Annotated in this window: 55 protein-coding genes and 3 pseudogenes (1 of these 58 running past the window's edge); 37 read left to right on the top strand and 21 right to left on the bottom strand. The window is 59.3% G+C overall.

The features are described 5' to 3' along the window. The 4 genes from OHD62_RS34350 to OHD62_RS34335 all read right to left on the bottom strand — a co-directional run. On the bottom strand, window positions 1-295 hold the 5' portion of the coding sequence (locus OHD62_RS34350) for a Fic/DOC family N-terminal domain-containing protein (RefSeq protein ID WP_263792037.1). It extends 110 nt beyond the left edge of the window; the window shows 295 of its 405 coding nt (coding positions 1-295); it begins with the start codon at window positions 293-295; its stop codon lies off the left edge, out of view. Window positions 296-370: 75 nt separating this feature from the next. Further along, window positions 371-1516 (bottom strand): site-specific integrase, encoded by a 1146-nt coding sequence (locus tag OHD62_RS34345; protein ID WP_412177464.1) that lies wholly within the window; start codon window positions 1514-1516, stop codon window positions 371-373. Beyond that, window positions 1513-1899, bottom strand: coding sequence for a type II toxin-antitoxin system VapC family toxin (locus OHD62_RS34340; RefSeq protein WP_006204729.1), 387 nt, complete (start codon window positions 1897-1899; stop codon window positions 1513-1515). Before OHD62_RS34340 ends, OHD62_RS34345 begins: the two co-directional genes overlap by 4 nt. Next, on the bottom strand, window positions 1899-2156 hold the full coding sequence (locus OHD62_RS34335) for a type II toxin-antitoxin system VapB family antitoxin (protein ID WP_263792032.1): 258 nt from the start codon (window positions 2154-2156) through the stop codon (window positions 1899-1901). Before OHD62_RS34335 ends, OHD62_RS34340 begins: the two co-directional genes overlap by 1 nt. Before the next feature lie 169 nt (window positions 2157-2325). On the opposite strand from OHD62_RS34335, the gene OHD62_RS34330 reads away from it, so the two are divergent. After that, on the top strand, window positions 2326-3345 hold the full coding sequence (locus OHD62_RS34330; RefSeq protein WP_263792075.1) for a DUF1403 family protein: 1020 nt from the start codon (window positions 2326-2328) through the stop codon (window positions 3343-3345). Window positions 3346-3350: 5 nt separating this feature from the next. Further along, window positions 3351-4028 (top strand): SMC-Scp complex subunit ScpB, encoded by a 678-nt coding sequence (gene scpB, locus OHD62_RS34325; protein WP_263792030.1) that lies wholly within the window; start codon window positions 3351-3353, stop codon window positions 4026-4028. Between the two features lie 181 nt (window positions 4029-4209). On the opposite strand, the gene OHD62_RS34320 is transcribed toward scpB, so the two are convergent. Then, window positions 4210-5091 carry an ImmA/IrrE family metallo-endopeptidase gene (locus OHD62_RS34320; protein WP_263792029.1) on the bottom strand — a complete coding sequence of 294 codons (882 nt, stop codon included), beginning with the start codon at window positions 5089-5091 and terminating at the stop codon, window positions 4210-4212. Between the two features lie 9 nt (window positions 5092-5100). Next, window positions 5101-5415 carry a helix-turn-helix domain-containing protein gene (locus OHD62_RS34315; protein ID WP_263792027.1) on the bottom strand — a complete coding sequence of 105 codons (315 nt, stop codon included), beginning with the start codon at window positions 5413-5415 and terminating at the stop codon, window positions 5101-5103. Between the two features lie 131 nt (window positions 5416-5546). Between OHD62_RS34315 and OHD62_RS34310 the strand changes: the two genes are divergently transcribed. The 9 genes and pseudogenes from OHD62_RS34310 to OHD62_RS34270 all read left to right on the top strand — a co-directional run. Further along, the gene (locus tag OHD62_RS34310) at window positions 5547-5771 is read left to right on the top strand and encodes a DUF2188 domain-containing protein (protein ID WP_263792025.1); all 225 of its coding nucleotides are present in this window, start codon (window positions 5547-5549) and stop codon (window positions 5769-5771) included. 2 nt (window positions 5772-5773) lie between these two features. Continuing rightward, entirely contained in the window at window positions 5774-6778 is a 1005-nt protein-coding gene (locus OHD62_RS34305; RefSeq protein ID WP_263792023.1) for a CBASS cGAMP-activated phospholipase, read from the top strand. 4 nt (window positions 6779-6782) lie between these two features. Then, window positions 6783-7985, top strand: a complete 1203-nt coding sequence (locus OHD62_RS34300; RefSeq protein ID WP_263792021.1) for a nucleotidyltransferase — start codon at window positions 6783-6785, stop codon at window positions 7983-7985. Then, window positions 7982-8446, top strand: coding sequence for a hypothetical protein (locus tag OHD62_RS34295; protein WP_263792019.1), 465 nt, complete (start codon window positions 7982-7984; stop codon window positions 8444-8446). The genes OHD62_RS34300 and OHD62_RS34295 overlap by 4 nt, the downstream gene beginning before the upstream one ends. Before the next feature lie 102 nt (window positions 8447-8548). Further along, window positions 8549-8629: pseudogene (locus OHD62_RS34290) on the top strand (helix-turn-helix domain-containing protein); the annotation flags it as partial. 95 nt (window positions 8630-8724) lie between these two features. Further along, a complete protein-coding gene (locus OHD62_RS34285; RefSeq protein ID WP_263792017.1) occupies window positions 8725-9447 on the top strand; it encodes a hypothetical protein in 723 nt (240 codons plus the stop codon). Window positions 9448-9662: 215 nt separating this feature from the next. Then, a complete protein-coding gene (locus OHD62_RS34280) occupies window positions 9663-10892 on the top strand; it encodes an AAA family ATPase (RefSeq protein ID WP_263792015.1) in 1230 nt (409 codons plus the stop codon). A gap of 2 nt (window positions 10893-10894) precedes the next feature. Then, entirely contained in the window at window positions 10895-11455 is a 561-nt protein-coding gene (locus OHD62_RS34275) for an RloB domain-containing protein (RefSeq protein WP_263792013.1), read from the top strand. A 23-nt stretch (window positions 11456-11478) separates the two neighbouring features. Further along, window positions 11479-12272 (top strand): annotated as a pseudogene (locus tag OHD62_RS34270) (TIR domain-containing protein); the annotation flags it as partial. A 39-nt stretch (window positions 12273-12311) separates the two neighbouring features. Here the strand turns inward: OHD62_RS34270 and OHD62_RS34265 are convergent. Next, on the bottom strand, window positions 12312-13148 hold the full coding sequence (locus OHD62_RS34265; protein ID WP_263792011.1) for a hypothetical protein: 837 nt from the start codon (window positions 13146-13148) through the stop codon (window positions 12312-12314). A gap of 514 nt (window positions 13149-13662) precedes the next feature. Between OHD62_RS34265 and OHD62_RS34260 the strand changes: the two genes are divergently transcribed. The 5 genes from OHD62_RS34260 to OHD62_RS34240 all read left to right on the top strand — a co-directional run bounded on the left by OHD62_RS34260 (window position 13663) and on the right by OHD62_RS34240 (window position 19248). After that, a complete protein-coding gene (locus OHD62_RS34260) occupies window positions 13663-15258 on the top strand; it encodes a hypothetical protein (RefSeq protein ID WP_263792009.1) in 1596 nt (531 codons plus the stop codon). Window positions 15259-15998: 740 nt separating this feature from the next. Continuing rightward, entirely contained in the window at window positions 15999-17021 is a 1023-nt protein-coding gene (locus OHD62_RS34255; protein ID WP_263792007.1) for a GlxA family transcriptional regulator, read from the top strand. 83 nt (window positions 17022-17104) lie between these two features. Continuing rightward, a complete protein-coding gene (locus OHD62_RS34250) occupies window positions 17105-17239 on the top strand; it encodes a hypothetical protein (RefSeq protein ID WP_263792005.1) in 135 nt (44 codons plus the stop codon). 17 nt (window positions 17240-17256) lie between these two features. Next, window positions 17257-18186, top strand: coding sequence for a 3-keto-5-aminohexanoate cleavage protein (locus tag OHD62_RS34245; RefSeq protein ID WP_263792003.1), 930 nt, complete (start codon window positions 17257-17259; stop codon window positions 18184-18186). Between the two features lie 126 nt (window positions 18187-18312). Further along, window positions 18313-19248, top strand: a complete 936-nt coding sequence (locus OHD62_RS34240; RefSeq protein WP_263792000.1) for a 3-hydroxyacyl-CoA dehydrogenase NAD-binding domain-containing protein — start codon at window positions 18313-18315, stop codon at window positions 19246-19248. A gap of 57 nt (window positions 19249-19305) precedes the next feature. On the opposite strand, the gene OHD62_RS34235 is transcribed toward OHD62_RS34240, so the two are convergent. Beyond that, entirely contained in the window at window positions 19306-20202 is an 897-nt protein-coding gene (locus tag OHD62_RS34235; RefSeq protein ID WP_263791998.1) for a LysR substrate-binding domain-containing protein, read from the bottom strand. 152 nt (window positions 20203-20354) lie between these two features. On the opposite strand from OHD62_RS34235, the gene OHD62_RS34230 reads away from it, so the two are divergent. From OHD62_RS34230 to OHD62_RS34180, 11 genes are all read left to right on the top strand, one after another. Then, window positions 20355-21179 (top strand): enoyl-CoA hydratase-related protein, encoded by an 825-nt coding sequence (locus OHD62_RS34230; protein ID WP_263791996.1) that lies wholly within the window; start codon window positions 20355-20357, stop codon window positions 21177-21179. A 25-nt stretch (window positions 21180-21204) separates the two neighbouring features. Continuing rightward, window positions 21205-23274 (top strand): acetate--CoA ligase family protein, encoded by a 2070-nt coding sequence (locus OHD62_RS34225; RefSeq protein WP_263791993.1) that lies wholly within the window; start codon window positions 21205-21207, stop codon window positions 23272-23274. A gap of 1 nt (window position 23275) precedes the next feature. Further along, window positions 23276-24802: a carnitine 3-dehydrogenase gene (locus OHD62_RS34220; protein WP_263791991.1), complete on the top strand. Its 1527-nt coding sequence runs from the start codon at window positions 23276-23278 to the stop codon at window positions 24800-24802. Window positions 24803-24838: 36 nt separating this feature from the next. Continuing rightward, window positions 24839-25759 (top strand): 3-keto-5-aminohexanoate cleavage protein, encoded by a 921-nt coding sequence (locus tag OHD62_RS34215; RefSeq protein WP_263791989.1) that lies wholly within the window; start codon window positions 24839-24841, stop codon window positions 25757-25759. A 45-nt stretch (window positions 25760-25804) separates the two neighbouring features. Further along, on the top strand, window positions 25805-27373 hold the full coding sequence (locus OHD62_RS34210; protein ID WP_263791987.1) for an ABC transporter substrate-binding protein: 1569 nt from the start codon (window positions 25805-25807) through the stop codon (window positions 27371-27373). 94 nt (window positions 27374-27467) lie between these two features. After that, complete coding sequence (locus tag OHD62_RS34205; RefSeq protein WP_263791986.1) at window positions 27468-28421, top strand: ABC transporter permease; 954 nt, start codon at window positions 27468-27470, stop codon at window positions 28419-28421. 163 nt (window positions 28422-28584) lie between these two features. Beyond that, window positions 28585-29358, top strand: a complete 774-nt coding sequence (locus OHD62_RS34200; RefSeq protein ID WP_263792074.1) for an ABC transporter permease — start codon at window positions 28585-28587, stop codon at window positions 29356-29358. 4 nt (window positions 29359-29362) lie between these two features. Further along, on the top strand, window positions 29363-30994 hold the full coding sequence (locus OHD62_RS34195) for an ABC transporter ATP-binding protein (RefSeq protein WP_412177463.1): 1632 nt from the start codon (window positions 29363-29365) through the stop codon (window positions 30992-30994). A gap of 36 nt (window positions 30995-31030) precedes the next feature. Continuing rightward, window positions 31031-32335, top strand: a complete 1305-nt coding sequence (locus OHD62_RS34190) for an amidohydrolase (protein ID WP_263791984.1) — start codon at window positions 31031-31033, stop codon at window positions 32333-32335. Between the two features lie 127 nt (window positions 32336-32462). Continuing rightward, on the top strand, window positions 32463-32825 hold the full coding sequence (locus tag OHD62_RS34185) for an AraC family ligand binding domain-containing protein (RefSeq protein ID WP_263791983.1): 363 nt from the start codon (window positions 32463-32465) through the stop codon (window positions 32823-32825). Next, window positions 32818-34776, top strand: a complete 1959-nt coding sequence (locus OHD62_RS34180; RefSeq protein ID WP_263791981.1) for an FAD-dependent oxidoreductase — start codon at window positions 32818-32820, stop codon at window positions 34774-34776. Before OHD62_RS34185 ends, OHD62_RS34180 begins: the two co-directional genes overlap by 8 nt. Window positions 34777-35279: 503 nt before the next feature. Here the strand turns inward: OHD62_RS34180 and OHD62_RS34175 are convergent. After that, a complete protein-coding gene (locus OHD62_RS34175) occupies window positions 35280-35852 on the bottom strand; it encodes a LuxR C-terminal-related transcriptional regulator (protein WP_263791979.1) in 573 nt (190 codons plus the stop codon). Between the two features lie 123 nt (window positions 35853-35975). On the opposite strand from OHD62_RS34175, the gene OHD62_RS34170 reads away from it, so the two are divergent. From OHD62_RS34170 to OHD62_RS34155, 4 genes are all read left to right on the top strand, one after another. Further along, a complete protein-coding gene (locus tag OHD62_RS34170; protein ID WP_263791977.1) occupies window positions 35976-36671 on the top strand; it encodes a CoA transferase subunit A in 696 nt (231 codons plus the stop codon). A 13-nt stretch (window positions 36672-36684) separates the two neighbouring features. After that, window positions 36685-37314 (top strand): 3-oxoacid CoA-transferase subunit B, encoded by a 630-nt coding sequence (locus tag OHD62_RS34165; RefSeq protein ID WP_263791974.1) that lies wholly within the window; start codon window positions 36685-36687, stop codon window positions 37312-37314. 52 nt (window positions 37315-37366) lie between these two features. Then, entirely contained in the window at window positions 37367-38551 is a 1185-nt protein-coding gene (locus OHD62_RS34160) for an acetyl-CoA C-acetyltransferase (RefSeq protein WP_263791972.1), read from the top strand. A gap of 317 nt (window positions 38552-38868) precedes the next feature. Then, on the top strand, window positions 38869-39930 hold the full coding sequence (locus tag OHD62_RS34155) for a GlxA family transcriptional regulator (protein ID WP_263791970.1): 1062 nt from the start codon (window positions 38869-38871) through the stop codon (window positions 39928-39930). A gap of 121 nt (window positions 39931-40051) precedes the next feature. On the opposite strand, the gene OHD62_RS34150 is transcribed toward OHD62_RS34155, so the two are convergent. The 4 genes from OHD62_RS34150 to OHD62_RS35660 form a co-directional block, all read right to left on the bottom strand. Beyond that, window positions 40052-40789, bottom strand: a complete 738-nt coding sequence (locus tag OHD62_RS34150; protein WP_412177466.1) for a TIM barrel protein — start codon at window positions 40787-40789, stop codon at window positions 40052-40054. 159 nt (window positions 40790-40948) lie between these two features. Then, the gene (locus tag OHD62_RS34145; protein ID WP_263792071.1) at window positions 40949-41299 is read right to left on the bottom strand and encodes a creatininase family protein; all 351 of its coding nucleotides are present in this window, start codon (window positions 41297-41299) and stop codon (window positions 40949-40951) included. A 341-nt stretch (window positions 41300-41640) separates the two neighbouring features. Then, window positions 41641-41856, bottom strand: coding sequence for a hypothetical protein (locus OHD62_RS34140; RefSeq protein WP_263791967.1), 216 nt, complete (start codon window positions 41854-41856; stop codon window positions 41641-41643). 174 nt (window positions 41857-42030) lie between these two features. Continuing rightward, complete coding sequence (locus tag OHD62_RS35660; RefSeq protein WP_318528684.1) at window positions 42031-42114, bottom strand: hypothetical protein; 84 nt, start codon at window positions 42112-42114, stop codon at window positions 42031-42033. A gap of 156 nt (window positions 42115-42270) precedes the next feature. On the opposite strand from OHD62_RS35660, the gene OHD62_RS34135 reads away from it, so the two are divergent. The 3 genes from OHD62_RS34135 to OHD62_RS34125 are packed head-to-tail and all read left to right on the top strand — an operon-like array spanning window position 42271 to window position 45853. Beyond that, window positions 42271-43479, top strand: coding sequence for a site-specific integrase (locus OHD62_RS34135; RefSeq protein WP_263791965.1), 1209 nt, complete (start codon window positions 42271-42273; stop codon window positions 43477-43479). Then, the gene (locus OHD62_RS34130) at window positions 43476-44852 is read left to right on the top strand and encodes a tyrosine-type recombinase/integrase (protein WP_263791963.1); all 1377 of its coding nucleotides are present in this window, start codon (window positions 43476-43478) and stop codon (window positions 44850-44852) included. Before OHD62_RS34135 ends, OHD62_RS34130 begins: the two co-directional genes overlap by 4 nt. After that, a complete protein-coding gene (locus tag OHD62_RS34125) occupies window positions 44849-45853 on the top strand; it encodes a site-specific integrase (protein ID WP_263791962.1) in 1005 nt (334 codons plus the stop codon). Before OHD62_RS34130 ends, OHD62_RS34125 begins: the two co-directional genes overlap by 4 nt. A 453-nt stretch (window positions 45854-46306) precedes the next feature. Here OHD62_RS34125 and OHD62_RS34115 read toward each other — a convergent pair whose 3' ends face one another. Next, window positions 46307-47782 (bottom strand): NAD-dependent succinate-semialdehyde dehydrogenase, encoded by a 1476-nt coding sequence (locus tag OHD62_RS34115; protein ID WP_263791961.1) that lies wholly within the window; start codon window positions 47780-47782, stop codon window positions 46307-46309. A 473-nt stretch (window positions 47783-48255) separates the two neighbouring features. Between OHD62_RS34115 and OHD62_RS34110 the strand changes: the two genes are divergently transcribed. Further along, window positions 48256-48468: a cold-shock protein gene (locus OHD62_RS34110; protein WP_023749661.1), complete on the top strand. Its 213-nt coding sequence runs from the start codon at window positions 48256-48258 to the stop codon at window positions 48466-48468. A gap of 258 nt (window positions 48469-48726) precedes the next feature. Here the strand turns inward: OHD62_RS34110 and OHD62_RS34105 are convergent. Further along, window positions 48727-49193, bottom strand: a pseudogene (locus OHD62_RS34105) (MucR family transcriptional regulator). A 318-nt stretch (window positions 49194-49511) separates the two neighbouring features. On the opposite strand from OHD62_RS34105, the gene OHD62_RS34100 reads away from it, so the two are divergent. Both OHD62_RS34100 and OHD62_RS34095 read left to right on the top strand, forming a co-directional pair. Continuing rightward, window positions 49512-49691 carry a hypothetical protein gene (locus tag OHD62_RS34100; protein WP_263791955.1) on the top strand — a complete coding sequence of 60 codons (180 nt, stop codon included), beginning with the start codon at window positions 49512-49514 and terminating at the stop codon, window positions 49689-49691. Between the two features lie 685 nt (window positions 49692-50376). Further along, complete coding sequence (locus tag OHD62_RS34095) at window positions 50377-50568, top strand: hypothetical protein (RefSeq protein ID WP_263791953.1); 192 nt, start codon at window positions 50377-50379, stop codon at window positions 50566-50568. 217 nt (window positions 50569-50785) lie between these two features. Here OHD62_RS34095 and panD read toward each other — a convergent pair whose 3' ends face one another. From panD to bioB, 6 genes are all read right to left on the bottom strand, one after another. Further along, window positions 50786-51238 carry an aspartate 1-decarboxylase gene (gene panD, locus OHD62_RS34090; RefSeq protein ID WP_263791951.1) on the bottom strand — a complete coding sequence of 151 codons (453 nt, stop codon included), beginning with the start codon at window positions 51236-51238 and terminating at the stop codon, window positions 50786-50788. Between the two features lie 59 nt (window positions 51239-51297). Beyond that, on the bottom strand, window positions 51298-52281 hold the full coding sequence (locus OHD62_RS34085; RefSeq protein WP_263791950.1) for a beta-ketoacyl-ACP synthase III: 984 nt from the start codon (window positions 52279-52281) through the stop codon (window positions 51298-51300). After that, window positions 52278-53537, bottom strand: coding sequence for an adenosylmethionine--8-amino-7-oxononanoate transaminase (locus tag OHD62_RS34080; protein WP_263791949.1), 1260 nt, complete (start codon window positions 53535-53537; stop codon window positions 52278-52280). The genes OHD62_RS34085 and OHD62_RS34080 overlap by 4 nt, the downstream gene beginning before the upstream one ends. Further along, window positions 53537-54172, bottom strand: coding sequence for a dethiobiotin synthase (gene bioD, locus OHD62_RS34075; protein ID WP_263791947.1), 636 nt, complete (start codon window positions 54170-54172; stop codon window positions 53537-53539). Before bioD ends, OHD62_RS34080 begins: the two co-directional genes overlap by 1 nt. Before the next feature lie 11 nt (window positions 54173-54183). After that, the gene (locus OHD62_RS34070; RefSeq protein WP_263791945.1) at window positions 54184-55323 is read right to left on the bottom strand and encodes an 8-amino-7-oxononanoate synthase; all 1140 of its coding nucleotides are present in this window, start codon (window positions 55321-55323) and stop codon (window positions 54184-54186) included. After that, window positions 55320-56108, bottom strand: a 789-nt coding sequence (bioB, locus tag OHD62_RS34065) for a biotin synthase BioB (protein WP_263791943.1), incomplete at its 5' end; no start/stop codon positions are given. The genes OHD62_RS34070 and bioB, both read right to left, overlap by 4 nt.

The raw sequence follows: 56108 nt of genomic DNA, 5'->3' as shown, positions 1-56108 counted from the left end.
TTTCGGAACTTGCCTGGGCTTCGAGTAGAGGAATAGAGTTGACTGCTTGGTTCGGGATAAGCTGACCCGATACTCTGAGCTCTGCCAAGGCCGCGCGCGCCGCTATGCAGGCCTTGAGCACCACCTTCGTTTCAACATCCTCCTTTGGAGGCAGGAGAGGGATGTCATTGTAAGGCCTGTCAGCCTGAAACGTCCATGTCGATGGTTCCTGGTTCGATCGACATGTCAGGGTTGATATGTCGTTGGCATCGACATATCGCCAAATCGTGTCGATAAAATCGTAATCTGTCGACATATTGTGATTGCAGCAAGGCGATCGCAAACGGAAGCTATTGGCCCTTGGCAAGGCTGGGCTCCCTTGTCAGCGCGTTTACAGCCCGCTTGCCTTGGTGAGATTGACGAGAAAACGGTCGCGGCGGCGCTGATATCTCCGCGTCATCTCTGCTGAGGCGTGGCCGAGCTGCTTCTGCACGTAACGCTCATCGACCTCGGCTGAGGAAGCGAGGCCAGCGCGAAGCGAATGGCCGGAAAACTTTTGGCCGCGTTCGCCTTCCGACAGGTCACCGCGCACCCCAGCAGCGAGCACCGCGCGCTTGACCAGGCGCGCCACCTCCTGGTCCTTCAATCGCTCGGCGCCGACAGCCTTGCCTTGGCCGGTGACGCGTCGAAATAGCGGGCCGTGCCCAATCCGTGCCAGTTTCAGCCACGTCTGCATGGAGACGACCGGGCAGGTGGCATCGGAAGCGCCGCGACCGATCTCGACCTCGCGCCAGCCGGTTTTTCCCCGCAATGTCACCAGCATGCCTTTGTCAAAAATCTCGATCCAGCCCGAAGAATCTTTGGTCTGATCGCGGCCAACATCGAGACCAACGATTTCGGAGCGGCGCAGGCCGCCAGCGAAGCCAAGCAGCAACATGGCCCGGTCGCGTAGGCCCCGTAAGCTACCGCGATCGAGCGTTTCCAGCATGATCAGAAGATCCTCGGGCAGGATGGCCTCCTTCTGCACCGGCGGTTTTGCGTGGGTGTTGCGAATGCCGGCAAGCACGGTGGCGATGTGGCGGTCTTTGCGGTCGAGCGGCTGGCCACGCTGGGCAAAGTTCCAGGCGAGCGACGAGAGGCGGCGCTCGATCGTCGACACAGAGTTCGGCTTTTTGTCCCCCGTTACGGCCCCCGACGCGCAGGCGGTGATGTAGAGGCCGACCACCTGCGGTTCCGGGGGCAGAGCATTAAGATGCTGGCGCCTGCACCACGCGGCAAAATGCTTCCAGTCAGATGCGTAGGCGCGGCGGGTATTGGCTGAGTTCGCCGCTTCGACATAGTCACGGGCGCGGTCAGCGAGCGCGTCGAGATGAACGGGAAGCCGTTCCATCCCGTTTGCCGTGCCCGCCAGGGGAGGGGAGGGGGCCTTCTTCTGCTCTGCAGGACGTCCCATTTCCATCACTAGGTCGATGATGTCGGGGAGATCGTCCTTTCCGGAACCCGCTGATGAGTCCTGAGCGTCATCAGCCATCGTCATGCTGCCACCACATCTGTCTTGGAAAAGTCATTACCGATGAACAGCAGCGGCTCGTCCGAACGTTTTGCCAATGCGTAGGAGAAGCAATCGGCAAAGTTCAGGGCGGCCGGATGATGGCCCTTGCCGTAGGAGAGCCAAGCTTGGGTGGCCAGATCAACCAATTCGGAGTCAACGGGAATGATGTTGACAGCGATCTTATGAAGCCAAAGATCGATCTCGGCCAATGCGTGTTCGCCGCGCCTGCTGACCATCACCATACGTGCTTCGAGTACACAGGTCGCCGGAACCAGACGGATTGGATCGGAGATAAGTGCTCTTTCAAGCCTTGCCGCCTCGGGTTCACTACGCAGGATCGCCACAATGGCTGAGGTGTCGATCACCATCAGTTCGGAATTCCGTGTTCGTCGTACCCGATGATCTCCTCGTCGGTGCGATTATCCCGGTCAGGCAACAGCGCCAGTCTCTCCCGGATCGCGCGCAGTTCCGCGAGCAGACGCTCCTGCGCAGCGTCACCGAAACCCATTCGATGCAGGCGCTCGCTCAGGGCCTGATGAATGGCCGCAGTCTTGCTGATACCCTGGCGGCGTGCGAGCTCCTCGGCGAGGGCGACGGTTGCCGGATTTTTGATGTTGAGGGACACCACAGGCTCCAAAAATCTACCTTTCTGGCATTTTCTACCCATCGTTCTGAGATTTGTCAATAAACGAACGATAATGCAACATTATCGTTCATTGTTTTCGTGCGACAGGCACAGCGCTTATTGCCTATTTCCGTTGCCAAAAGCGTCGGCATGGCCGATCCTGCGGGCGATGATTCTGCGACCAAAGCCCTCCATATCTCGCCACGCTACACTCTCTGGGGCTTGCTCAGCCGTGTCTGTCGGCGCGGTGCCGATCTGGCTTCGCCGAGCAATTCCGGGTTCGCAAAGCCTTGCAGGGAAAGATGTTGAGGACGTCGCACTCGCCGCGGGTGCCGCCATCGGGGCGCTCGATGCGATGATCCGCCGGCAGGAGCGGTCGGCCGGCACCTGGCGGCAACGCTTGGCGCTTTCGGCGGCCGCGGCAACGGCGAGGCAGGCAGGCCGCGTCGAGGATGAAAGCGCTCTGCGCGACGCGGTGCTGCTCACGCGACCGGGCGACGATGTCGGGCCGGCTGGCAGGATGCTATTGGCCTGGCGTCGGCTGGCCGCAATGCCCTTGGAGAGACTGCTGACCGAGGCGAACATCGGCGCGGTGCTGGATGACCTTGGTCTGGCGCATAATGACGAGGGCGTCAGCGACCTGACTGACGATCTTCGGCAGCTCGTCGCCGGTGAGGGGACGGTGGGAATGACGACTGGCGCCATCATGCTCGCCGAACACCACGGCTTCGGGCGCGCCCTTGGAGCCTGGCTTGCCGACGCCCTGCTGGCTCAACAGCTAGGGTGGACACATGCAGTGCCGCTCTTGGGCACGGAGGCCCCTTTGGGCATCAATCCGCGCCCACCTCGCCGCGCGAGTACCGTTGTTTCGGCAACTGGTATCGAGGGGGGCTCCGATCTGACCAAAAGCCTGCTCGCCGCCCAGGCGCGCGCTGCGCTGCGCGCGATTGATCTTTCCGCTGAACTCGAGCGCCGCGCGGACCGGATGCTTGCCGTGGCGCCGAAACTCAGAGCCAAGGCAGCGGACGCTGTTGTCGACAAGCTCTTGTCCGACGATGCGATCGTTGCCTCGGAAAAGATCGCCGGCATGAGCGACCGTGGGCTGCGCCGCCTTTTCGACCGTTTGGTCGAACTCGGCGCCGTGCGTGAGCTATCCGGCCGTCCTACCTTCCGCATCTACGGGCTGTGAGGACGATGGCGGAAGCGACGGGCAGACGAGGAAAGGGGCAGCCAGGCGGTCGATCGGGCGAACGCCTGTTTGATCGTGAGCTGGATCATCTTCCGCCGGAGGTGCGCTGGCGCGAATGGATGCATCGGGTCGAAGCAACCATCTTCGCCGCCAGCGAACCTGTGACGCGCGAGACGTTGGCGCGTGTCGTCGGCAAGAGCTGCAGCATCGACCTACTCATCGACGACATTCGGGAGGACCTGCGTGGCCGGCCCTATGACCTGGTCGCGGTCGCCGGGGGCTGGAAACACCTGACTCGGTCGGCCTATGCCGACGCCATCCGTGCGGCGGTTGGTGGCAGTGAGAAGGCGGTCGACCTGACGCAGCCCGAAGTGCTGGTGTTGATGTGCATCGCTTATTTCCAGCCAATCACGCGCGGAGAACTGTCATCGTTCTTTGGGAAAGAAGTTTCGCGCGACCTGATCGGCCATCTGCGCGGCGCGAAGCTGATCGCTTCGGGACCTCGCAGCCCCACACCGGGCGCGCCCTACACCTATGTCACCACAAAAGAATTTCTGCTGGAGTTCGGACTCGACACGTTGCGTGACCTGCCGGATTTCGAGGCACTCGAGGATGCTGGTCTACTGTCGAAGGAGAAGTTGCTGGCGGGCGACATCATGCCCGACATTTCTGCTGGACAATAGGGCCTCGGAGAAGAGGCGGGCGAATAGCCGCGCTGCGTCTGCCTATACCTGATCAATAGATGAATTGCGCGACATGCCCTGGGGATTCGGCAGACTCGGCCCAGATCATGTGCTGCTCGTCGTCATTACACATACAAGGCGCTGGAATTGCGCGACCCGCGCCAAACGATAGCTCGTTCGATCATCGCTTGTAGGCGAAGCGAGGGGTCCAGCTCTCTTCGAGGGCAGCATCCTCATCCTCCTCTTCGGCAGGATCATCTGGCAAGAGTTCGCTGCTGAGCACTGTTAGAGTGTAGCCATATTTTCCAAGGCCGATGATTTCTTCGTCGAGGGTCAATCGCCTCGGGCAATCGAACCAATCCTTGAGGTTTGTCTCGGCATTGGCACGCCGCGCATGCAGGACATTTGCGGGGCTCTTATTGAAGCGCAATGTCTCGCTGTCGGGCAAAGGCATCCCTTTTCGCAAGAAGGGAAGCTTGTCCAGATCCTTGAAGGTGTTCGACATAAAAGCGTAGGCAATGTGCTCGCCCTGCGAGACGATTACTGCGAGCGGATAAGCGCTGCATTCGGCGGCTCGGATCGCGGCAGCGGTGCATGAGCATCCGGCTTCATCCGCCAGCTTCAGAATGCCGTTTAGGCCGACCTGATTATTCGATAGAAATTTCCGTGTCAGCGCCGTCGGCATAAGCAAGCCGCTTGCGAAATGGTCCGCTTCAAGCTCGATTGACATATTCTGCGTGAAGTCAGCACGAGACATATGTGCCCCGCCCATCGCTATGATCTCTTCCGGGTGACCTGGTAAAAAATAGTGGCCCAGTTCATGGCCGAGGGAGAACTGTTCGAAACCGGCATTCTCATACTCATTCGAGTAAATGATGGTCACCTTGTCGTTCGCAAAAATGATTGCGCCTGATACGCCTTTCACGTCGGCAGGCTTGGCCTGCACCGCAATGTCTTTTTGTCGCGCGATGTCGAAGGGATCGACCGGAAACTGATGGAAGCCGAACTCGGCGGCAATTTTTTCGCCGAGCTGTGTTGCCATCTTTAGCCGGAAGGATGCCAAGGGCTGATCCTACTTCTTGTCGCCGATCATCGTGTCGATGATGTTCTGGATAAAATTGCGGTCCTTTGCGGACAGTTTGTCTTCGTCACGGAATGCGGTTGTGGTCGTCTTGGTGCCGAGCAGATAGTCAGCGGTGACCTTCAAGGCCTTTGCGAGTCCGCGGACATTATCGAAAGATGGCTTGCGCCTGCCGGCCTCGAAGTGGGCTATTGCCGATGGCTGCATTCCGGCTTCACGGGCAAGCTCGGATTGGCTCAGTTCTCTTTTCTCACGGATGTCACGCAGGCGGGCGGCGAAGGTGGATGGGATGCTTGACTCAGTCATGACAGATCGTATAGACTTCCTTACCTAGATCGTCAGTCCCTACGGGGACCTTTTTTGAGCTCCGCCTATGACAGAGCGTACAGAATCGTATTACTGATTGCGAATCAGGTCAAGGAAAGAAGGAGAGTAGCATGGCTGGTAAAAATCAGCACGTCGTCCCCCATGACAATGCATGGGCTGTCCGGGGAGCCGGAAACCAACGGGTAACATCCACGCACAGCACCCAGGCGGATGCCGAACGCGCAGCGCGTGAGATCGCAATCAACCAGAAAAGCGAAGTCGTTATCCACCGCCCCAACGGCGAGATTCGTGACCGCAATTCGTACGGGAATGACCCGTATCCGCCGAAGGGATGACAATGCCGACGCTGGATGAGGAAACTTTGGAGCCGATCCGCCGGATATTGTGTATTGACGGTGGCGGTATCATGGGGACTCAACCAGCGTCGTTCCTGGCTACGCTGGAAGAAGATATCGGCCGACCAATCGGCGATTATTTTGATCTCATTGCCGGCACTTCGACCGGTGGCATTCTGGCAATCGGTCTTGCGTTGGGGTTGCCCGCGAAGCGGCTCCTCGATCTCTACGTTCATCGTGGCCCCCATATCTTCGGGCAGGCCGGCGGCTCCATCTGGACCCGCATCGGTGACCTGTTGAGAGAGGTTCGCCACGTCGTCGCGCCAAAGCATGATGCGGAATTGCTGCGCGCCGAATTAGACGGTGTGCTCGAGGGCAAGCGTATTGGCGATGCCAAGACGCGGCTCTTGGTCCCGGCATGGGATGCCGACCTGCGCAGTGTGTATATCTACAAGACGGCGCATCATCGCCGATTGAAGACGGATTATAAGAAGTCTGCCCTCGATGCGGCGATGGCCACGGCGGCGGCCCCCACGTATTTCAAGCGGCATCGTACAGCAGACGATGTCGGCCTGCTTGACGGCGGCACGTGGTGCAACAACCCAATCGCAATGGCGGTCGTTGAAGCCATCACCTTGCTGGGCTGGCCTTCGACCAGTCTGCGGGTGCTGAGCCTTGGCTGCGTGAATGAAGTTTACATGATCGGAGAGGCGCCCGGCTGGGGCGTCCTTGGATCTGATGTCATCCGTTTGTTTATGGACGGTCAATCGCGCAGCGCCATGGGGATGGCCAAGTTGCTCACGGGTCACGAATATGAGCGCGAGGCACTGTTTCGATTCTGCCCGGATGTGCCGAAGAAATTTTTCAAGCTCGACGACACCCGCAAAATTACTCAGTTGAAGGGGATGGGGGCGGCAGCGGCTCGCCGCGACCGGGCGCGCATCGAACCTGTATTTCTGACGGAACCGGCAGAGCCCTTTGTGCCATGCTATCAGCTGAACGAGTGATGAAATGAACGAGCTTGCCAGAAGCCTCGTGCCTCAGAATGTCTTGCTGCGCAAATCCGAGGTCTATTCGATATTGGACGAGATCTGTCAGGATCTCGAACTGACCACCGCGCAAATGGAGGCCGCCAAGGCGAGCTACGAGGCGGTCGCAGATTGGCTGTCCTCGTCGGACAATCCTATTTTGCAACACATTGATGTCTACCCGCATGGATCGGCGGGGCTCGGCACCTCAGTGAAGCCACTCGGCCGCGAGGATTTTGATGTTGATGTTATCTGCGTTGTTTTCCGGTTTGCGTCGGTGCGCCCGCCAGCTGAGCTGAAGAAGATTGTCGGAGACCGGCTTCGCGAAAATGCACGCTATGCAGCTATGCTTGAGGAGAAAAAGCGGTGCTGGCGTTTGAACTACGCGCGCGAATTCCACCTGGATGTTTCACCGACAATTGTGAACCCCAGCTGCAACAATAGCGGCGAGTTGGTGCCGGATAAGAGCCTGAGTGAATTCAAGCCCACAAACCCAAAAGGGTATCGGGCACTGTTCGAGAAACGCGCGTCGATGCAGCCCCGCCTCAAGGTTCGCAAAGCCATCGCATCTGACAGGCAGGCAAACATCGAGCCCTTTCCCGTTCACATGAGGGCCAAGGGCATTTTGCGCCGCACGGTTCAGCTGCTGAAGCGCCACCGCGACATCTATTTCTTCGAAATGGAGGCCGACATCGCGCCGATCTCCATCGTCATTACGACGCTCGCGGCGCAAGCTTACGAGTGTTGCGTAAACACATTCACCTTTGACTCCGAACTTGACGTCGTCATCGCAACAATCCGGATGATGCCTCACTTCATCGATCGGCCGTTCGTGAACGGCAAGCTGATGTATGTAGTCGCCAACGAAACGACCGTCGGTGAGAATTTCGCCGAGCGCTGGAACAAGGAGCCGCAAAGAGCCACTGCCTTTTCTGCCTGGCACGCGAAGGCGCTCGCAGACTTTGAGAACCTGGCTGAACTCGAAGGCCTCGATCGCATCACCAAGAAACTCGGCGATTCCTACGGCAAGACCGTCGTGGCGCGCGTCATGGATGCGCGTACGGAACAGATTTCAGGCGCGCGCTCGGCGCAAAAGCTTTTTGTTGCGCCTATGGTTGGTCTTACGCTGACCAACAGCGATGCGGCGACCGCTGTGCCGAAGAACACGTACTTCGGTGATGAATGAGCTGGTCAACCCGTCCTGATCTCACGCCCGCACAGCAGTTCCTGTTCCTGCGAGCGAACCCGATTTGTGTGGGTGGCGGTGCGTTGAATGCAAAAGGACTGACCTGGGAATATCATGTTCGTCCCACGCCATTAAGTCGGGAATATCGCGTCCGTCTGAGCTATGAGCGAGGCGGATCAGCGAAGGCTGTGGTGCTGGAACCGGAAATTCAGCTTCTTGCTGGCGAGAGGAAGTTGCCGCACGTCTACCGCGATCCACTCCGACTCTGCCTGCACCTGCCCAAAGCACATGAGTGGGTGGGGTCGATGCGCCTGGACCAGACCTTCATTCCATGGATTGCGACATGGCTATTCTACTTTGAAGAATGGTTGGTTTCTGATGAATGGAAAGGCGGTGGCGATCACCCCGATCCAGATTCGAGCGAAGTCATCCGCCGGGCCGTTCGCCGGGCAACGCGGTAGCAAGGGGAGAAGGCAATCAAGGCCTCACTTTTCGGTATCGGTACGCGGTGGCGGGTACCTGCGCGTGCATGGCGATGAAGCGCAGCAGCCGATCGACGGGCTCTCAACCTCATTGTCGAACTCGGCGTGCGTGAAATAACCGGTCGAGGACGATGCAGGGCACGGGGTTCATCTGACCTGTAGCCGTGTTTCTGGGTGCGCTTCTCGTACAAGAGGTGTTGTCAGATACCTTAAATGCGTTGAACCTGACGGTGTGATCTATGCGGACGGAGAGCGAGATGGGGCCGATAAACCTAAGTGACCGCGAGAAGCAGGCCATCGGTGCGATCAACAGCGGCGAGCTTCACGACTTGGTTGATGAGGCCATGAGGTCAGAGCACCTCGGAAAACTCAGCAGCCTACCACTCTACGACTGCGGAGAGTACGTGGCCACCAAGCTCCGATACTTCGATCGAGCGCTTGCGGCGCATAGAATCGCGAAGTCGGCCAAGAAGCGGGAAGAGACGCTATATTCTGCTCACAAGGCCGGTAGTGATCTGACTTTTGCGTTTGGCCAGATGGAGCAACGCTTGGAGGTCGAGGAACGCGAGGGCCAGCTATTTTTTGTTTGCGATCCGACGATACTCCCATTTGGTCTGACCCAAAACATGCAGATGCGTGTCAGCTACCGATGGCGCCGGACTACCGAGGATGCGTGGACTTCCGGATCCATTATCTTCAAATACAAGGTCCAGCCCCGTTTCGACTATGATGCACTCGCTCAGCCGAAGCCGAAGCGAAAGCCGAGCGCTAGGAAGCTGGCGGAGGACCGTGAGAATGACCTGCTTCGCGAATGGGAGCACCTCGGGCTGTTGGCTCATTGGTCAGTGCGCGACTATTTCAAGGCTGGCCATGACGGAGCAGGCATTCCTGGTCAGTTTGAGGTTAGGCTCGGTGACGGTGACCGACTGAACAATTTCAGCGCTGATTTCTGGGACGCAAGGCCCGCTTCTGAAGTCTAGTCTCCAGGTGCTGTGGAAGAGCCAGTCGTCTGCACGAAAGAACTTACCGAGCCCGTCGCGGGCGCCATATTTTGCCGCGCGATATCGCAGACCCCACGCTGAAGGGAGCCGACGACAGTCAAAACCGTGACTTCAGGTAGCCATTTGGACTGACCAAAACCTATAATCGACAGATTTCGGTTGAAAATACGAATAACGAACCTCATATTGTGCGAATGCTGTACCGCCTCGAAATCGAGAACTTCTATTCCATCCGCGATCCACAGGTGCTCGACCTGCGGATCGGCAAGAACGTGCCGGATCTGCCGGAAAGATTCGGTTCGATCTTCCCGCGCTCCGAAGAGCGTGTCGCCAAGGCGGTTGCGCTGTTCGGGCCCAATGGCTCGGGCAAGTCGACCGTGCTGCGTGCCCTGGCCTTCGTGAGCTGGTTCATCGGCGAGAGCTTCCAGCACAAGGGTCCTGGTCTTCCCTGCGAGCGCTTCAACGACGCGGATTCCGCCAATGGTCCGATCCGGCTCGCGATCGAGCTGGGCGGTCTGCTCGACCTGAGTGGCGCCGAACGCAGCGCGGAGGAGATCGCCGTCGCCGACGATGTCGGCACCTTCCGCTACGAATTGCACTTGCAACCCACTGATGGCGTGATCAAGACCGTCACCCACGAAGCTTTGCGCATGAAGAACAAGGGCCAAGGCAAATGGCAGCGCGTCTTCGAGCGGGATGCCGACCGTAAGGTCCAGGGATCGAGGATCTTTCCGCTCAGCGGCTTCTCGCAGGTGGTCGACAAGGTAAGGGAGGATGCCAGCGTGATCGCGACCTTGGCACTCTTCGAACACCAGGCCTCCAAGGTTATCCTCGAGGCCGCCGCCGCCGTCTATCGCAACATCCTGATCGACCGCACCGATCTTGGCGACCAGGCCGTGATCACCTACCTCGCGCAGAACCCGCCGGTCGTGGCGGCGCTCAACCGAGAGCTGCAGCGCATCGACCTCGGTGTCGAGGAGATGCAGATCGTGCAGGCAGCAACCGGACCGGTCGCACTGTTTCGGCATCAGGGTCTGCATGTGGACATGCCCTGGGGCCTCGAGAGCCACGGGACGCGTTCCTTCATCCGCATCTTCCCCCTGATCCTGCTCGCCCTGCAGCATGGAGGGGTGGCGCTTGTCGACGAACTGGATCAGTCGATCCACCCGCTGATCCTGCCGGAGATCGTCCGCTGGTTTTATGACCCGGAACGCAACCCCTATGACGCGCAACTATGGATGACGTGCCACTCGGCGTCCCTGCTCGACGATCTCGCCAAGGAAGAGGTGGTTTTTTGCGAGAAGGACAGCCGGGGCCGGTCACAGGTGTATAGCCTGATGGATGTTGGCGCCGTTCGCCGCACCGACAATCTCTACAAGAAGTATCTCGGCGGCGTGTACGGCGCAGTCCCCCAGGTTGGATGAGGATGCGCCGTCCGACCATAAGACCGAAAACGCCGATCTTTCTGGGCTGCGAGGGGGAATCCGAACAGGCCTATGGGCAGTTGCTCAACGATCTGCTGCAGGCCGCCGGCCGTCCGGTTCACCTCGAAGTCGTGAACCTCAGCCCGGGCGCGGGTGACCCCACCTCCCGCTTGCGGCGCGCCGCACAAGAGATCGAGCGGAGACGCCGGCGTCGCTCGGAATTCGCGAGCCGGGCAGTGCTCCTCGACATCGATCAGGTGCAGAACGATAACCAACGTCGGCAACAGGCTGAGCAGCTCGCCAACCAGCTGGACATCCGTCTCATCTGGCAGGACCCCTGCCACGAGGCGCTGCTGCTGCGTCACCTCAACGGCTTCGCGCAGCATCGGCCGCCGACCACACAAGCATCGGGAGTCGCCCTGCACGGTGCCTGGCCTCAGTACGACAAACCCATGACCAAGATCCTGCTGGCGCGCCGCATCGGCCTTACCGATGTGCGCCGGGCCGCTGCAGTCGAGCCCGTACTCGCCGCCTTCCTCCACGATGTCGGGCTTCTGCCCTGACGCCTCACCTTGAAAGCGCGCCGATGTACTACCTCTTCGTATCTGGATGGGAAGACCAGTGGAAAGGCGATCCCTGCGTGCTCGACGCCAGCCGCCGCGTTCGCCACCATGAATACACGGACGAGCAGATAGCGCAGCAGTTCGGCGCCCTGGACGAGGCAGCGCTGAAGGAGCTGACTGCCTTCCATCTTCGCTTACGAAGCCGGCCGCAAGCTCGACCCCAAATTCGGCATCGTCCGCGAGGTCACCGTACGCCGCGGCCAGGTGCGGATCGAATACGAGATAATCCCTGTAGATCCGTTCCTGGTGGCGGCCGATTTCGATGCCCTCAGCTTCGAGCTCGATATCGGCAACTGGGAAATGAACCGCACGCGTTGGGCGGTCAAGAATGTCAACCTGCCCAAGGAACTCCACGCCGCACGCGGCATCGTGCTGCCGTCATGGACCCAGCAGGCCGCGAGGGCCGTCGACATCACGCGGCACACTTTTGATGTCGGCCTCTCTTTCCCTGGTGAGGCACGAGGACTGGTCGAGCAGGTCGCCCGCGAGCTTGAAGCACGCATCGGCCCCAAATGCCTATTTCCACGACACCAACTACGTGTCCCAGCTTGCGCGACCCTCGTTGGACACCCTTCTGCAGGAAATCTACCGAAATCGGTCCAAGCTGATCGTCGTCTTCCTCGGCGAGGACTATCAGCGCAAGGATTGGTGCGGCGTCGAATTCCGTGCCATCCGCGAAATCATCATGGCGCGCGAAGATCAGCGCGTCATGTTCGTGCGCGTGGACGATGGCGCCGTCGATGGAGTGTTCCGCACCGGCTCCGGGTCGTCACACACCATGTCGTGAGAGAAAAATCTATCGAGCTGGGATGACGTGTCGCTGTGCGCGGTTGACTGTCGGCGGAATCTGCGAGCATTGGGCGGCGCCCAAGTCGGCGTCATAGTCGCCGAGATGGAACTGGAGCGCATTAAGTATGCGCTCGCAAGCCTCGACGACCTTCTTACGGTCCTTGATGGGATTGCTATGGAAGAGCTCGTTCCGGGTTTCCTTGATGACTCGTAACGTGTCGTCAAACACAGTCTTGTCGAGGTTGAATGCCAGCTCCGCGTTGGCGCAAAACATGCCCCGCATCAAGCCCCAGTCCGCCTTGATGATGCTCCAGAGTTCTCCGAGCGTAAGACAATAGTAGAACTCGTCGCTCTTGTCGGGTCCCGTGACCTTGTGAATCAGCGTAGCGCTGATCATGTCGTCGAACACCTTCCAGACGGCCTTGACGAAGCCGGGGTTGATGACCACGCCTCGAATGTTGGGGAAATTCTGGTAGGTCTGTCCTGCGTCCCGGCCGTCCCTGATGATGGTCCACCAGTCCATCCTGCCGAACCTGTCCTCGAGGTAGTCGGCCAACACTGACCTCAGGCTGTTCTCTACGGCGAATACGAAGGGGTAGATCGAGGAGAACTCTTTGACCTTCCGTGTGTATATGCGGTGGATTATCTGGCGCTGCTGGTCTACTGGTACCGCCTGCAGGCGGCGGACCTGCACTCCCTCCCGTATGCTATCCCGTAAGAGGGTGGGGTTCAGGGTACGCATGTCCACTTCGAAGTGGTCTACCTCCTGGGGACGGGGTACGAAGGTGAGGTACTCACCTAGCAACTCTCTGGTAGGTATGTGCCTCTTCGTAATGCTGGACATGCGCTCCCCTCTTGCAATGCACTCGTATCCGCTCTATAACACCTCTACTCGCTGAGTGGAGGCACAATGGTGTCGCGAGCCCATGGGTCTTGCCATGGCACTTGGAGAGTCTAAACGAACTATGGCTAGGCGTGGCTCTAAAGGCTGCGCCTTTAGTCGTTCAGTGACTGGCCACTCCTTTCCCGTGGTCTTCATGACACCCCGTAACACGCCCTGCGTGCGCCCGATGATCATCATGTTGACCATGCCGGGATCCTCGACAAGGCGCTGCTGGTGCTGGTGCCGATGATGATGGTCGCCCTAACGGGATAGCACTTTTGTGGCGCGGCTCCGGCCCGCCCAGAGAGTCTCCGTAGCAAATCTCCCCACAGTCCTTATCCTCTCATCGTAGCTGCTGCGGCTCCCGCTGAGCATTTTGGAACAGGGCCGCGAGACCCAGTTGTACTTGCACGATGGTACGCCACTGCCTCGGAATCGTGTAGGAGTGGATATCATAACGTTGCAGGGGGGCGCGGTGAAACTGAAACGACTTGAAAAAATGCGCAGGGGCGGTTCGCGAACGAAGATGCAGCTGAGCATCCCAGTGCCCAGGACGCCTGACGGCAGGGTCTATCGATACTCACCCAATGTCGACGCCCATCCGAGGCATTTTGTACTCGGCGAGACTGTCGTCGGCTTCGCTGCGGATCCTGATAGAGCCGCACGAACGAAATATACTGCCGGCACTCCGGGGACTGTCTGCCCTTATAGCGGCATTAGGGCTGACGATTCCGAGTTCACACATCCCGAGGATCGCAAGGCGGCAGTCAAGATTGTGAAGCAAGCGGCCCTGCAGGACATGCAAGACGCGGTATCGGAGATGCTGGCCGGTGTGGCGCGAGGAAGCAAGTCGATCACTTATAAGCCGGCCCCCCGGCAGAGTAAACCTCGGCCGCGTTTCGGACGCCGTGACCTCATGCGCCTGCTGGTTTGCGACTGCTGCGGGCGGGACTATGGTGTATTCGCGATTGCGCTGTTTTGCCCGGACTGCGGGGCGCCCAACCTAGCGCTGCACTTTTCTCGTGAGGCCGAGTTGGTCGGCCAGCAGGTCGATCTGGCGGAAGCCTTGGGCAAGGATCGTCAGGAGCTGGCCTATCGACTGCTCGGCAATGCTCATGAGGACGTACTCACCGCCTTCGAGGCGACGCTTAAGGTAGCGTACGCCTATCGAATTCACAATCGGCCTTTGGGATCGATGCCTGCTAAGTCGGTCGTCAACGACTTTCAGAACATTGATAAAGGTCGCAAGCGCTTCGACGAATTCTTGTTCGATCCGTTCGCGGAACTGGACGCGCAGGAGCTGGCGGTGCTGTCCCTCAACATTCAAAAGCGCCATTTGATCGGGCACAATCTTGGCGTGGTTGATGCCAAATTCACGCAACACGCCAAGGAAGCGAAGTTGGGGGAAACAGTCGAGTTGGTGGCAGCGGATATCCGTTCGTTCGCCGGGCTTTGCCGAAAGGTTATCCGCCGCATCGACGATATGCTGGCGGACATGTCGCTCCCAGCTCCGGCGGTCCACGACGAGGAGGACGCGATGCCTTCACCAACAGAGACCGTCGGTGATCTGAGCCCGGAGGGGTCGGCAGTGGGCAAATGGATTTGCACGACATCCGTCGATGGCCTGCCCTGGAACCTCGATGAGAATGCTCTGGTCGCCGCCTTCCCGAGCCTGTCGACGGACGAGCTCGCCGAGGCGCTCGCCGACCTTGCTGAGGACGACTACGTGAGCCTTTCCCACACGATTTCAGAACGATTGCCTCGCGTACACGTGCGTGAGGACTTATTCCTGACCTTTGATCCGATTTGTGTGGAAAGCGACCCGGTGGCCGACGCACTGCAGCTGGTCCCTCTCGTCTTGAAGAGGGACTCCGTCGACGTACCTGCCTTGCATGTTGAGAGTGCCATGTCGCTGCGCCGGTTCAATCCCGCCATCGGACTGATTATTTCTGAAATTGGCGAAGGACGGGTCTCTGGCACCTGGGTTGAGGGATATCCGACGCCGTACTTCCTCATCGTTGATTCCGATCGCGTCGCGGTCAAGCGCCTGGCACGACGGCTCAAGGGATAACGAGGATGTAGTCCTCAGCCGTGGGGAACCTGAAGTCGCAGCACACTATCGCGCGATTATTATGATCTGGCCGCAGTGCCACACCGCCAAGATCTCCTGTACCGCCGACATTCAGGCGCTTTCGCTTGAGGCTCGGATCTGACGGTGTGATCTGGTAACTAGGCGGTTATGTCGGCGTCGACGTGTTCTCGTTTGTGCCTCGGAGGTCGCATTAAGGGCAGCAGGGAACTCACTCTCACAACGGGTCGGGTTGTAATAGCCCCACCGACGCGCCGGTACGGGGCACAAGTACCCGCAGCTTTGGCTGTGACCACGCCGCCATCTTTCGTGCAGCCGCTATCATCTGATGTCGTAATCAATCAATGGTGGTGTCACGCCCAACGAGCCACGGAGCGTCACCAGCCCGATCGACGGCGCCACAATCACGCCGCCGTTCTGTTCAGAACCGAGTAGCGCCCTGACGGGCATTCACGAGGAGTCCTGCACCGTGGCGCTTTATGCCGTCTGCTACTGCCCAACTAGAGCCGACTGGCTTGTTCACCTCCTGCCGCCGCAGTATTATTGTAATCGTCGCCAGGGTCACCCGCGTCAGGATTATGATTTTCTGTTCGCAGATGAGTTCCCGCGTTTGCTGCGTAGGCTAACCTCGCACTCCGCCAACTTTCCTGCCCATCTCTGGTAGCGCTTAATCTTTCACCAAGGCCCTCGCTTTTTCACATTTCACAAGATTGGTTTACGCCATGATAGAAAAAAATCGTAGCGATGTGCAGATTCTGGTCCTTGTCACGCCGAACTTCAATCTCGCTGCGACAGCAACTTTTATCGACCCTTTCCGCGCGGCTAACTATCTTGAAGGCGACACCCGATACCGATGGCAACTAGTCTCAGCAAGCGGCGGTTCTTGTATGGCAAGCAACGGCTTCTGCGTCGAGACCCAGCGCCTCAGCGATATCCAGGGTAGCCAGTTTGACATCGTGGTTATGTCCGCAAGCTGGACCCCAGAAACTGGGGCTACTCACCAGCTCCTGGCTGCTCTACGGAAGTTCGCTCGGGCAGGGAGCATTATGGGAGGTATCGACACCGGAGCTTTTATCCTTGCCTCTGCGGGCCTACTAAGCGGTAAGCGGGCCACGGTCCACTATGAGCATATCGACGCTCTTAAGGAATTGCATGAAGACATCGAGGTTTCCGAAGACATCTTTGTTCGCCACGACAATCAGTTTACCTGCGCCGGAGGAATAGCCTCCGCGGACATCGCTCTTCATCTAATACAGGCGATCTCTGGGGACGCGCTGGCTAACGCCGCCGCACGGTATATCTTCCACCCACTTCTTAGACCTGCCGGTACACCTCAGAACCCAGCCAACGTCGAGCCGTTAGGAAGCCACGTTCCAGCCTCGATCAGAAAGGCGATCGTCGTGATGGAGCAGCACCTCGAAAATGCCCTTACTATACCCAAAATAGCCAGTCGTATTTCCGTTTCACACCGACAGCTCAACCGTCTTTTCGTTAAATACGTCGGCAAATCCCCGGCGGCATATTATCGTGATATCCGGTTGGACCGCGCGAGGGGATTTGTTACGCAGACGGACATGCCCATGTCCGAAATCGCCATCGCATCCGGGTTTGCGAGCCAAGTGCATTTCAGTCGGGCGTATCGCGAGCGTTTCGGGCTTTCTCCGCGTACAGACAGGGTCAACGGCCGTATACCTTTTGAATTTCGGGGCTGGCCTCTGCACAGAAAGCAGCCCGATCGGATTTGACAGCCCTAAGGGCAGATTCATCTCAGGTAGCGGCGAACTGCGCCGGTCATAACCCACAGAGAACGGCGTACGACTGCAGCGCTATGAGCGATAAAGCGCTGCGCAACTCGGCACTACCGAAGGCGAAAATTGTTAAATTGGTGGCGATCCACGCACAGATGCTGACTGGCATCGGCGCGAAGCTGCAGCATGACGGCGATCCTTTCGGGTCAGCTTAGCAAAAGAGGCTCTGAATATGTCTAAATCTGTGATTATCACGTGTGCGCCCACTGGCGGCATTCACACGCCGACGATGTCAGAGCATCTACCGATCACTCCCTCCGAAATAGCCCAGGCGAGCATTGAGGCTGTGGAGGCTGGAGCAGCGATCATCCACCTTCACGCCCGAAACCCCGAAAACGGGAAGCCCGATCCTAACCCAGACCTCTTCATGGAGTTCCTGCCCCGCATCAAACAGTCCTGCAACGCGATCCTGAATGTTTCCACGGGAGGAGGCCTCGGGATGACACGGGAGGAGCGCCTCCGAGCGGCCGTCAGGACAAGCCCGGAGATGGCATCTCTCAACGTGGGTTCGATGAACTTCGGCATCTTCCCAATGATGCAAAAATATAAGGACTGGAAGCACTCTTGGGAGCCCGCATTCCTTGAATCCACCAGGGACTTCATATTTCGCAATACGTTTGCCGATATCGAGTACACTATTAAGGAGCTCGGCGAAGGTCATGGAACCAAGTTCGAGTTTGAGTGCTACGACCTAGGCCACCTCTACAACCTTGCATGGATCATTGATCAGGGTTGGATCAAGCCCCCTTTCTTCGTACAGATGGTCTTCGGTATTCTCGGTGGCGTCGGTCCCGATCTCGACAACCTCGTGCACATGCATACCATCGCTCACAAACTCTTCGGCGACGACTACGAATGGTCGGTGCTTGCCGCCGGCAGACATCAGATGCCATTCACGACACAGGCTGCGTTGCTTGGCGGAAACCTGCGGGTCGGCTTGGAGGACAGCCTCTACATCGGACCCGGTCAGAAAGCGAAGTCCAGTGCAGAGCAAGTGCGTAAGATCAGATCAATCGTCGAGAACCTCGGAAGAACAATCGCAACCCCGGACGAGGCGCGTCGACGTCTAGGTCTCAAGGGCGGCGACCAGGTAGCATTCTAACCATGCAGGCAGATTTTCAAATAGACGGGAATTTGGTTCATCGGGCCAGGTTTCCATCTTCACCGCGCAGTTGTTTAACGACAGTGGGCTGACTGCCGCTCTCCACCTCCAAACTGGGATACTGTAATGGTTGAATTTAAGAATACCGCCGTCCTCGGGGCTGGAGTTATCGGTGCGAGCTGGGCAGCCCTATTTCTTGGATCCGGCCGCGACGTCGCGGTCCATGATATCTCCCCGAACACGGAGAAAAGCGTCCGTGACTACATCGAACGGGCCTGGCCTACACTCGAACAGATCGGGCTGGTCAAGGGGGGAAGCCCCGACCGTGTCCGCTTCTGCAAATCTGCTGCTGAAGCGGTTGAAGGCGCATCATTCGTGCAGGAAAATGTCCCTGAAAGGCTTACGATAAAGCACGCTCTCTACGGTGAAATCGAAACACATCTCGCACCCGGCGCCGTGGTCGCTACCTCAGCATCGGGGCTGACGCTATCGGAAATGCAGAGAGGCTGGCGCAATCCGTCACACTTCGTACTTGGTCATCCCTTCAACCCACCGCATCTCATTCCACTTGTAGAGGTAATGGGCAATGACCAGACCGCCGAGGGCGTCGTCGAGGACGCGGAGCGGTTCTACGCTGCTGTCGGCAAAGTGACCATTCGCGTCAATCGCGAGGTCCCTGGCCATGTCGCTAATCGTCTGCAGGCCGCCGTCTGGCGCGAGGCGATCCATCTCGTCAAAACAGGCGTTGCCTCCGTCGAGGACGTTGATAAGGCTATGTGGGCCGGGCCTGGACTTCGCTGGGCCGCCATGGGTCCGACGATGCTTTTTCACCTCGGTGCGGGCGATGGCGGCCTCGCAGCGTTCTGTGAACGCTACACCGACAGCTTTAACCGGTGGTGGGATGATCTTGGTGTGCTGCACCTAGATCCGGCGCTGGCGGAGACACTCGTTTCCGGCGTTAAACAAGAGGCAAACGGGCAATCTCCGGCTGACCTGTCAGCGCAGCGCGACGCTCTTATCGCCAGCATTCAGAAAGCGATTGCTCCACTTCGCGCCAACTGAACCCAAAAGGCGGTAAGGTATGCAGGACGGTCGTGTGATCAACCAACGTCAGTTTTATTAGAAAGGAGCGCGCAGCGTCTCGGCTTCTGCGGCGGTCATGGAGGTGATCCAGTCGACGAAACATTCGATCTGCGGATCGTGCCGATTGCGAATAACAACATATAGCCCCTCGCGCAGGATCACGGGGAGGTCAATGACCTTGACCAGTTGGCCCTGGCGGATGAACTCATAAGCTGTGCCGATCCATCCAAGTGCCACCCCGCGCCCATTAAGCGCGGCCTGCATCATCAGAAGGTGATTGTCGAAGCTGGGGCCGGGTAAACCGGCACTCGGCAATAGGCCGAACTGCTCGAACCACTGGTTCCAATCATACCAAGAGCGCTCCAGCGACATGGCATGCAATAGGGTGTGGTCAAGCAGATCGGCGGCTTGGTGCACTGGCGGATTGCGTTCCAGATAATCGGGCGACGCCACCGGGACGATTCTCTCCCTGAATAGCAGATGCGAGGTGCAATTGGGCCAGTTCCCGTCGCCGAAGCGCACGGCGATGTCGATGCCGTCATCGAGGGACGCCAAGCCCTGATAGGTCGTCACCAGATGCACCTGGAGCTTCGGATACTCGAGGTGAAACAGCTTCAGCCGGGGCAGCAGCCAGTAGTTTGCATTTGCCAGATTGCAGGAGATCGTCAAGGCATTGCGCGTTTTTGACCGGCGCAGGGCGTCGCTTTCGGTTGCCAGCTGGTTCAGGCAATTGCGCAGTGTGGCCATGTAGATCTTGCCCTCGGTCGTAAGGCTGATGGGGCGCGTCGTGCGGTCGATCAGCTGCACACCGAGAAAGGCCTCGGCGGCGGTGACGGCATGGCTGATAGCGGATTGGCTGACATTCAGCTCCTCGGCCGCGGCTGAGAAGCTGGCATGGCGCGAGGTGGCCTCCACCGCCAGCAAGGATTTCATCGGCGGGATGTGCTTCCAGTATCTCACTATGAATCCTTTTCATGTGCGATGAATCGAAACAACATTGTTTTCAGGCTGCACGGTGGCAAATTCAAGGGAAATCCGCACCACATAAAAGCGGTTTCGACCCCACCCTAGCATGAGGCCACCTAATGAGCGACGCATCGGCGCAGCTAGACGTCACAATCAATGGCCCGGTACTCGAGGTGGCGATGAAGCGACCGCCGGTCAATGCGATCAATCTATCGCTAAGCCGCGAGATGTATGCGGTCTTCTCCCGGCTCAATGACGATCCCGACCTGCGCGTGGCTATTCTGTCCAGTGCCGGCAACGCGAAGAATATCTTCTCGGCGGGCTGGGATCTGAAAGCCTTCGTGGCAGGTGAAAGTGCACACGCTGAGCAGGGCTTCGATCTTGGGCCGGGCGGGCTGGGGGGGTTGCCCGAATTCTTTGGCCTTTACAAACCGGTGGTCGTCGCCTTGGCCGGTGGAGCGATAGGAGGCGGCTTTGAGCTTGCCCTTGGCGGCGATGTGATCGTCTGTGCAGAAGATGCCTATTTCTGGCTGCCCGAAATGCAGCGCGGCTTCCTGCCGGATGGGGGTGCAATCCAAAAATTGCATCATCGTATTCCATTCAACGTATCGATGGATCTGATTCTGACAGGTCGCAAGATGTACGCCGATGAAGCCAAGCATTGGGGTCTCGTGCGTGATGTTGTACCCGCCCATAAGTTGATGGATCACGCTCGCGAGATTGCCGCTACGATCGCGCAGGGCGCGCCGTTGGTTGCCACTGCACTCAAGGAATACATGCGCCACTACGCCCATGCCTCGGTCGAGGCATCTCACGCTGCGGTCCGCCGCGCCTGGGTCGGCAAAAGCGACATGCCCCACTACGAGCAGATGCTGCGTTCTGATGATTTCCGAGAAGGCTCGGTGGCCTTTGCCGAAAAGCGCGATCCAGCATTCAAGGGTTAAGATCATGATACATCGACTTTCCCCGATGTTCGAGGCCCGCTCCATGGTAGTGGTCGGTGCGTCGGCTAGGGCCGGATCGTTCGGCGCTCGTTTGGCCACTGCCACGCTTTCAGGCGACTTCGCGGGGCCGATCAGCTTCGTCAATCCACGCGGCGGCGAGATCATGGGGCGCGAGGCGCTGACCTCGATCCGCGATCTTGATTATGCGCCCGACGTGGCGGTGCTGGGTGTTGGCCGCGCCAATCTGGAGCGCGCGCTGATAGAGGCGATCGAAAAGAATGCGCGATCGGCTGTCATCTTCGATACTTGTCACGGCGAAACGACTGACGGCATCCCGATCCTCACGCGGTTGCGTGCCATTGCCGCTGAGGCGGGTATCCCGGTCTGCGGCGGTTCGGGGATGGGATTTATCAATACCCGCAGCGGTGCGGTGGCCAGCTTCTATCCCGCAGGTCACCTGAAGCCGGGGGGAATCTCGCTGATAGCGCATTCCGGCAGCGTCTTCACCGTGCTGGGAATGAACGATCCGCGTTATCGCTTTGATCTAATGGTCTCACCAGGTCAGGAAATTGGGGCGACCATCGACGAATACATAGCTTATGCGGCCGGTCGTGATTCCACTCGTACCATCGCCGTGTTCATGGAGGCGGCGCGCAATCCCCAAGGGCTGATCGACAGCCTGCACCTTGCACGATCGCGCGGTATTCCGGTTGTCGTGTGCAAGGTGGGGCGGACTGAGGAAAGCGCCCGCCTTGCCAGATCCCACACGGGGGCGCTGGCCGGGTCGAACGCGGCTTATGAGGCCGTATTCGAAGAATGCGGAGCGATCTCGGTGAGTACGATCGATGATCTGATGAACACGGCGCTTCTATGCTCGACTGGGCGCAAGCCCGAGCCGGGCGGCGTGGGTCTGGTGACCGACAGCGGTGGTCTGCGAGAGTTGCAGGTTGATTTGGCCGCCGAGACGCAAACGCCGCTTGCCGTCCTAAGCGAGGCGACCCGAAAGTCACTGAGCGCTGCCCTCCCGCCGGAACTGGAACCATCTAATCCGCTCGATTGTGCAACGGATCTTACCGAAGACTTCCCAAAGGTTTTTGCACGCGGCCTCGCAATTCTCGCCGAGGCGCCCGAAGTATCGATGCTGGGCTTCGAAGCGGATTTCCGTGACGATTACCTTTATCACGAAGACCTCTTCGAACTGGCCAAATCGTTGCCAAATGTTACCGCCAAGCCCTGCTTCGTGTATACCAGCTTTGGTCAGGCCAATAATGGTCGGATTGGCGGCGAGTTGGCCGACTTGGGCGTACCCTGCCTCAACGGCGCCGAAGCGACCATGGCAGCGGTGCGCAGGTTCCAAGCCTGGGCCGATCAGCCCGATCAAAGCGCCGAGCCCCACATGACCAGGCCGGATGACGTGATGCTTGCTCGCTGGAGCGCGACGCTTGCCGCGCCGATGGATGAATTTGCCAGCCTGGATCTATTACACGCCTTTGGCGTTGAGACGGCGCAAAGCGTGATCTGCGAAGACGTCGCAGAGCTAAAGGAAGCAGCGATTAGGCTAGGCTTCCCGCTGGTGCTAAAGACCGCTGCGGGGATCGACCATAAAAGCGATGCCGGCGGCGTCGTTTTGAACCTGCGCGATCTATCAGCACTTGAGGCGGCCTACGGAGATCTGTCGCGGCGCCTCGGCTCGCGTGTCATCGTGCAAAAGATGACCGAAAAAGGCATCGAACTTGCCTTTGGCTGCGTGATGGATGCGGACTTTGGACCGCTGGTCATGGTCTCGCCGGGCGGGACTCTGGTCGAGCTTTTCGACGAACGTCGCTTTGCCCGGGCGCCGTTCGGACCGGAAAAAGCCGAGACGATGATCCGTGGCCTCAAAGTGGCGCGGCTGATCGACGGCGTGCGTGGCGATGCGCCGCGGGACATGAAGGCGGCGGCCCGCGCGCTCAGCGCCTTTTCAAAGCTTTGCGCCGGCCTCAGCGACCGGATCGCCGAGGTTGATGTCAATCCTGTGATGGTGACCCAAGCTGGTGCAATCGCTGTTGATGCGCTGATCGTGCCGGTTGCGGTCGTCTCGAAGAAGGTGGCGTGACATGAAGGTCGCGATCATCGGTTGCGGGGTAATAGGCGCCGGTTGGGCGGCTCGGTTCTTGCTGAACGGCTTCGATGTTTGCATCTTCGACCCCTCGTCCGAGGCCCCGCGCCGGATGCAACACGTTCTGGGCAATGCCCGGGCCAGCCTTCCCGCGCTTTACGACCGTGTGCTGCCCTCGCCGGGGCAGCTGAGCTACGCGAGTACTGTCGCCGACGCGGTCAAAGAGGCTGACTGGGTTCAAGAAAGCGCTCCCGAACGGCTTGAACTCAAGCGCGGTCTCTACGCAGCAATCGAGCCGCATTTGAAGGACGGGGCCATTTTTGCCTCTTCGACTTCAGGCTTTCGCCCGAGCGAGTTGCAAAAGCTGTGCACGGTGCCCGGACGGCTGATTGTCGCGCACCCATTTAACCCGGTTTATCTGCTGCCATTGGTCGAAATCGTCGGATCCGATGAGACACCCGCCACTACCAAATCGCGCGCGGCGGAAATTCTGATTTCGGTTGGGATGCATCCGCTGGTGCTCGATCGGGAAATCGACGGCTTCATAGGCAACCGCTTGCAAGAGGCCGTTTGGCGCGAAACGCTGTGGATGGTCAAAGACGGTATCGCGACCACTGCCCAGATCGACGACGCGATCCTTTATAGCTTCGGCCTTCGCTGGGCGCAGATGGGCCAATTCGCCTCCTACCGCTTGGGTGGGGGCGAGGCCGGCATACGTCATTTCCTTGCGCAATTCGGACCGTCGCTGGCGGAGCCTCTGACGCATTTGATGGATGTGCCCGAGCTGGACGAGGCACTCATCGAGCGCATCGCCAGCCAATCCGATGCACAGGCGAAAGGGCGAAGCATCGCACAGATGGAGCAGGCGCGTGATGCCAGCCTGGTCGCGCTGATTCGAGCGTTGAAGGGGGAGCAAATCGGGGCGGGCGGCACCGTCAGAGTGCATGAGGCAACGCTACCCTTCAGCCTGGATGATGAGCCTCTCATCGTCACCGCGCGACGTGTCATACCGCCAACTTGGACCGACGCGAACGGTCATATGAACGAGGCGCATTACCTGGAAGTCGCCTCGAATGCGACGGACGTGCTGACCGAAAGCTGTGGCGTCACCGCGGAATACATCGCTGCCGGCCGAAGCCATTTCACGGCGGAAAGCCACATCCGGTATCTGGCCGAACTGCACCAGGGCGACGAGATCACTGTTAGGACGCAGGTGCTTTTTGCTAATGGAAAAAAAGCTCATCTTTTCCATCGGTTCCTCGCGCCTGATGGAAGGCTTGCCGCCACAGTGGAGGTGATGATCCTTCACATTGATCTGGCCACCCGCGCGGTGTGCCCGCCTTTGCCCCACGTGGGGGCGGCGCTGGAGAGGCTGGCTGCGGCCCATGCAACCCTGCCCTGGCCCGAAGGCGCCGGGAATGCCATTCGCGATCTGCGCCCTAAGGAGGTGCCAGAACCGCAGCTTCGCTTCCAATCGGAAGAAGTGCCGTCTCGTGACCATTGGAAATACTCGCAACCGACGTGACGCGGAGTGATCGCCCGCCACAGGAGCCACGCTTAAATGCCGTTGGAACTGAATCGCGATGTCTTTATCACCTGTGCCGTCACCGGCTCGGGCAATACGCAGGACAGGTCCCCGCACGTTCCGCGCAGCCCGAAACAGATCGCCGGTGATGCCATAGCGGCGGCGCGGATGGGCGCCGCGGTTGTGCATTGCCATGTCCGCGATCCCGAAAGCGGCAAGGCTTCTCGTGATCTGGCGCTTTACCGCGAGCTGACCGACCGCATCCGCAGCGCGGATGTCGATGTCGTGCTGAACCTGACCTGCGGCATGGGCGGGGATCTGGTGCTGGCTTCAGTGGAACAGCCGCTGCCCTTCGACGCTGAAGGGACCGATCTGATCGGCGCGGGCGAGCGGCTGGCGCATATTGTGGAATGCCGCCCGGAAATCTGCACCATCGATTGCGGATCGATGAACTTCGGAGATTCCGATTTGATCATGGTCAACACGCCGGGAATCCTGCGGGCCATGGGCCGGATCATCGCGGATCTGGGGGTGCGACCGGAACTGGAGATCTTCGATACCGGCCATTTGTGGTTCGCAAAGCGGATGCTGGCCGAAGGGGTAATCCCGTCTCCAGCGCTTATTCAGCTTTGCATGGGGGTGCCATGGGGTGCTCCCAATGACCTGAACACCCTCATGGCGATGGTGAACGCAATGCCGCCGGATTGCATGTGGTCGGCCTTTTCGCTGGGGAGAGATCAGATGCCCTTTGTCGCGGCGGCAATCCTTGCCGGTGGCAACGTGCGGGTCGGCCTTGAGGACAATCTGTACCTCGATAAGGGACGATTAGCGACCAATGCAGAACTGGTTGCGCGCGCGGCCGATCTGGTCGGGGCGTTGGGCGTGCGCCTTCTCGGTCCGGCAGAGGTACGAAACATGCTCGGTCTCGGCCGGCAGAACCCACTTCCGCCGGACTGAACTCGGACCGGCGTAAGCACTGAAACCACCAGAGAGGAGATAAAAATGAAAAATGAAAACGACACGAGAATTCCGCACTCAGGCCTTACTCGCCGCTCGGTGCTGATTGGAGCAGCGGCAGGTTTCGCGGCTACGGCAGGCGGCCTCCTAATGCCGCTTTCAGCCCGCGCTGCGCCGCGCAAAGGCGGCAAACTGCGCTTCGGGGTCGGCGGCGGCTCGACGTCCGATACGCTGGACCCGCGCAACTGGACCGATATCTTTATGTACCTAATCGGTTGCTCGGTGCGTGGCAATTTGGTCGAGGTTCTGGCCGATGGCAGTATCGCTCCAGAGATCGCAGAATCCTTCGAGCCGTCGAATGGACATGCCACCTGGGCATTCCGCATTCGCAAGGGTATCAAGTTCAGCAATGGCAAGCCCGTCACTCCTGAGGATGTCATCGCGACGGTGAACCTGACTCGCAAGAGCCACAGCGCGTCCGGAATGACCGCTCTGCTTGCGCAGATCACAGATATCAAGGCCGATGGTCCCGAGACGGTGGTCTTCACGCTCGAAGCGGGCAATATCGACTTTCCTTTCGCGCTCGCCGACTACACCATGGGGATCATGCCGTTCGAGGACGGCAAGCCGGTGTTTGACGTGGGGGCAGGTCCCTATCTGCTGCGCAACTTCCAAGCCGGCATTAGCGCGACGCTGGAGCGCAATCCTGATTCGTTCAAACAGGGTAATTTCGATTCCGTAGAGCTGATTAGCATAGCCGACCCCGTCGCTCGGCAAAGCGCGCTGGTCTCGGGCGAAGTCGACCTCATCAACCGCGTCGATCCCAAGACCGCTCAGCTGCTCAAGCGCTCGCCGAATATCTTCGTCGGCAATACCCCTGGTCGCCGATATTACGCTTTCACAGCAAATGGCTCGCTCGACCCCTTCGTAAACGTGCATGTGCGTCAAGCACTTAAATACGGGGTCCAACGTGACGAGTTAGTGAAAAAGATCCTTTACGGCTTCGGCAGTGTCGGGAATGACCAGCCGATCTCGCGGGACTACCGCTTCCACAATCCCGATATCGCAGCGCGCAGCTATGATCCCGACAAGGCACGCTTCCATCTGAAAGCGGCCGGAGTGGACAGTATCAATGTGAAGCTCAGTACTGCGGATGCGGCCTATACCGGCGCAGTCGATGCCAGCGTGCTTTACGCGGAGCAAGCGGCCAAAGGTGGTATCAACATCACCGTCGACCGCAGGCCCAATGATGGCTACTGGAGCCAAGTCTGGATGAAAACGCCGTTCTTCACCAGTTATTGGGGCGGTCGTCCGACCGAGGATGCGATTCTGACTATGGCTTGGTCGAAGGCCTCGGATAGCAATGAATCGGGGATGAGCGATCCGAGGGTGGAGGATCTGATCAAGGCGGCCCGTCGCGAAGGTGACGAGGCGAAGCGGCGTCAGATCTACGGTGACATTCAGCAGTTAGTAAGCGACGAATACAGTGTCGTCATCCCGATGTTTGCCGATTTTGTTTTCGCGGCGAATAAGTCGGTGGTTCCGAGCGAACGCGTTTCCGGCATTGCGGAAATGGACGGCGCACGTTGCCTGGAACGCTGGTCCTTCGCCTGACCCTTCTAGGTCGCAATCTGAAAATTGGGGCGTAGCGGAGAGTCTAGGCTCTCCGCCGCGCTACCGTTTCTAAGGTGCCCGCGGGAAAAGGCAAATGCGCAAAATCAGTAATCTGATACTCCAACGACTGGCTCTCGGCTTTGTCACGCTTTTCCTCGTATCGTTGGTGATCTTTTTGGCCGCCGAGCTGCTCCCGGGGGATATTGCTGAAGCGATGCTGGGGCAATCTGCTACGCCCGAAACGCTCGCCTCTCTGCGCCTGGAGCTCGGCCTCGATCAGCCAGCCTATATTCGCTATGTGCACTGGCTCGGTGGTGCGCTAACGGGGGATTTCGGCAAATCCCTTGCCACCGGGAGGCCGATCTCCGAATTGCTGCATCCACAGCTGGAGAATACGTTCTTCCTGGCGACCTACAGCATCGTCCTCGCCGTCCCCCTCGCCATCGGCCTTGGGGTGCTTACGGCGCTATTACGCAACACGCTGCCGGACCGGCTGCTGAACGGCGTTGCACTGACCGCGATATCCTTCCCAGAATTCTTCGTCGCTTATATCCTGATCTGCGTGCTAGCCCAGACCGGGATATTCCCCTCGATGACGCGGCTGACACCGGGAGGAGGGCTTGGCGGCTTTCTATACAGCGCCTTCTTGCCGGCGCTGACTCTCACGATGGTGGTTACCGCCCACATGATGCGGATGACACGGGCCGCGATCATCAATCTGCTTGCCTTGCCCTATATCGAAATGGCGCGACTGAAAGGGATGCCATCTTTGCGCATCATCGTAATTCATGCGCTGCCCAACGCCTTGGCCCCGATCATCACTGTGGTCGCAATCAACATCGCCTATCTGATTACTGGCGTCGTCATCGTGGAGGTCGTTTTCGTCTATCCGGGCCTTGGGCAGTTGATGGTTGATTCGGTCTCGCGACGCGATATGCCAGTGGTGCAGTCGATCGCCCTGATTTTTGCTGCCACCTATGTGCTGATCAATCTACTGGCGGATGTGCTGTCGATCCTGACGAACCCGCGACTGTTGCACACCAAGTGAAGGTGCTTTTCCAATGACGCCTGTCATGTTCCTGACTTGGGGGGCCCTTGCAATCGTTCTTGGTACGATTGCCGGATGGTCGTTTCGATGGATTCTGTCGCGCTGCACCACCGGCTATGTCAGGATCGCAGTCCGCCAGGCTCCAGTCGCCGCCTCGTTTGGCATGCTGATCATCCTGCTCTATGTCGGCGTCGCCATTCTCGCCCCGCTAATCGCGCCGTTTGCTGAACGTGAGGTGGTGGCCGATCAGTTCATGCCATGGAGCGCGACCAATTTGCTTGGCACGGACAATCTGGGCCGCGACATGTTCACCCGGCTGATCTATGGCGCACGTAATACTGTTGGTATCGCCTTCGCCGTCACGGTGATCGCCTTTGTGATTGGCTCAACGTTCGGATTGCTGGCCGCGACGGTGGGCGGCTGGGCCGATCAGCTTTCCAGCCGCCTTGTTGATGTGATGATGGCGATCCCGGCGCTGATCTTCTCGCTGCTGCTGCTGACGATCTTCGGCACATCGATAATTTCGCTGGTCCTGGTCATTGCCGTAATCGATTCAACCCGCGTCTTCCGGGTGGCACGGGCGGTGGCGCAGACCATCGTCACGATGGATTTTGTCGAGGCGGCCCGGCTGCGGGGCGAAACCCTGTTCCGTCTCGTTTTCCGCGAGGTCCTGCCCAATGCGCTGGCACCGCTGATTGCCGAATTCGGCCTGCGCTTCTGTTTCGTCTTCCTGTCGATCTCGGCGCTGTCCTTCCTGGGCGTCGGGATACAACCACCGATGGCCGACTGGGGCTCGATGGTGCGTGACAATGCAGCGCTGATCACCTTCGGCGATCTGACCCCGCTACTACCCGCCGGGGCCATCGCGCTCCTTGCGGTCGCCGTGAACTTCGTGGTCGACTGGTTCTTGCATATCGCAAGCGGCCTGCAGGAGTAGGCCGATGCCGGATATGTCCAATGCTACCCCGCTTCTGGTCATGAAAGACGTTCATATCGAAGCCCGGTCGAACGACATCTGGACGTCGGTCGTGGAGGGTGTCGATCTGACCTTGAGAAAAGGCGAAGTGCTCGGGCTGATCGGTGAATCCGGCGCGGGCAAGTCGACGTTGGGCCTTGCCGCCATGGGCTTTGCCCGCGATGGATGCCGGATCTCGGGCGGTTCGATCCATTTCGACGGGATCGATTTGCTTGCGCAGTCCGAGGCCGGGCATCGCTCCATCCTCGGACGCCGGATCGCCTATGTGGCTCAATCGGCGGCGGCCAGCTTCAACCCGGCCCACCGGCTGATCTCGCAATATATCGAGGGGCCGGTGCAGCATGGCGTCATGCAACGCGATGAAGCGATGCGGGATGCTTTCGACCTCTATCGCCGTATGCAGCTGCCCGATCACGAACGGATCGGCTTTCGTTATCCGCATCAGGTTTCTGGCGGCCAGTTGCAGCGCGCCATGACCGCCATGGCCATGTCATGTCGTCCTGACCTGATCATCTTCGACGAGCCGACCACGGCGCTGGATGTGACCACTCAGGTCGAAGTGCTGTCGGCGATACGTGACATTGTTAGGCAGTATAATACCGCGGCCATTTACATCACCCATGACCTGGCGGTGGTGGCGCAGATGGCGGACAGGATCAAAATCCTGCGGCACGGACGTGAGGTTGAAGAGGCTGACACCGCGGAAATGGTAAATGCCCCGCGCGAGGACTATTCCCGCTCCTTGTGGGCTGTACGTGAGTACAACAGAATACCGCGTCCCGAAGTCAAATCGAGCAGTGTTCCCCTCCTCGCCATCCAAAATATCAGCGCCGCCTACGGCCAGGCCCTGTGTTTGGAGGATATCAATCTTGATTTTCACCGGGGGCGCACCGTCGCTGTTGTGGGCGAAAGCGGGTCGGGCAAGTCTACGTTGGCCCGGGTAATCACCGGCCTCAAGCCACCGTCGCAGGGAAGTATTCATTTAGACGGCGACGAATTGCCCGGCAGTTATCGCAAGCGCAGTCGCGACCAGCTTCGCCGGGTTCAGATGATATATCAAATGGCGGACACCGCATTGAATCCCAAACTGCGGATTGGTGAGCTGATCGGGCGCCCGGCGCAGATGTACTTGGGTTTACGCGGAAAGGCTCTGACCGGCCGCGTGCGGGAATTGCTCGATCTGATCGGGCTCGATCCGGACAGTTTCATAAACCGGCTGCCTTCGGAACTTTCAGGCGGACAAAAACAGCGCATCGGGATAGCCAGGGCGATTGCGGCAGAGCCCAAATTGATCATTTGCGACGAAGTTACTTCCGCTCTTGATCAAATTGTTGCTGCAGAAATTCTCAAACTTCTCGACGATCTGCAGTCCAAACTTGGGCTGGCCTATATGTTTATCACTCATGATATTTCAACGGTCCGCGCAATTGCCGACGATGTCGTGATCATGAGTGGCGGTCGCATAATGGAGGTCGGTCCAAAGGGCAGGGTGCTGGATTCTCCTGAGTCGCCCTATACCCGCGCACTTCTAGAGTCGGTGCCGGAACGCGACCCAAATTGGTTGACGAAGAAGCTGCGCAAATCTCGCCTCGGATAGATTCAAGAAACACCTTTGGATACTGAAGGAACAGCCATGACTTCAACCGATACAATGACCTGGGTTTACGACAGGGTGAAGGAGAGCCCACTCTTTGACTCGCACGAGCACCTTGTAGAAGAGTCCCGGCGTCTCAAACCCCGCAATGATTGGCTGCTGCCCTGCGACGACTGGTCCCTGCTGTTTAAAGAGTACGTCCAGGACGACCTTCACTGTGCTGGTATGGGCTCCGACGAAGAGCAGCGCTTTTATGAACCTGGGACGACTGCAACCACCAAATTCAAGATTGTGTCTCCATATTGGGAACGAATTCGGCATACAGGCTACGCGCAAGCGCTAATTACGACGTTCAGGGAGCTGTACGGGGTAAGCGCATTTAGTCTTGAAACAATCGATGAGGTCGCGGCGAAGTATGAAGAGACCAGAAAACCTGGCTTCTATCGACACATAATAAAGGACGTCTGCAACATCTCCCAATGCCAGGTGAATTCCATGGAGCGCATCTTCATGGAAACTGAATCGCCGACCCTTCTGGGGCAGGATCTTAGCATCATGGAATTGAGCCGGTGTTCCCTCGGAGACGTCAGGCAGGTGGAAGAAGAACTAGGCGTTGAAGTCAAATGCCTTGGTGATTGGTTGGCGGCAATCGACAGCTACTTCGAGCGTTTTGGCCGAACTGCGGTGGCTATAAAGTATGTGGGAGCCTACTATCGCGCTTTGGATTTTGCGCATGTGGACTTGCATGTTGCGGAGCGCCACTTTGCAGCGGTTATAGCGCCCCGATCGTTCATCGGCCACGAAGGTGCACGAGAGCTCGAGGACTTCCTATTTCACTACTGCTTACGAAAGGCGCAAGATTTCCACCTGCCGGTGAAGATCCACACCGGCTATTACGCCACTAAGGATTCTATGCCCCTATCGAGGGTGCGGGAGAACGCCAACGACGTTTGCCGGCTGTTGCAGTCATATCCCCGAATCCGGTTCATACTTATGCATCTCGGTTACCCGTACCAGGACGAGTACATTGCGATCTGCAAGCAATACAGCAATGCATATCTCGACATGTGTTGGACGTGGATTATAAATCCGGTCGCTTCTGTTCGTTTTCTCTCGGAAGTTCTGGTAACCGCCCCAACCCATAAGATACTTACGTTCGGCGGCGACTATTACCTTGTGGAAAATATCGTTGGACACAGCATGATCGCCCGAAGAGGCATTGCGGAGGCTTTATCAACCCTAGTTGACAGGTGCTGGATCGATCGCGGGGCGGTGCCTGATTTAATCTCTCGCCTTACGCAGTCAAACGGAGAAAGATTGTTCCAAAAACCGCGAATTAGCTAGCTTGTGAAGCTTCATGTTTCTTAAAGTCCAACCTTTTAAGAGAAGATGTCGGACAATCTCAAGCTGAAAGCAGTTGTGGAGCCTCTGTTGCAAATGCTGGAATTAGGTATACTGAAGGAGGTAGAACTTGTCACACATAATACATTTCAAACAATCTGATCGTAACTTTGAGGCATATGGCGATGATCCGCAAAGGGCATCAATCAGCCGTTTGGTCGGTCCCGAAATCAGCAACTCCATGGGTGCAGGCATCGCTCGGTTCGACGCATGTTCGATCGCTTGGACCGTTCTGTATGACGAGCTGATTGTGACGCTCGAAGGGAATTTCAGACTGCGGGTAGGCGACGATGTGTTCAACTGCGGCCCTGGCGACGTGCTCTGGGTGCCCGAAAATACGCAGCTGCATTATGAAGGCACGAACGCGACCGTATTTTACGCATTGTCGCCCGTCGATTGGAAACAGCGTGCGCGGGATAAGCCAAATGGCTGATAGGCTTTTCTCGAGACTTTTTTCGCCGTTGAAAATTCGCGGAAAGACCATCCGGAACCGCATAATGTCCACCGGTCATGACACGACCCTGCCAACAGAAGCCTTGATCAATGAAGAGTTGATCGCCTATCACCAGGCCCGTGCAAAGGGCGGGGTAGGTTTGATCGTCACGCAGGTGGCCGGTGTGCATGAGACGGCGCGCTATACCTCACATATGCTGATGGCCACTGACGATACCTGCATTGCGGGTTACCGACAGCTTGCCGATGTCTGCCATGCCGAGGGCTGCGTGATCTTCTCGCAGCTTTTCCATCCCGGTCGTGAAATTATGGAAAGCGCGGACGGTCTTCTTGCCGTAGCCTATGCGCCCTCCGTCTCCCCTAACGAGCGTTTCCATGTGATGCCTCGCGAAATGGAGAAGGATCTTATAGACGAGATCGTAGCAGGCTATGCGGCGTCCGCACGTCGCATGTTCCTAGCGGGCTTGGATGGTGTGGAATTCGTCGCAAGCCACGGATACCTGCCGATCCAGTTCTTGAATCCTGAAGTCAACCAGCGGACAGATGATTACGGGGGCAGCTTTGACAATCGACTTCGGTTTTTCCGCGAAGCCCTTGCGGCGATGCGTGCAGAAACAGACGAGAACTTTGTCATCGGCATGCGGATCAGCACGGATGACCGCGACGACACTGGGCTGGAAAGTGAAGAAGTTCTAGCATGTTGCGTCGCGCTGGAATCGCTTCTGGACTATGTTAGCGTTACCGCGGGGACCTCTGCTACTATTGGAGGTGCCGTCCATATCGCGCCGCCGATGGCATATCAAAGCGGATATCTGGCCAACGATGCGAAGCGGTTCACGGACCGGCTGGGCATTCCTGTTTTCGTCACGGGAAGAATCAACCAACCGCATGAAGCCGAGGCGATCCTTGCAGGAGGTTTTGCGGACATGTGTGGCATGACTCGCGCGCTGATCTGCGATCCGGACATGCCCATCAAGGCCTGTGAAGCGCGTCCCGACGACATCAGAGCTTGTATTGGCTGCAATCAGGCCTGTATCGGCCATTTTCACCGCGGCTATCCGATTTCTTGCATTCAACATCCTGAAACCGGCCGGGAACTTCACTACGGCACGCTGCCTCGTGCCGAAAGATCCCGTCGCATCATCGTTATAGGCGGCGGACCAGGTGGGATGAAGGCAGCGATCACAGCGGCCAAGCGTGGACATCAGGTCACCCTTTACGAAGGCGAAGGCCAACTGGGAGGGCAGGCCCGACTGGCGCAGCTACTGCCCGGCCGCGCCGAATTCGGCGGAATCATCACCAATCTCACGCGAGAACTTGAAATCCACCAAGTTAAGATCAAGCGCGGTATCTGGGTTGATCGAGGGTTGGTCGAAAAGGAAGCGCCCGATGCCGTAGTCATGGCAACCGGTGCAACGCCTTACATGCCCAAGCTGGAATTTGACGGTTCCGTTCAGGTCGTCGATCCGTGGCAAATCTTGCGCAAGGATGTAAAGCCTGGTCGGCGGGTCGTCGTAGCCGATTGGCGGAACGACTGGATCGGCCCCGGCATCGCCGAGATGATGGTTAGGGAAGGTAGCAGCGTCGAACTTGCCGTCAACGGAACCAATCTTGGAGCCGCGTTGCCGCTCTATGTACGTGACAATATCGCGGCCGAACTTCATAAGCTGGACATCCGCGTGACCACCTATGCGAGGGTCTTTGGGGTCGATAGCGGTACAGTCTTCTTCCAGCACACCGCAAGCCGTAACGCGATGGTCTTTGAGGACATCGACATGCTGGTTCTGTGTCACGGCCATCGCCCCTTCGACGGTTTAAAGGCCGAAATGAAGGGGCTCGACATTCCGATCCATATGTTGGGCGATTGCCTAGCATCGCGCACGGCAGAGGAAGCTGTGTATGAAGGCTTGAAAATCGGAGCTACACTATAGGCCCTATGATGGTGCTCAGAGGGGACAGTGTAAGCCTGCGGTGTTCTCCATTACAGGGTTGTGCCGGATCGGCCGGTGCCTTGTCTCAAGCAAGGGGCGAGCGACCGATGCGGGCCATCACATTCATGACCATTTAGCGACCATTTTTGTGGCCATTGCGCAGCGTGAGCGCGAGGGTGATGTGGGCCATTGGCGCACGAACCCGCACCGTCCGGATCACACCCAAAAACGGGCAGCAACGTCGTTGAAGCCTAACACCGGCCTGTTGGAAGCGAGAGGCCACCTCTGGTTCGCGAGCCAAACAGACGGAAGGGATTTCAGTAAATCGGTCAAGTTGTCTTCGGTTCATGCAATCTCAACACCGATGATACTTGGCCATATCGACAGTCACCGCCGAATGGGGCACGGCGAGATCGTTGATATTTTTGGATGGGAAGTTTGCAAGCGCACTTCGCTGGCCGAGACCGGGCCCAACGGCTCGGCGCTGAGCGACGCACAGGTCTCTATCGCGCGGCCAGCAGCCGCGCTACCAGTTCAGACGTGTTACGAACCCCGAACTTTGCGATCATGTTCGCGCGGTGGACTTCGACAGTCCTTGGGGAACAACCAATGGACCGAGCCATTTCCTTGCTGGTGAAGCCGTTGACGAGATAGCGCGCAATCCGCGCCTCTGCGGCAGTCAGGCCGTGACCCTGGCTATGTTCTGCCGCGACCGGGCGATAAGACCAGATCGCCAATTCTTGCGGATCGTCCTGATCAAGCGCGGCACCATACGCCTCCATCCAAACCACCTCTCCGTCCTTTCGACGCATGAAGCGGGCATCGCGGTAGACGGGATCGGACTGCATGGCGCGGCGGGCTTTTTCGCCGATCACCTCATAATCGGTTTGACCGGGGTAAAGTATTCTCATCGACTGTCCTTCCACCTCGCGGATCAACCAGCCAAAGACGGATTGGACGCGATGGCTTGCCCGCAGGATGACGCGATTAGAAAGCACCAGCGTCGCGTCAGGCGCATGCATAAAGCCGATGCGGTCAAGATTGCCCAAGCTTTTCGCTCTGGCCGAACTCAGCATAATAAATCCTCCACGTATGGACCTACGTATTCTTACGAATGGTCGCGCCATGCGCAATCCGCAAAGTTGCCGCGATACGAGGTCTCGTCGAAAAGGCGCGGGCATCGCAAAGTGGAGGACAATATGAATAAGGTTTTTTCCAGTGCAGCAAATGCGCTGGAGGGTGTTCTGCATGACGGCATGACGATCGCTGCCGGCGGCTTTGGCCTATGCGGCATCCCAGAGTTGTTGATAGGTGCGATCCGCCAGGCGGGTACAAAGGATCTGACGATTGCCTCGAATAACTGCGGCGTTGATGACTTCGGACTTGGCGTGCTGTTGAAGACCAAACAGATAAGAAAGATGATCTCCTCCTATGTCGGCGAGAACGCCGAGTTCATGCGGCAGTATCTCAGCGGCGAGCTAGAGCTGGAATTCAATCCGCAGGGCACGCTTGCCGAACGTATGCGTGCTGGAGGCGCCGGCATCGCAGGGTTCTATACCAGGACTGGCGTCGGCACGGTCGTTGCCGAAGGTAAGGACCATAAGGCGTTCAGCGGAGAAACCTTTATCCTTGAGACTGGCATCGTTGCCGACCTGGCAATTGTCAAAGCCTGGAAAGCGGACACGACAGGCAACCTGGTGTTTCGCAAGACGGCTCGCAACTTCAATCCGCCGGCAGCAACCTGCGGCAAGATTTGCGTCGCCGAGGTCGAAGAGATTGTCCCAGTCGGCAGCTTCGATCCCGATCAGATTCATTTGCCCGGGATTTACGTGCATCGCCTCATCCAGGGCGAACACGAGAAGCGCATCGAACAACGCACGACACGCGTAGCGTGAGGGAAGAGAACACATGGCTTGGGATCGAAACCAGATGGCTGCGCGAGCGGCTCGCGAACTTGAAGATGGGACCTACGTCAACCTCGGCATCGGCATTCCCACTCTCGTCGCCAACCATATTCCTGAAGGGATGCATGTGACGTTACAGTCGGAGAACGGCCTTCTAGGCATCGGCCCATTCCCGACCGAAGATGCGGTCGATGCGGATCTGATCAACGCCGGTAAGCAGACAGTGACGGCGCTGCCGCATTCGGCCTTCTTCGACTCAGCGCAAAGCTTCGCGATGATCCGAGGCGGTAAGGTCGCCATGGCCATCCTTGGCGCAATGGAAGTGTCGGAGGAGGGCGATCTCTCCAACTGGATGATCCCAGGCAAGCTGGTCAAGGGTATGGGCGGCGCAATGGATCTGGTCGCCGGTGTCAAACGCGTCGTGGTGGTCATGGACCATACCAACAAGGCTGGTGAATCCAAGGTACTCAAAGAATGTACCCTGCCTTTGACCGGTCAGCGGGTGGTCGACAGGATCATTACAAATCTGGGCGTGCTTGATGTCGTCGACGGCGGATTGCAGATCGTTGAGCTCGCCGACGGCGTGGGCGAGAACGAGTTCCGCGGCGCCACCGAAGCGACAATCGTCAACTGATACGCTGCCATAGCGGCCGTGTCAGTCATTCAAAATCCTGGAAGGACCCCTCATGACTGCATCTATTGTCATCGCAAGCGCGGGACGGACCGCAGTTGGTTCGTTCAATGGTTCCTTTGCCAACACGCCTGCCCACGAGCTCGGCGCCGCCGTCATCAAGGGCGTCCTCGAGCGCGCCGGCATTGACTCGGGCGACGTCGATGAGGTGATCCTCGGCCAAGTACTGTCCGCGGGCGAGGGCCAGAATCCTGCTCGTCGGGCGGCGATGAAGGCCGGCATCCCGCAGGAGGCCACGGCTTGGGGGGTGAACCAGCTCTGCGGCTCGGGCCTGCGCGCGGTGGCGCTCGGCATGCAGCAGATAGCCACGGGTGACGCCAAGATCATCGTCGCCGGCGGTATGGAATCCATGTCAATGGCACCGCATTGCGCGCACTTGCGCGGCGGCGTGAAGATGGGCGACTTCAAGATGGTCGATACCATGATCCAAGACGGCCTGACCGACGCATTTTATGGCTATCACATGGGCACGACGGCAGAAAACATTGCCAAGAAGTGGCAGCTCTCCCGCGACGATCAGGACCAGTTCGCACTCGCGTCGCAGAACAAGGCGGAAGCCGCTCAGAAGTCTGGCCGCTTTGCCAACGAAATCATTTCCTTCGTCGTCAAGGGCCGCAAGGGCGATGTTACGGTCGACCAGGACGAATATATCCGCCATGGCGCGACGCTGGAATCGATGACCAAGCTGCGCCCTGCGTTCGACAAAGACGGCACGGTCACCGCCGGCAATTCATCGGGCCTCAACGACGGCGCGGCTGCTATGCTTCTTATGACCGAAGAAGAGGCAGGTCGCCGCGGCATCGAGCCGCTTGCCCGCATCGCTTCGTGGGCAACTGCGGGCGTCGACCCCTCGATCATGGGCACAGGCCCGATCCCAGCTTCGCGCAAGGCGCTGGAAAAGGCCGCCTGGAAAATCGGCGATCTTGAGCTCGTGGAGGCGAACGAAGCTTTCGCGGCTCAGGCATGCGCCGTCAACAGAGACCTTGGGTGGGATCCGGCGATCGTCAATGTCAACGGCGGCGCCATCGCCATTGGTCATCCGATCGGCGCTTCCGGCGCTCGGGTGCTCAATACTCTGTTGTTCGAGATGAAGCGGCGCGGCGTTTCAAAGGGTCTGGCGACCCTGTGCGTTGGCGGCGGTATGGGCATTGCCATGTGCGTGGAACGGTTATGGAGATAGCAAATTCCGAGCGGTTCTCGTCTTAGACATATTTCGAGCAACTACTCAAAATTAGGTTTGCTTCTCCAACACTGTAGGAAAGGAAAAAGAGGATTCGGTCTGCGGCAAGGTACCCCGGCCGCCGCGGTCTTCCGGCGCCCACCCTCGCCGGTGCTCGGGTAGGACGCTCCGCCTCGGCTTGCATTTCGTTGGTGGCAGTGGGACCGAACCAGGGCGGCGTCGCAAAGCTACTGCCATGCCGACGCAATCGTCCTTTCCCTAATGCCATCGCGGCTAACTATGCCGCGTCGCTAAGAAAACACGGCGGAGAGTCTAAAATGGTCCATCACTGGTCCCACGGCGCCTGGGCATCTGTTCCTGCAATAGAGCCGATCACTGTCGCCCTCTATTTGGCACCCGGGTTCGAACTTCTCGCCGTATCCTTGGCCTTGGACGTTTTCCGCCTCACCAACAAAGCCGCCGGGCGTGAAGCCTTTCGCTGGCGTGTTGTTTCCCACCTGGGCGGAGCTGTAAGGGCAAGCTGCGGCATCGATGTCACGGCCGACGCCGACTTGGCCCGGGAGCGCAGGTACCTGATGCAGCCTGAACGCCCCGTACTGGCTCTGGTCTTCGGAGACGAGCATGATGAAGGACGCGAAACTAAGGCGCTGAGCGCGTGGTTACGGGAATGTCGGCAGCGCCGCATTGCAGCGGGCGCATTTGGAAACGGGGTCACTGCTTTGGCCAAAGCTGGCCTGCTCAATGATCGCAAGTGTGCGGTTCATTGGGAGGCCTTCCCGGGGTTCAAGGAGCGGTTCATGCGCATTGAGGCGGTAGCCACCATCTACGAAGCCGACAACAACATCTGGAGCTGCGCCGGGGGCACCGCAGCCTTCGATATGATGATCGAGCTTGTGAAACATCATTGCGGCGAACCTGTTGCGGTGAGCGTTGCGGAGTTGGCCGTCGCCGGCCGTATCCGCACGGGCCAAGAGCGTCAGCGGCTGCCGCTGCTGCGTCAGCATGGCAGGCTCAACCCCACAGTCGTAAAACTCATAGAATTGATGCAGAGGAATCTGGCGGCCCCGCTGACCATGGCGGATCTCGCGGCCGCTGCAGGGCTGTCGCGGCGGCAGGTGGAACGCCTGTTCCGCAATGATATCGGTCGTTCTCCCTGCCGCTACTTCCGGGAATTACGATTGGAACACGCGAAGCTGCTGTTGGCCCAATCTGCCATGCCGGTTCTGGAGATTGCGGTATCCTGTGGCTTCGTGTCCGCCTCCCACTTTTCGAGGTGTTTCCGCGAGGCACATCTAATAGCGCCTCACGAAGCCCGAAATCTTCCGGCCGGAGGATTTCTCAGCGTGTCAGGATCACGACCTGGGCGACACGTCCTCTGACACCGGTCTCGGTTGCAGGCGGGAGATTGGTATTTGGCCATGGCCCTCCGGCCGGGACTAGCTCACAGCTGCGGAGCATCTGTTAGATGCTGTGCGGTCCGGTGTGGGCCAAGTCTTACGCTCATTGAGCCACCGAGTTCTCGATGAGCTTTATGCTCGTCTTCAGGCTCGCCTCAATATTTTCGTCCGCATGGACCGAAGGCGCAAAAGATTCGTAGGAATACGCGCCCTTGTAGCCCATAGCGGCAAGCGTCTTGATCTGCTCAACGTTCCGCAGACAGTCGGCCTTATCGACCAGGATGCGGTGAACGTCCTGCATCTCCTCGGGTGCAAGCGATGGATCAACGACGCCAGAAATATGCACGATGCCCGTCCATTCCGGGAAGTATTCGGCCTCGCCAGCGATGTGATGGTGGAACGTGTCGTACACCAACCGGAACTGATCCTTCACTCCGGTGGCCTCGATCGCCTCGACAGCTTCGCGCTTGCGACGGAGCGAAGATGTCGTGAAGCCCAGCAGTTCCACAAGGGCGATCAGGTCCGCCTCCTCAAGCATCGGCAGTATGACGGCAAGTGCGCCGCGGAGATCGGAAAGCCGCTTCTCGTCCGGTTCGTTGGCCCCATCGTTGCTCGGTATGAGGCTGATGGATTCAGCTCCCGCTTCCTTCGCCTGGACGATTAAGAGCTTGATCTTGTCCTTCATCGCGTCCGACCAGCGATTAAAGCCATAGGCCTCGGAAAGGCCCAGAAGGCGAATGCCTTTGCCGCGGGCATATTCGCCGATCGCCGAAGGCTTCTCGCCATCAAAAAATTCGCCTGTGCTGAGCCCCTTGTCAGCAAGGTCGTTGCGAAGCTCGATACCGATGCAGCCAAGCCGGATGCCAGGTCGATCAGTTTCCTGCTGGTCAGTTTGGAGCTGTCATGTGGTTGAGTACAAATTGGATAGTGCCGCCCAAGTCGGTTCTCCTCCATTGATTGCCGCCCGGGTAGGGCGGGGACGCAAATGCCATGCCGATGTTCAGGGATTGTTTGTCTTCCATTGCTCGCGGCGTCGGTCAATTCCATCCCACACTTCGACCATGGCCTCCATCGGGATAAAAACCGGGGCATTGTCCGTGAAGCGGAACGCACTGGTCGCCGCTCCGAGCGCGTCGAGGCAAGCTTCCAGGATGCGGTGTCCTTCCTCTGCGGTCGCTTCTGTCACATCAGGGTTCTGCGCGAAACGTCCCTGCGGATCCATGCCGATCCGGTCTGCCCTGTCCAGCGCCACGAGGTCCGGTCGGATCGCCAGAAGCTGCGAAAGCTCGTATCGACCCGCATGATCGCCTGTGAATTCCTCGCCATATGTGACACTCGATCTTGGCCGCACCGTGTGGGCCGAGGTCAAATAGACCCGTCGGACCCAATCCGGGCGAGCTTTGCAGGCTCCAGGTGCACCAAGATGGTCAAGTCTGATGGCCTACCGGCTGTCGTTGAAGTGTCACTTTTGCTGACCTACATACACGGTGCGTCGGATGTTTCCTCCCATTCGTCCGACGCGTTCCCCTCTGAAGGTTCAAACCTTCACACCTGGCCGGACCTTTGGTTCGGCCTTTTTCTTGCGCGCGAGAAACGGGTAAACTGAGGTGATGATGCCAGGCGGGGATTGGGCGATCTCGCGGTCAGAATTTCGCCATCCTGCCTTTGCTCATTTTTACAAATGACCAGGCGTCAGACGTTGTCGAAGACCATGGGCAACCCGCGTGTCGATGCCATCTCGACGACCAGTTCTTCGATTGCATGATCGGAAAGCCGGGTCTGCATTGTCGTACGAATCCGTTTGACCAGTTCGTGCACCGGCAAAGGCAAGAGAACCTCGGCATCATCGATAAGCCGACTGACTTCGATCACAACGTCAGCATCGATGTCGCTCGGCAAATCTCGCATATCCCGTCTCCGTTAAAGGTAAATATTCCCGTGTTCTGCTTGGTGTCGAGTCAAGCAAATGAACGTCGGCTTGCTTCCCGCCCTGCTGCCGGCTGCACAAAGCCCCGCTCACGGCTACGATGGCGTGGAGCTCCCCGGTCACCTTGGAAGCCGTCGAGGCTATCAATTTGGTCCTCAGTCGCCGCGTAGGATTTTCGCTTCTAACGCCGCTACAACGAAGGCCCGTCTCGCTACAGGCGGCTGAGCTTCACCACGCAGAACCTGAAGTAATCAGCAGCAGTTCATAATGTGAAGGAACGCGCCGAACACGCGATTTTCCCAGCAGGCAGGCCCGATCGGCCTTCGGCGTGCTGCGCATTATTTTTCGACATGAGATCTTTGGCTGTCGTTCAAAACGCAGTCGAGGAGATTTTCATGTCACACGAAACCAGCTCTCTGGTCACCGAACTGAAGGCGTGGCTGACGCAACAGCGATTCAATCCATTTGCAATTTACCATTATTGCCGCAACGCCGAGTATTTTCTGCAGCATCTTTCCGAGCGAGGCATAGCTCTGGAGATGGTAACGCCGGATGATGTGTCGAAATACCTTCGCCTCGCCGTTCATCCACCGGCACCTCATTGGGAGGCCACCCCGCGGGCGGCAATCCATGCCCTTTTACGACGTTCGCTTAAGCGATGGCCTCCAGAACCGGACCCGACCGATGCTGGCGAACGTCTCTACCGCGAGGTTTTGGCTCGTTATGAGGAGTGGCTGCGGGAAGAGCGTGGGCTGGCGGCATCCTCGATCTCCGCCCTGATGTGGGAAGCAAAGCATTTCTGTGGCTGGTACGCAAAGCACTCGGCGACCGTCGGCTTTGCGGAATTGAGCGTTCCCGACATCGATGCCTATATGGACATGCGGGCTCCTGGACTGACCCGCATATCGTTGAAGGATGCCGCCGACCGGCTCCGGTCGTTGCTGAAGCATCTTCATAGGTCCGGGCACACCGCCGCCGACCTCGCGACGCGTGTCATCGCCCCGCTGCTCTATGCTTACGAGGGAATTCCATCCGCTCTAAGTTCAGATCAGATCGCCGCCGTCCTGGAGGTCGCCAGCAAGGATCAATCGCCAGGGGGATTGCGGGACTACGCCATCCTCCAGATGCTGGCGGTCTATGGCTTGCGTGCCGGTGAAATAAGCGGGTTGCGACTGGAGGACGTCGACTGGCGCGGTGACGTTTTGCACATTCGCCATTCCAAGACCGGGGCGCGTTCTGTTTTGCCGTTACTGGAATCGGTTGGAGAGGCCTTGATTGCCTACCTTCGGCATGGCCGGCCGGAAACAGATGTGCGGGAAATCTTCGTTCGCATACGCGCACCGTACGTTCCCATGGTTCGCATCGGCAACGAAGTCCGCCGGCGGATAGAGGCGGCAGGTCTCGTGCTGAGTGGCAAGCGCGGCCCCCACATCTTCCGGCATGCTCGTGCTGTCAGCCTGCTGCGTGCAGACGTGCCGAGGAAGGTGATCGGAGACGTATTGGGCCATCGATCGACGGAATCGACGATTCCATATCTGAAGCTGGCCACTGAAGATCTGCGCGCCATCGCTCTGGAGATTCCGGGTCCGGAGGCGCGCGCATGAGCACCTGGCCCGACACCAACGGAAAGATCATCGAGCGCTATCATGCTCAATTGCGGTTGCGACATCCGAGGAGCCCGACCACCTATCGGCGGATTCTGCACAGCTTCCAGGAGGTTGCTGCCCGGCAACCAGCCAACACCACGCTCGTCACACGGGAGACCCTGGAAACCTGGCTGAGCGAGCGGGCTCGAGACTGGGCTCGCCCGACGTTGATGCATTACGCCCGCATCATCAACCGATTCCTCGATTACCTCGTGCAGGAGGGTTTTATCGTCAGCAATCCCATCAACGAATTGTGCGCCGCTCATCAAGCCAGAAGCGACAAGGCGGTGCTGCGAGCGCTGCTCTCGCCGGATCCCGATCAAGCTCTGGAGGCATTGCGGCAGCTCCCAGCGTTCGGCAGTGTGCTCGGGGACCTCATGCGCAACCATATCGCTCTCATGCGAACCAGAGGCTATCGCTATCTGACGCAAGCGCATTGGCTCTGGCGCTTTGACCGCTTTTTGCAGATGCACCCGGAATTGGCGGCGGAGCCGGTACCGATCATGCTACAGCACTGGGCGGCGGCACGGTCGACGGCGAACCATGCCGCCGAATGCGAGAAGCTCGCGCGCGTGCTGGGCAAGGCGCTTAACCGTCTTGATCCGGCGATCATGCCGAAACGTCCCGACCTGCGGCCGGGACAGCAGGTCGCGAAGCAATGGCGCCGGCCCTACATCTACAGTGTCGAAGAGATCCGTCGGCTTCTCGATATCGCCCAATCCTACCCTTCACCGCGGTCACCGCTCCGACCGGTGAGCCTCTACGTGATGCTGGTATTGGCCTATTGCTGCGGGTTGCGGCTGGGGGAACTCGCGCGTCTCGATCTTGGTGATGTCGATCTGATTGCCGGCACGATCACCATCCGGGAAACGAAGTTCTTCAAGTCCCGGATCCTGCCGCTTGCCGGCAGCACACTGGCGGCGCTGACGGAATATCTGGTGATGAGGCGTAAGGCGAAGGCGCCGCAAAATGCGGAGTCCGGCCTGTTCTGGCACGATCAAGGCAATGCCCGATACACGTCGCAGGCCATCGCCCGTTGCCTGATCGACATCCTGCGTCGTGCTGGGCTCAAACCGGCGACAGGCAAAACCGGACCTCGCATTCACGATCTTCGCCACTCGTTCGTGGTGAACCGTATTCTCGAATGGTACCGCGCCGGCATCAATCCGCAGGACAAGTTGCCGTTCCTCGCGACGTATCTTGGTCACCGCGATATCCATTCGACGCTCGTCTACATCACCGTCACCCAGGATCTTCTGGAACAGGCAAACCAACGCTTCCGAATGTTCGGGGCACATTGCCTTGCCGTATCGGAAGGGGTGCGGCCATGAGGATGGTCGACCCATTCCCGCGTCTGCTTCATGCCTTCTTCTATGAGTGGCTGGTACAGCAGCGAAACGCATCCAAACATACCGTGCGTTCTTACCGTGACACCTGGCGCCTATTCCTAAGGTTCGTCGCGCAGCAACGGCATCGATCGGTTGCCCGTCTCACTCTGGCGGACCTGACAGCCGCCGAGGTCAGCGCCTTCCTGCGCCATACCGAGCAGGAGCGAGGAGACACGATTGGCACGCGCAATTGCCGCCTGTCGGCCTTGCGCAGCTTTTTTGGCTTCGTTGCTGGTCGGGAACCAGCGGCTATCGCGCAATGCACCGAAATCCTGCATGTGCCGATGAAGAAGGCACCAACCCCCGCGCCATGCTATCTGGAACCGGAAGAAGTGAAGGCGATTCTAGCCCAGCCCGATCGCTCGACGGTCGAGGGGCAGCGCGACCACGCGCTGCTCTCCTTCCTTTACAACACGGGTGCGCGCATTCAGGAAGCGCTCGACGTTTGCCCCGGGGCAATCCGGTTCGATACGCCTGCTTGCGTCCGTCTCTACGGTAAAGGCCGGAAAGAACGCATCAGCCCTCTCTGGCCGGAAACCATCTTGCTGCTGCGATCATTACTTCGGCGGCAGCCAAGACGCGAGGACGAACCGATCTTCGTCAATCGGTATGGCGCTTCACTCGGCGCTTCGGGCGTCCGCTTCAAACTGGTCGAATATGTCGAAGCGGCAACAAAGATCGCGCCCAGCCTCGCTTCCAAGACGATTACACCCCACAGCTTCCGTCATGCGACGGCGGTTCATTTGGTGGCGGCGGGCGTCGACATCACGGTGATCCGGAGCTGGCTTGGCCACGTCAGCCTTGACACCACCAACCACTACGCTCAGGCGAATCTGGAAACGAAGCGCATGGCATTGGAGCGGCTCGAAATCCCATCGCCACCAGGCAAACGCCCGTCGTGGAAGGAGGACCAGAGCGTTATCGCCTGGCTCGACACCTTGTAATTCCGCAAAAATAATGTCAAGGAACGCGTCACCACCGGCCCAGCAAAAACCACGTGTTCGGCGCGTTCCTTCTCATTATGAACTGCTGCTGATTACTGCAGGTATTGCGCGGTGAGGCTTATCCGGCAGCTGCTCGAAGAGCTTTCGTGGCAGCCGCGCTCGAAGCAAAGATCCTGCGCAGCGATTAACAAAGCTGGGATGCTTGGAAATCGCTGACTGGCCATGGCCGGGACAGCTGCAATCATGATGGCGATCCTGGAGGCGGCTGGACCGGGTCGGCTACCACCTTGCCTGACTGCGGCACAAAGGCGGGGCGTCGGCGCGAATCTGACCTGAAGTGACGAACGCGACGGGTCAGCGGGTCCGGAGCCGCCGCCCATCTAGGAGCGACTATGGCTCACATCTTCGAAAATCGCTTGCGCCGGCCGACCCGCGATTTCGCAAGCGAGTTTTTCAGATACCACCCATGCAGAGGTATTTCATTTCGAGGTAGTCCTCGATCCCGTGGCGCGAACCCTCCCGGCCGATGCCGGACTGCTTCACCCCGCCGAAGGGTGCCGCTTCCGATGACATGCGTCCGGTGTTGATCCCCACCATGCCATATTCCAGGGCCTCGGCCACGCGCCAGACACGCTGTAGGTTCGAGGCATAGAAGTAGGCGGCGAGGCCATAGATCGTGTCATTTGCCTCGTGCACGACCTGATCCGCATCGTCGAAGCGAATGGTCGGGGCCAGCGGCCCGAATGTCTCCTCCTGCGCAATCATCATCTCGCTGGAGATTTCGGTGAGGACCGTCGGTTGGAAGAATGTGCCGTCCTTGCCGAGGCGTTTGCCCCCGCAGCGAATTGCACCGCCTTTTGCAACGGCATCGGCGATATGCGATTCGATCTTGGTAAGCGCATGCCTGTCGATCAGCGGGCCAACGGCGACACCTGGATCGAAACCGTCACCAACCTGAAGCTGGCGAACCCGTTCCACGAATTTGTCGACAAATTGATCGTGAACGCCCGATTGGACGTAAAGGCGGTTCGCGGAAACGCAGGTCTGGCCGGCGTTGCGGAACTTGGCCTGGATCGCGCCGTCGACCGCCGCATCGACATCGGCATCGTCGAAGACGATGAAAGGCGCATTGCCTCCAAGCTCGAGGCTGACCTTCTTGATCTGGTCCGAGCACTGGCGCATGAGCAGCCGGCCAACCTCGGTTGAGCCGGTGAAGCTGATCTTGCGCACCTTGGGGTTTGTGCAGAGTTCACGGCCGACGGCATCGCCCTCAGACGCGTAGATCAGGTTGACCACGCCTTCGGGAAAGCCAGCCTGGTGGGCGAGGGCGAACATTGCGCCGGCAACGAGCGGCGTCTGTTCGGCGGGCTTCAGCACGATCGTGCAGCCCGCCGCCAAGGCCGGCGAGATCTTGCGCGCTACCATGGAAGCCGGGAAATTCCATGGCGTAATCGTGCCGACGACGCCGATCGGCTGCTTGATCACCAGCAAGCGACGGTCCGTCGATGGCGCGGAGATCGTCTCGCCATAGATGCGGTTGGCCTCTTCGGCGTACCATTGCAGGTAGGCCGCCGCATGCGCCACTTCCGATCTGGCTTCGGCAAGGGGCTTGCCCATTTCCGCGGTCAATATCGCGGCAAGGTCATCGGCGTGGTCGATAATCAGCTGATGCCAGCGCCACAGAACGTCGCTGCGTTCACGGGCCGTCAATGCCGCCCATCCAGGCTGCGCGCTATGGGCTTTGGCGATCGCGGCGCGTGTCTCCTCGACGCCCATGTCGGGAAGCTCTGCCAGCACTTCGCCCGTCGATGGGTTGAGGACCACAAAAGTGCGCTGACTGACTGGTATGCCAAGCGCCGGCAGGCGGTCAAGGCTGCCAAACAGGTCAGGAGATTTGAGGTGGCGGATCAAAGGCGGGTGCAGCGGCAATGTCGATTCCTCAAAGGCTCTTGGCCTGTCCGGCCGGATGGACATCTACTGCGCACGCGCGGCTTTTGCATAGGACCACCGCTCGCGAAAAGTCGGGCGTCCTTGGGCCGGGTGGTCCTGCAGCTGAGAAGGCCAACGGCCAGCTAACGTCTAGAACCGGCGAGGCTCGAACCGGCCGCTAGCGTCGTCGTCCACATCCCCATTTCACCCAAGCGATCACCTTCTCGTCGCCGTGGCCGGTCGCTCTTACCTTGTTGCTCCGCACGTCTCGGGCATCGTATCGGAGCCGTAAAGCGTGTCGTCACGTGAGCCCTACGGGCGAACGCTGGACGGTGCATGAGGTGCAAAGCCGCCGGTCAAACCGGGGTTTGCAAATTTCTCGTTTTTGCCAAGCCTAAGGCAGAAGTTTCGGTTATGAATCGGGACTGGCCTGACGGCCTGCCCACATTGCAATTGTTACAAAGGAAACGCGGATGGCGACTGGAACGGTGAAGTGGTTCAACAGCACCAAGGGATTTGGATTTATCCAGCCCGACAATGGCGGTCAGGATGTTTTCGTCCACATTTCCGCTGTTGAACGAGCGGGGCTTTCCACCCTCGCTGATGGCCAGAAGATCAACTACGAAATCGAACAGGACCGCCGCACCGGCAAGTCCTCAGCTGGCAGCCTCAGCAAAGCCGGCTGAATTTTCTCCTGCCTGCTGGCAACAGCGGGATGGACGCGATAGATCCCGGGTGGTCTGACGCCGCGTGATAAGAGCGGGCGAGCGCAGAGCTCGACTGGACGGCTTGATCAGCAGACTGCGGCAAGCCCGCGCGAATTCCTGGGGAAGCCAAGCTGTTTGAAAGGGAAGGCGGGATAGACCCCGCCTTTTCATATTTCGAACAGATGCAGGTCATTCCGATGGCAGCTACGCGCCCCAGAAAAATGCTCGATTGCTGAATCAAGCCGCGACCTTCTTGCGGGTCCGCTTCGCCGCCTCAGGCTGTTCCGGCTCTGCCGGTTTGCGGCCGAGCCCCATCGTCTTGGCCAATGCCGAGCGCGTAGCGGCGCAAGTCGGCGCGACCATGGGATAATCCGCCGGTAGGCCCCATTTGGCGCGATAGTCGTCCGGCGTCAGCCCATGTGGGTCGACAGATGGCGCTTGAGCGATTTGAATTTTTTGCCGTCCTCAAGGCACATGATGTAGTCCGGCGTCACCGACTTTCGGATCGATACGGGAGGCTTGCGAACCTCCGGTTCTGCCGCGGAAACACCGGCGCCGGCCGTGCCTTTGAGTGCCGCGTGCACATGGCCGATCAGGGCAGGGAGTTCACCGACCGGGATCGGATTGTTGGAGACATAGGCTGAGACGACATCGGCGGTGAGCTCGATGAGGACATCGAAGGTGTTGTCGGCTTCTTCTGTCATGAAACTCTCCGGGTGGCTTGAAAGAGACAGTCGGCGAAGGCGGTTGCCGCTGAAAGCAATAAAGGCTCGGCAAGACCATTGCGATGCTGGTCGTGCACTGCGGTCAATAGCGACGCATCCGACCGTCTTGCGCATTCTGATCCGGCCGCAGTTGGTACAGGCTCGATGTAGCATAGCGCGCGCTCCTGAAACGCTGCCAAGCGTGGTCTCGATCTCTTCTATTCTGGGAGATCGGCATCGATCATTCGGAGAATTCCACATTGGCTGCCTCTGCGAGCATAGTTGGCTGCCTGTGAAGCAGCAGAATCGAGCGCACTCGTGGCAGCAGGTGTTTTCCTGTTCTTCAGCCACGATCCCGTCGAGACCGGGAACGACTGCACCGACCAGCTCTCGGCGCCAAGGCGCGTGCTCACGGGGAGGGGCGGCGACCAGTATCAGCAGGAACCGGGGGAGTTCAGGAAGAGCGTTCAGCTTCATCCTCGACCGGCGCTTCCCTAAGGACTGCACCGTATCCTTGGCGGAAAGGGGAGGAGAAGATGTCTGCCGCGCTAGTATGTGGCCGCATCCGTACCGACGCGCCATCCTTTCAAGCCAAAAAACCCGCCACTCCTTAGGGCAAGAGCGGCGGGCTTTTTTGCAGAGCTACTCGAACTGAATACGCGTTCTCACTCACATTAGCTGCGGATCCTTAAGGCTGCATTAAAATACAAGATCTGCCGATCTAAATCGATACAAGTCCATCATGCCGCGCGGTCTGACGTTCCGCACTCAAATCGCCCGTCGCCGTCAGATCCATAGGGCATCAGCCATCAGAAAATCTGTGCTTGACGCAACGTAAGGTCCCGTGTTTTTCGCCGTGCCAGGGGGCGACTTCCAGTCTCGATACAGGGCGACGAAAATGAGGGACAGCGATGGTGGCTGGCGAACCAAACGACGTGCGCGTCAAGCGTTGCGGTGGGGGATGGGCCGTTCATATTATGGAGGGCGGCAAGCTGACGGTTCATCGGTTCAGGACACAGTGTCCCGCCGAGAATTTCGCCGATGACCAACGCGCCAGGCTTGGCCTCGCCAGCAAGCCGCCAATTGACGAACGCTGATGTCCGCGCCGGATTTGGGCAGACGTCGGACGGCTGATGAGCCTTTGGCGCCCGCGGGAGAAACACATCGCCAAAGGGCCATTTCAATGCTGCTTGCGACGGTTCGGCTGGCTATATTTGCGATGATGGTTGGCACCGCTGCCGACGCGGAAGACGACTATGTGGCCTGCTTGATCGACACGGCGGCAAAGATCATGAAAAGCCAGGCCGTCAAGGATCCGGCTGCAGCGCTGGAAAAAGCAGCAAGAATTTGCAAGCCGCCACCCCAAGTAACCTGAGACAGGGTTCAAACCCGCAAAATACATTGAGTCGCGTCGCTTTCGAGCATCATGGAGATGCCAGACATTGCGACATCTCACGAAAGCCCGCCGTACCGAAAGGCGCACCGGCTCCTCCTTTCGAAGCCGGAGGGTCAGCAGCTCCGGCAAGGTCCTCTCTTCAGCGCCGGGCGAGTTGCAACGGGACGGAGGGGTTCTCTCAGATGTGCTGCGGAAGTCACGCCCCGGACACCAGCGCAGGGATGGCCAAAGCTTCATTCGCCTCGTCAAGAATGGAGAAGCTGTAACGGCCCTCGGCGTCGAGATCGACGGAGTAGCTCAGGCGGTCGAGTATGTTGTTGTCCTGGTCGAACGTAACGATCCGCGGCTTCAGAGAGGTGATGTGCGCTTCGTCCAGGTAGATGGAGTTGCAGACAATGATCTGGTCGTCTGGCTGGCAGGTGCGGGCGGCCGCTCCGTTGAGGATACAGCATCGTGAGCCGCGTTCGCCGAGAATGACATAGGTCGAAATCCGCGCCCCGGAATTCTTGTTCCATATCTCGACGAATTCCATGGGCAGGATCCCGGCTTCTTCGCAGTGGTCAGGGTCGAGCGTTATCGAACCGTGGTAGTTGAGGTTCGCTTCGGTGACGTGGATTCCATGCAGCTTGCCGGCGACTAGTTTTCGCATTGGTCTGGTGTCCCTATTCATCATCAAAGGTAGTCAGTCATGGCGGCCGGGTCGTCCCGCTAAATTCCGACGACAAGCGCGCCGCCGCTGAGACCCGCGCCCGCTGCCGCGAGAAGAAGTTTCTCGCCCGGTCGAAACGGCTCTGCTTGATTGGCAAGCGACAGCGACAGCGGGATGGTCGCGGCGGAAGAGTTGCCGTAGTCGGCGATCGTCTTGACGATTGCTTGATCCGCTATGCCGAGGTTCCTGCCTACCGCATCGAAAATGCGAGCATTGGCCTGATGCGGCACGAACCGATCGATGTCCTGTGGCTGCATTTGGGCTGCGGCGAGGGCGTCCTGCGAGCAGGCAGTCATCATCTCCACCGCCTTGGCGAACACTTCGCGGCCGTCGGTGATCGTCATGCGCGTTTGTCCCAGATCCAGGCCGCCATAAAACGGAATGTTGCTTCCGCCCGCCGGGATCTGGATCAGCCCGTAGCGCGAGCCGTCGGAATCTACCGAAGCGCCGAGGATGCCCCGGTCGTCATCCTCGCACGGACCGATCACAACGGCGCCGGCGGCATCGGCAAACAGCACGGCGCTCGCGCGCTCGGCCGGATTGATGCGACGGCTGAGGATGTTGGCGGCAATGACAAGGCTTGGTTTGCCGTGAAGGCGGGTGAATCCATCAGCAAACATCAGCGCATAGATGAAGCCGGCGCAGGCGCCGGTCAGATCGACCGCGCCCGTGCGCCTCAGCCCAAGCCGATGGGCGACCAGCGGCGCGCTGGGCGGCAGCAGGTGATCGGGCGTCGAGGTGGCAAGCAACAAAAGACCGATGTCGTCCCGGTCGATGCCGGCGCCCGCCAGCGCCATGTCGCCGGCCTGCGTGGCGAGACCCGACAGCGTGTCTTCTTCCGTGGCCCAGAAGCGCGAGCGAATACCGGTGCGCCGCTCGATCCAGCCGGGTTCGAGCCCGAGACGGTTTTCGATCTCCGGGTTCTCGACCTTGCCCGCGGGCGCATGATGGCCGAAGCCAAGAAGGCGCGACGACCTGTTCACGGCTTCGCGCCGAAGCGCTCGCCGGCCTCCTCGATGGCGTCATACAGCCCATCAAGTTCGTCGCCGGTGATGCAATAGGGCGGCAGGAGATACAGCACATTGCCGAGCGGGCGCACGAGCAGGCCGCGCTCGAGGAAGAAGGCGCGCAGTTTTGGCCCGATCTCGGCCAGATAGCCGGCGGAGCTGGCGCGCAGATCGAGGGCTGCGATCGTGCCGGTTGTCCGGATGTCGGTGAAGCGAGGGTTTTCGCGAAAGCGTTGAAGCCCGGCGGCCTGCTTTGCACTCAGGGTCGCGACCCGCTCCGCCACCGGCTCGTCACGCCAGATCTCGACATTGGCGAGTGCGGCCGCGCAGGCCATCGGATTGGCGGTGTATGAGCTCGAATGAAAGAAGGTTTTCTTACGGTTTTCGGAATAATGGGCCTGGAAGATGGCATCGGTGGCGAGCGTGGCGGCTAGCGGGATCACGCCGCCGGTCAAGCCCTTCGAGGTGCACAGGATATCCGGAGAGATCGCGGCCTGCTCGCAGGCGAACATGGTTCCGGTTCGTCCCCAACCGGTCATCACTTCGTCGGCGATCAGCAGCGTGCCGGAGGTTTTTGCGATCTTCTTCAATTCGGTGAGAACCCAGGCCGGATACATCAGCATGCCGCCGGCGCCAAGCAACAGCGGCTCGACGATCAGCGCGGCTGCGTGCCGGTCGCGGGAGACTGCCTCGAACCGGTCCAGCGTCTCCTGCTCTCGCCCGGCGGCCGGGAAGGGGATGGTGTCGACCTCGAACAGCAGCGGCTCGTAGGCAGCGTTGAACACGCCGCGGGCGCCGACGCTCATCGTGCCGATCGTGTCGCCATGATAGCTGTGCTCCATGACGACGATGCGCGAGCGCGGGGCGCCGATGTTGCGGAAATAGCCGAGCGCCATCTTCAGCGCGACCTCGACAGAGGTCGAGCCGCTGTCGGAATAGAACACCCAGTCAAGGCCGGCCGGAGCGAGGCCGACAAGCGCCTTGGCGAGGCGCTCGGCCGGCTCGTGGGTGAAGCCGGCGAAGATGATCTGGTCGAGGCTCGCCGCGGTCGTTTCGATGGCCTTCATGATATGGGGATGGCGGTGGCCGTGGGTGACGACCCACCAAGAGGAAATGGCATCCAGGATGGGCGTGCCGTCGGCCTTGTGAAGGTAGGCGCCGTCCGTCCGGACGATTTCAGGGATAGCCGGCTCGAGCGCGTGCTGGGTAAAGGGATGCCAGACCTGCGACATCAGTGATCTCCCGTACACGAGGCGAAGGCAAATCCGGCAATCATTGCGTCCCTCAGCGTCTTGTCCGTCAGCGGATCGAGATAGGGCAACCTGCCAAGCTGCGGTACACCGCCCATTTCCACGATTGTCCGTTGTGTGTCGGCCATCTCGTCGCCGATGAAGGCGATGCCGGCCAGCGGGATGGAACGGGCCCTGAGCGCCTCGATCGACAGCAGGGTGTGGTTGATGGTGCCGAGCGTGGTGCGGGCGCACAAGATGACCGGCAACTGCCACTCAGCGAAGATGTCGATGAACCTGGTCCGCCGGTTGAGCGGCACCATCAGCCCACCCGCGCCCTCGATGACCAGCGGCGTCGGCAGGACGGGAAAGGTAAGATCGGCAGCCTTGATCGCGACGCCGTCGATCTCGGCCGAACGATGCGGCGACAGCGGGCTTTTCAGGCGGTAGGCTTCCGGTAGCACGCGCTCTGAGGGCAAGCCGGCAAGCCGCGCGACCACCTCGCTGTCGGTCTCGCCGTCGAGGCCCGATTGCACCGGCTTCCAGTAGAAACCGTCGAGCAGGCCGGCGAGACCGGCCGCAAACACGGTCTTGCCAATTCCGGTGTCTGTGCCGGTGATGACAATGCGTTGGGTCATGCCGCCTCTCGTCATGTTTGGGCCAACATCTCGCCGAGCGTCTCGACCATGGCGCAAATGTCGGCTTCGTCGACGTTGAGCGTCAGCGAAATGCGCAGCCGCGAAGTGCCCTCGGGCACGGTCGGCGGACGAATGCCGCGAATGTCGAAGCCGCGTGCCTGCAGCGCCGCCGCCACCGCCATGGTGCGCCTGACGTCGCCGATGACAAAGGGCTGGATCTGCGAGCCGCTGGGGTTCACGCCGCAGCGCTCGGCCAATTGGCGGCCCGCCCAGGCAACACGCTCCTGCAACTGGACACGGCGGTGGGGCTCATCGGACAGCATGGCAATCGCCTCGCGCGCTGCCACTGCCATCAGCGGCGAAGGTGCTGTGGAATAGATGAATGGCCGGCAGCGGTTGACGAGATAGTCGCATAGCAGTGCCGGCCCGGTGACGAGTGCGCCGGACGCGCCGAGCGCCTTGCCGCAAGTATGGAGCGCGATGATGTTTTCGCGGCCCTCGAAAGCGGCGGCCAGCCCCCGGCCGTCCGGTCCCCAGACGCCGGTGGCATGCGCCTCGTCGACGACGATGAACGCCTCGTGCCGATCGGCAAGCGCGATGAGGCTCTCCATCGGCGCGCGGTCGCCATCCATGCTGTAGAGGCTTTCGACCACGATCCAGACGCGTCCTGTGCCGCCTTCGGCGCGCCAGCGCGTGATTGCATCCTCGAAGGCATCGACGTCGTTGTGCGCGGCGAGCTTGAACTCGGCGCGGCCAGCGCGGGCCCCCTCATGCATGCTGGCATGAGCGAGCTCGTCGAGGATCAACAGGTCACCCTTCTGCGGCAGGGCGGTCAGCAGAGCGAAGTTGGCGATATAGCCGCTACCGAAGAACAGCGCGCGTTCGGCTCCGAAAAAAACCGCCGCGTCCGCCTCCAGGGCCTCGTGTTCCTGCGCGTTGCCGCGCAACAGCCGCGATCCGGTGGCGCCGACAGGGGTGCCCTGCGCGATCGCCACTGCCACCGCATCGCCTAGCCTCCTCGAGGCGGCAAGCCCGAGATAGTCGTTCGACGAGAAGTCTAGGCCGGCGCGCGGCGACAGTGTCCGCAGCCGGTCCCTGCGCGCCAGTCCCTGCAGGGTCGCGTCGTAGCGGGCAAGCGGTGCCCCGTTCATTGCGCCTCTGGTTCCATCGGCTCAATGCCGAGGCGGCGGAACAGCAGAAGATCCTTGTCCTCGCCGGGATTGCTCGCCGTCAGCAGCGTATCGCCGACGAAGATCGAATTGGCGCCGGCAAAGAAGCACAGCGCCTGCATCTCGTCGGTCATGGCGGTGCGGCCGGCCGAAAGGCGCACATGCGATTTCGGCATCATGATGCGCGCCAGTGCGATCACGCGCACGAATTCGATCGGCTCGATGGGCTTGGCTTCAGCCAGCGGCGTTCCGGCGATCGGGATAAGCATGTTGATCGGAACGCTTTGCGGATGCTCCGGCAGATTGGCCAGCGTCACCAGCATATCGATCCGGTCCACCGGCTCTTCACCCATGCCGACAATGCCGCCGCAGCAGACCTTGATGCCGGATTGGCGGACAAGCTCGAGCGTTTCGAGCCGATCGGCAAAGCTGCGCGTGCTGATGACCTCGCTATAATAGCGTTCCGACGTATCGATGTTGTGGTTGTAGTAGTCGAGACCAGCCTGTTTCAGACGAGCGGCCTGCTCAGGATCGAGCATGCCGAGCGTCATGCAGGTCTCCATGCCCAGCGCCTTGACGCCTTCGACCATCGCCACGACCGCATCCATGTCGCGCGCCTTGGGATTGCGCCAGGCGGCGCCCATGCAATAGCGGGTGGCGCCGGCGTCACGCGCCTTGGTTGCCTCGGCGATGACGCGCCGGACCTCCATCAGCTTCGACGCCTTCAACCCGCTTTCGTGATGCGCCGACTGGCTGCAATAGCCGCA

This window comes from Mesorhizobium sp. YC-39, from assembly GCF_025753795.1.
GTDB lineage: Bacteria > Pseudomonadota > Alphaproteobacteria > Rhizobiales > Rhizobiaceae > Mesorhizobium.
The sequence above is the reverse complement of the archived record's forward strand: the minus strand, read 5'-3'. Positions and strand labels throughout refer to the sequence as shown.

What these genes read in the sequence shown, in the direction of transcription:
- OHD62_RS34265 (WP_263792011.1), bottom strand. Translation starts at nt 13,148, where the DNA reads ATGTCCAGCATTACGAAGAGGCACATACCTACCAGAGAGTTGCTAGGT.
- OHD62_RS34250 (WP_263792005.1), top strand. Translation starts at nt 17,105, where the DNA reads ATGAGCGATAAAGCGCTGCGCAACTCGGCACTACCGAAGGCGAAAATT.
- OHD62_RS34215 (WP_263791989.1), top strand. Translation starts at nt 24,839, where the DNA reads ATGCCGTTGGAACTGAATCGCGATGTCTTTATCACCTGTGCCGTCACC.
- OHD62_RS34230 (WP_263791996.1), top strand. Translation starts at nt 20,355, where the DNA reads ATGAGCGACGCATCGGCGCAGCTAGACGTCACAATCAATGGCCCGGTA.
- OHD62_RS34070 (WP_263791945.1), bottom strand. Translation starts at nt 55,323, where the DNA reads ATGAACGGGGCACCGCTTGCCCGCTACGACGCGACCCTGCAGGGACTG.
- OHD62_RS34310 (WP_263792025.1), top strand. Translation starts at nt 5,547, where the DNA reads ATGGCTGGTAAAAATCAGCACGTCGTCCCCCATGACAATGCATGGGCT.
- panD (WP_263791951.1), bottom strand. Translation starts at nt 51,238, where the DNA reads ATGCGAAAACTAGTCGCCGGCAAGCTGCATGGAATCCACGTCACCGAA.
- OHD62_RS34125 (WP_263791962.1), top strand. Translation starts at nt 44,849, where the DNA reads ATGAGGATGGTCGACCCATTCCCGCGTCTGCTTCATGCCTTCTTCTAT.
- OHD62_RS34235 (WP_263791998.1), bottom strand. Translation starts at nt 20,202, where the DNA reads ATGAAATCCTTGCTGGCGGTGGAGGCCACCTCGCGCCATGCCAGCTTC.
- OHD62_RS34080 (WP_263791949.1), bottom strand. Translation starts at nt 53,537, where the DNA reads ATGTCGCAGGTCTGGCATCCCTTTACCCAGCACGCGCTCGAGCCGGCT.
- OHD62_RS34295 (WP_263792019.1), top strand. Translation starts at nt 7,982, where the DNA reads ATGAGCTGGTCAACCCGTCCTGATCTCACGCCCGCACAGCAGTTCCTG.
- OHD62_RS34245 (WP_263792003.1), top strand. Translation starts at nt 17,257, where the DNA reads ATGTCTAAATCTGTGATTATCACGTGTGCGCCCACTGGCGGCATTCAC.
- OHD62_RS34135 (WP_263791965.1), top strand. Translation starts at nt 42,271, where the DNA reads ATGTCACACGAAACCAGCTCTCTGGTCACCGAACTGAAGGCGTGGCTG.
- OHD62_RS34300 (WP_263792021.1), top strand. Translation starts at nt 6,783, where the DNA reads ATGAACGAGCTTGCCAGAAGCCTCGTGCCTCAGAATGTCTTGCTGCGC.
- OHD62_RS34275 (WP_263792013.1), top strand. Translation starts at nt 10,895, where the DNA reads ATGCGCCGTCCGACCATAAGACCGAAAACGCCGATCTTTCTGGGCTGC.
- OHD62_RS34255 (WP_263792007.1), top strand. Translation starts at nt 15,999, where the DNA reads ATGATAGAAAAAAATCGTAGCGATGTGCAGATTCTGGTCCTTGTCACG.
- OHD62_RS34170 (WP_263791977.1), top strand. Translation starts at nt 35,976, where the DNA reads ATGAATAAGGTTTTTTCCAGTGCAGCAAATGCGCTGGAGGGTGTTCTG.
- OHD62_RS34175 (WP_263791979.1), bottom strand. Translation starts at nt 35,852, where the DNA reads ATGCTGAGTTCGGCCAGAGCGAAAAGCTTGGGCAATCTTGACCGCATC.
- OHD62_RS34340 (WP_006204729.1), bottom strand. Translation starts at nt 1,899, where the DNA reads ATGGTGATCGACACCTCAGCCATTGTGGCGATCCTGCGTAGTGAACCC.
- OHD62_RS34200 (WP_263792074.1), top strand. Translation starts at nt 28,585, where the DNA reads ATGCTGATCATCCTGCTCTATGTCGGCGTCGCCATTCTCGCCCCGCTA.
- OHD62_RS34345 (WP_412177464.1), bottom strand. Translation starts at nt 1,516, where the DNA reads ATGACGATGGCTGATGACGCTCAGGACTCATCAGCGGGTTCCGGAAAG.
- OHD62_RS34195 (WP_412177463.1), top strand. Translation starts at nt 29,363, where the DNA reads ATGCCGGATATGTCCAATGCTACCCCGCTTCTGGTCATGAAAGACGTT.
- OHD62_RS34095 (WP_263791953.1), top strand. Translation starts at nt 50,377, where the DNA reads ATGCTGCTTGCGACGGTTCGGCTGGCTATATTTGCGATGATGGTTGGC.
- OHD62_RS34205 (WP_263791986.1), top strand. Translation starts at nt 27,468, where the DNA reads ATGCGCAAAATCAGTAATCTGATACTCCAACGACTGGCTCTCGGCTTT.
- OHD62_RS34225 (WP_263791993.1), top strand. Translation starts at nt 21,205, where the DNA reads ATGTTCGAGGCCCGCTCCATGGTAGTGGTCGGTGCGTCGGCTAGGGCC.
- bioD (WP_263791947.1), bottom strand. Translation starts at nt 54,172, where the DNA reads ATGACCCAACGCATTGTCATCACCGGCACAGACACCGGAATTGGCAAG.
- OHD62_RS34165 (WP_263791974.1), top strand. Translation starts at nt 36,685, where the DNA reads ATGGCTTGGGATCGAAACCAGATGGCTGCGCGAGCGGCTCGCGAACTT.
- OHD62_RS34160 (WP_263791972.1), top strand. Translation starts at nt 37,367, where the DNA reads ATGACTGCATCTATTGTCATCGCAAGCGCGGGACGGACCGCAGTTGGT.
- OHD62_RS34140 (WP_263791967.1), bottom strand. Translation starts at nt 41,856, where the DNA reads ATGCGAGATTTGCCGAGCGACATCGATGCTGACGTTGTGATCGAAGTC.
- OHD62_RS34315 (WP_263792027.1), bottom strand. Translation starts at nt 5,415, where the DNA reads ATGACTGAGTCAAGCATCCCATCCACCTTCGCCGCCCGCCTGCGTGAC.
- OHD62_RS34190 (WP_263791984.1), top strand. Translation starts at nt 31,031, where the DNA reads ATGACTTCAACCGATACAATGACCTGGGTTTACGACAGGGTGAAGGAG.
- OHD62_RS34130 (WP_263791963.1), top strand. Translation starts at nt 43,476, where the DNA reads ATGAGCACCTGGCCCGACACCAACGGAAAGATCATCGAGCGCTATCAT.
- OHD62_RS34220 (WP_263791991.1), top strand. Translation starts at nt 23,276, where the DNA reads ATGAAGGTCGCGATCATCGGTTGCGGGGTAATAGGCGCCGGTTGGGCG.
- OHD62_RS34330 (WP_263792075.1), top strand. Translation starts at nt 2,326, where the DNA reads ATGATTCTGCGACCAAAGCCCTCCATATCTCGCCACGCTACACTCTCT.
- OHD62_RS34110 (WP_023749661.1), top strand. Translation starts at nt 48,256, where the DNA reads ATGGCGACTGGAACGGTGAAGTGGTTCAACAGCACCAAGGGATTTGGA.
- OHD62_RS34305 (WP_263792023.1), top strand. Translation starts at nt 5,774, where the DNA reads ATGCCGACGCTGGATGAGGAAACTTTGGAGCCGATCCGCCGGATATTG.
- OHD62_RS34180 (WP_263791981.1), top strand. Translation starts at nt 32,818, where the DNA reads ATGGCTGATAGGCTTTTCTCGAGACTTTTTTCGCCGTTGAAAATTCGC.
- scpB (WP_263792030.1), top strand. Translation starts at nt 3,351, where the DNA reads ATGGCGGAAGCGACGGGCAGACGAGGAAAGGGGCAGCCAGGCGGTCGA.
- OHD62_RS34280 (WP_263792015.1), top strand. Translation starts at nt 9,663, where the DNA reads ATGCTGTACCGCCTCGAAATCGAGAACTTCTATTCCATCCGCGATCCA.
- OHD62_RS34240 (WP_263792000.1), top strand. Translation starts at nt 18,313, where the DNA reads ATGGTTGAATTTAAGAATACCGCCGTCCTCGGGGCTGGAGTTATCGGT.
- OHD62_RS34210 (WP_263791987.1), top strand. Translation starts at nt 25,805, where the DNA reads ATGAAAAATGAAAACGACACGAGAATTCCGCACTCAGGCCTTACTCGC.
- OHD62_RS34285 (WP_263792017.1), top strand. Translation starts at nt 8,725, where the DNA reads ATGGGGCCGATAAACCTAAGTGACCGCGAGAAGCAGGCCATCGGTGCG.
- OHD62_RS34155 (WP_263791970.1), top strand. Translation starts at nt 38,869, where the DNA reads ATGGTCCATCACTGGTCCCACGGCGCCTGGGCATCTGTTCCTGCAATA.